Origin of the sequence: Neobacillus rhizosphaerae (assembly GCF_050477885.1) — a bacterium.
GTDB lineage: Bacteria > Bacillota > Bacilli > Bacillales > Cytobacillaceae > Neobacillus > Neobacillus rhizosphaerae_A.
Genome location: NZ_JBCNAC010000019.1, coordinates 1 through 57,671, shown reverse-complemented (window position 1 = coordinate 57,671; position 57,671 = coordinate 1). Strand labels below are relative to the sequence as shown.

General features: G+C 39.1%; 55 protein-coding genes, 1 tRNA gene and 1 other annotated feature (1 of these 57 running past the window's edge). Of the genes, 6 read left to right on the top strand and 50 right to left on the bottom strand.

The window, feature by feature from the left end; genetic code table 11:
• The 20 genes from ABES03_RS02380 to ABES03_RS02285 form a co-directional block, all read right to left on the bottom strand.
• Positions 1-206, bottom strand: partial view of a M50 family metallopeptidase gene (locus ABES03_RS02380; protein WP_430114826.1) — the 5' end (the start) only. It extends 661 nt beyond the left edge of the window; 206 of the gene's 867 nt are visible here — the first part of the coding sequence; the start codon lies at positions 204-206; its stop codon lies beyond the left edge, outside the window.
• Positions 199-1,011 carry a peptidoglycan DD-metalloendopeptidase family protein gene (locus ABES03_RS02375; protein WP_430114845.1) on the bottom strand — a complete coding sequence of 271 codons (813 nt, stop codon included), beginning with the start codon at positions 1,009-1,011 and terminating at the stop codon, positions 199-201. Before ABES03_RS02375 ends, ABES03_RS02380 begins: the two co-directional genes overlap by 8 nt.
• 113 nt (positions 1,012-1,124) lie before the next feature.
• Complete coding sequence (gene minD / locus ABES03_RS02370; protein ID WP_430114824.1) at positions 1,125-1,928, bottom strand: septum site-determining protein MinD; 804 nt, start codon at positions 1,926-1,928, stop codon at positions 1,125-1,127.
• A 1-nt stretch (position 1,929) separates the two neighbouring features.
• Complete coding sequence (gene minC / locus ABES03_RS02365; RefSeq protein WP_430114822.1) at positions 1,930-2,610, bottom strand: septum site-determining protein MinC; 681 nt, start codon at positions 2,608-2,610, stop codon at positions 1,930-1,932.
• Between the two features lie 205 nt (positions 2,611-2,815).
• On the bottom strand, positions 2,816-3,334 hold the full coding sequence (mreD, locus tag ABES03_RS02360) for a rod shape-determining protein MreD (protein ID WP_430114820.1): 519 nt from the start codon (positions 3,332-3,334) through the stop codon (positions 2,816-2,818).
• Entirely contained in the window at positions 3,331-4,212 is an 882-nt protein-coding gene (gene mreC / locus ABES03_RS02355) for a rod shape-determining protein MreC (protein ID WP_430114818.1), read from the bottom strand. Before mreC ends, mreD begins: the two co-directional genes overlap by 4 nt.
• 58 nt (positions 4,213-4,270) lie before the next feature.
• A complete protein-coding gene (locus ABES03_RS02350) occupies positions 4,271-5,293 on the bottom strand; it encodes a rod shape-determining protein (protein WP_335545296.1) in 1,023 nt (340 codons plus the stop codon).
• A 164-nt stretch (positions 5,294-5,457) separates the two neighbouring features.
• Positions 5,458-6,147, bottom strand: a complete 690-nt coding sequence (gene radC, locus ABES03_RS02345; protein ID WP_430114815.1) for a RadC family protein — start codon at positions 6,145-6,147, stop codon at positions 5,458-5,460.
• A 40-nt stretch (positions 6,148-6,187) separates the two neighbouring features.
• Entirely contained in the window at positions 6,188-6,760 is a 573-nt protein-coding gene (locus ABES03_RS02340; RefSeq protein ID WP_430114812.1) for a Maf family protein, read from the bottom strand.
• A gap of 220 nt (positions 6,761-6,980) precedes the next feature.
• Positions 6,981-8,051, bottom strand: coding sequence for a hypothetical protein (locus ABES03_RS02335; RefSeq protein ID WP_430114811.1), 1,071 nt, complete (start codon positions 8,049-8,051; stop codon positions 6,981-6,983).
• A 132-nt stretch (positions 8,052-8,183) separates the two neighbouring features.
• On the bottom strand, positions 8,184-8,963 hold the full coding sequence (locus ABES03_RS02330) for a pilus assembly protein PilO (protein ID WP_430114809.1): 780 nt from the start codon (positions 8,961-8,963) through the stop codon (positions 8,184-8,186).
• Positions 8,960-9,778: a PilN domain-containing protein gene (locus ABES03_RS02325; protein WP_430114808.1), complete on the bottom strand. Its 819-nt coding sequence runs from the start codon at positions 9,776-9,778 to the stop codon at positions 8,960-8,962. The genes ABES03_RS02330 and ABES03_RS02325 overlap by 4 nt, the downstream gene beginning before the upstream one ends.
• Positions 9,779-9,782: 4 nt before the next feature.
• Complete coding sequence (gene pilM, locus ABES03_RS02320) at positions 9,783-10,778, bottom strand: type IV pilus biogenesis protein PilM (RefSeq protein ID WP_430114807.1); 996 nt, start codon at positions 10,776-10,778, stop codon at positions 9,783-9,785.
• Positions 10,779-10,794: 16 nt separating this feature from the next.
• Positions 10,795-11,550, bottom strand: coding sequence for a prepilin peptidase (locus tag ABES03_RS02315; RefSeq protein ID WP_430114805.1), 756 nt, complete (start codon positions 11,548-11,550; stop codon positions 10,795-10,797).
• Positions 11,550-11,981 carry a prepilin-type N-terminal cleavage/methylation domain-containing protein gene (locus ABES03_RS02310; protein WP_430114804.1) on the bottom strand — a complete coding sequence of 144 codons (432 nt, stop codon included), beginning with the start codon at positions 11,979-11,981 and terminating at the stop codon, positions 11,550-11,552. The genes ABES03_RS02315 and ABES03_RS02310 overlap by 1 nt, the downstream gene beginning before the upstream one ends.
• Before the next feature lie 139 nt (positions 11,982-12,120).
• Complete coding sequence (locus ABES03_RS02305; protein ID WP_430114803.1) at positions 12,121-13,326, bottom strand: type II secretion system F family protein; 1,206 nt, start codon at positions 13,324-13,326, stop codon at positions 12,121-12,123.
• Complete coding sequence (locus ABES03_RS02300; protein WP_430114802.1) at positions 13,319-14,368, bottom strand: type IV pilus twitching motility protein PilT; 1,050 nt, start codon at positions 14,366-14,368, stop codon at positions 13,319-13,321. Before ABES03_RS02300 ends, ABES03_RS02305 begins: the two co-directional genes overlap by 8 nt.
• 12 nt (positions 14,369-14,380) lie before the next feature.
• Positions 14,381-16,042, bottom strand: a complete 1,662-nt coding sequence (locus ABES03_RS02295) for a GspE/PulE family protein (protein ID WP_430114801.1) — start codon at positions 16,040-16,042, stop codon at positions 14,381-14,383.
• A gap of 14 nt (positions 16,043-16,056) precedes the next feature.
• The gene (locus ABES03_RS02290; protein ID WP_430114799.1) at positions 16,057-17,379 is read right to left on the bottom strand and encodes a VanW family protein; all 1,323 of its coding nucleotides are present in this window, start codon (positions 17,377-17,379) and stop codon (positions 16,057-16,059) included.
• A 16-nt stretch (positions 17,380-17,395) separates the two neighbouring features.
• On the bottom strand, positions 17,396-18,175 hold the full coding sequence (locus ABES03_RS02285) for a hypothetical protein (RefSeq protein WP_430114797.1): 780 nt from the start codon (positions 18,173-18,175) through the stop codon (positions 17,396-17,398).
• A gap of 162 nt (positions 18,176-18,337) precedes the next feature.
• On the opposite strand from ABES03_RS02285, the gene ABES03_RS02280 reads away from it, so the two are divergent.
• The 3 genes from ABES03_RS02280 to ABES03_RS02270 are packed head-to-tail and all read left to right on the top strand — an operon-like array spanning position 18,338 to position 20,139.
• The gene (locus ABES03_RS02280; RefSeq protein ID WP_430114796.1) at positions 18,338-18,769 is read left to right on the top strand and encodes a PulJ/GspJ family protein; all 432 of its coding nucleotides are present in this window, start codon (positions 18,338-18,340) and stop codon (positions 18,767-18,769) included.
• Positions 18,770-18,772: 3 nt separating this feature from the next.
• A complete protein-coding gene (locus tag ABES03_RS02275) occupies positions 18,773-19,225 on the top strand; it encodes a PilW family protein (protein ID WP_430114795.1) in 453 nt (150 codons plus the stop codon).
• 2 nt (positions 19,226-19,227) lie between these two features.
• Positions 19,228-20,139: a type II secretion system protein gene (locus tag ABES03_RS02270; protein ID WP_430114792.1), complete on the top strand. Its 912-nt coding sequence runs from the start codon at positions 19,228-19,230 to the stop codon at positions 20,137-20,139.
• A gap of 50 nt (positions 20,140-20,189) precedes the next feature.
• On the opposite strand, the gene ABES03_RS02265 is transcribed toward ABES03_RS02270, so the two are convergent.
• The 3 genes from ABES03_RS02265 to ABES03_RS02255 form a co-directional block, all read right to left on the bottom strand.
• Positions 20,190-21,905, bottom strand: coding sequence for a sensor domain-containing diguanylate cyclase (locus tag ABES03_RS02265; protein ID WP_430114791.1), 1,716 nt, complete (start codon positions 21,903-21,905; stop codon positions 20,190-20,192).
• Positions 21,906-21,973: 68 nt separating this feature from the next.
• A complete protein-coding gene (locus tag ABES03_RS02260) occupies positions 21,974-23,296 on the bottom strand; it encodes a bifunctional folylpolyglutamate synthase/dihydrofolate synthase (RefSeq protein ID WP_430114790.1) in 1,323 nt (440 codons plus the stop codon).
• Positions 23,297-23,363: 67 nt separating this feature from the next.
• Positions 23,364-26,006 carry a valine--tRNA ligase gene (locus ABES03_RS02255; protein WP_430114788.1) on the bottom strand — a complete coding sequence of 881 codons (2,643 nt, stop codon included), beginning with the start codon at positions 26,004-26,006 and terminating at the stop codon, positions 23,364-23,366.
• 53 nt (positions 26,007-26,059) lie between these two features.
• Positions 26,060-26,296, bottom strand: a binding site (T-box leader).
• A gap of 160 nt (positions 26,297-26,456) precedes the next feature.
• On the opposite strand from ABES03_RS02255, the gene ABES03_RS02250 reads away from it, so the two are divergent.
• Entirely contained in the window at positions 26,457-26,648 is a 192-nt protein-coding gene (locus ABES03_RS02250) for a hypothetical protein (protein ID WP_309860309.1), read from the top strand.
• A gap of 18 nt (positions 26,649-26,666) precedes the next feature.
• On the opposite strand, the gene ysxE is transcribed toward ABES03_RS02250, so the two are convergent.
• The 8 genes from ysxE to hemA all read right to left on the bottom strand — a co-directional run bounded on the left by ysxE (position 26,667) and on the right by hemA (position 35,557).
• Entirely contained in the window at positions 26,667-27,704 is a 1,038-nt protein-coding gene (ysxE, locus tag ABES03_RS02245; RefSeq protein ID WP_430114785.1) for a spore coat protein YsxE, read from the bottom strand.
• 92 nt (positions 27,705-27,796) lie between these two features.
• Positions 27,797-28,888 carry a stage VI sporulation protein D gene (spoVID, locus tag ABES03_RS02240; protein ID WP_430114783.1) on the bottom strand — a complete coding sequence of 364 codons (1,092 nt, stop codon included), beginning with the start codon at positions 28,886-28,888 and terminating at the stop codon, positions 27,797-27,799.
• Positions 28,889-29,342: 454 nt separating this feature from the next.
• A complete protein-coding gene (gene hemL, locus ABES03_RS02235; RefSeq protein WP_430114781.1) occupies positions 29,343-30,629 on the bottom strand; it encodes a glutamate-1-semialdehyde 2,1-aminomutase in 1,287 nt (428 codons plus the stop codon).
• Positions 30,630-30,653: 24 nt separating this feature from the next.
• The gene (hemB, locus tag ABES03_RS02230) at positions 30,654-31,634 is read right to left on the bottom strand and encodes a porphobilinogen synthase (protein WP_430114778.1); all 981 of its coding nucleotides are present in this window, start codon (positions 31,632-31,634) and stop codon (positions 30,654-30,656) included.
• Positions 31,635-32,420, bottom strand: coding sequence for a uroporphyrinogen-III synthase (locus tag ABES03_RS02225; RefSeq protein WP_430114776.1), 786 nt, complete (start codon positions 32,418-32,420; stop codon positions 31,635-31,637).
• A complete protein-coding gene (gene hemC / locus ABES03_RS02220; RefSeq protein WP_430114774.1) occupies positions 32,417-33,352 on the bottom strand; it encodes a hydroxymethylbilane synthase in 936 nt (311 codons plus the stop codon). Before hemC ends, ABES03_RS02225 begins: the two co-directional genes overlap by 4 nt.
• A gap of 15 nt (positions 33,353-33,367) precedes the next feature.
• Positions 33,368-34,201 (bottom strand): cytochrome c biogenesis protein CcsA, encoded by an 834-nt coding sequence (gene ccsA / locus ABES03_RS02215; RefSeq protein WP_430114772.1) that lies wholly within the window; start codon positions 34,199-34,201, stop codon positions 33,368-33,370.
• A gap of 12 nt (positions 34,202-34,213) precedes the next feature.
• Positions 34,214-35,557 (bottom strand): glutamyl-tRNA reductase, encoded by a 1,344-nt coding sequence (gene hemA / locus ABES03_RS02210; RefSeq protein ID WP_430114770.1) that lies wholly within the window; start codon positions 35,555-35,557, stop codon positions 34,214-34,216.
• A 220-nt stretch (positions 35,558-35,777) separates the two neighbouring features.
• Here hemA and ABES03_RS02205 point away from each other — a divergent pair, with 220 nt between their 5' ends.
• Positions 35,778-36,266 carry a LiaF transmembrane domain-containing protein gene (locus tag ABES03_RS02205; protein ID WP_309860291.1) on the top strand — a complete coding sequence of 163 codons (489 nt, stop codon included), beginning with the start codon at positions 35,778-35,780 and terminating at the stop codon, positions 36,264-36,266.
• A 73-nt stretch (positions 36,267-36,339) separates the two neighbouring features.
• On the opposite strand, the gene yihA is transcribed toward ABES03_RS02205, so the two are convergent.
• From yihA to ABES03_RS02110, 19 genes are all read right to left on the bottom strand, one after another.
• Positions 36,340-36,921: a ribosome biogenesis GTP-binding protein YihA/YsxC gene (gene yihA / locus ABES03_RS02200; RefSeq protein WP_430114767.1), complete on the bottom strand. Its 582-nt coding sequence runs from the start codon at positions 36,919-36,921 to the stop codon at positions 36,340-36,342.
• A complete protein-coding gene (gene lon, locus ABES03_RS02195; RefSeq protein ID WP_430114764.1) occupies positions 36,918-39,263 on the bottom strand; it encodes an endopeptidase La in 2,346 nt (781 codons plus the stop codon). The genes yihA and lon overlap by 4 nt, the downstream gene beginning before the upstream one ends.
• Positions 39,264-39,498: 235 nt before the next feature.
• Positions 39,499-41,166 (bottom strand): ATP-dependent protease LonB, encoded by a 1,668-nt coding sequence (gene lonB, locus ABES03_RS02190; RefSeq protein ID WP_430114762.1) that lies wholly within the window; start codon positions 41,164-41,166, stop codon positions 39,499-39,501.
• Positions 41,167-41,278: 112 nt separating this feature from the next.
• Positions 41,279-42,538, bottom strand: coding sequence for an ATP-dependent protease ATP-binding subunit ClpX (gene clpX / locus ABES03_RS02185; RefSeq protein WP_430114760.1), 1,260 nt, complete (start codon positions 42,536-42,538; stop codon positions 41,279-41,281).
• Positions 42,539-42,974: 436 nt separating this feature from the next.
• Positions 42,975-44,252, bottom strand: a complete 1,278-nt coding sequence (gene tig, locus ABES03_RS02180) for a trigger factor (RefSeq protein ID WP_430114757.1) — start codon at positions 44,250-44,252, stop codon at positions 42,975-42,977.
• A 167-nt stretch (positions 44,253-44,419) separates the two neighbouring features.
• Positions 44,420-45,448 carry a tetratricopeptide repeat protein gene (locus ABES03_RS02175; protein WP_430114755.1) on the bottom strand — a complete coding sequence of 343 codons (1,029 nt, stop codon included), beginning with the start codon at positions 45,446-45,448 and terminating at the stop codon, positions 44,420-44,422.
• 298 nt (positions 45,449-45,746) lie between these two features.
• Positions 45,747-45,823 (bottom strand) — tRNA-Arg (locus ABES03_RS02170).
• A gap of 107 nt (positions 45,824-45,930) precedes the next feature.
• Positions 45,931-46,449: a metallophosphoesterase gene (locus ABES03_RS02165; protein ID WP_430114753.1), complete on the bottom strand. Its 519-nt coding sequence runs from the start codon at positions 46,447-46,449 to the stop codon at positions 45,931-45,933.
• Complete coding sequence (locus ABES03_RS02160) at positions 46,446-47,057, bottom strand: XTP/dITP diphosphatase (protein WP_430114844.1); 612 nt, start codon at positions 47,055-47,057, stop codon at positions 46,446-46,448. The genes ABES03_RS02165 and ABES03_RS02160 overlap by 4 nt, the downstream gene beginning before the upstream one ends.
• A gap of 13 nt (positions 47,058-47,070) precedes the next feature.
• Entirely contained in the window at positions 47,071-47,826 is a 756-nt protein-coding gene (gene rph, locus ABES03_RS02155) for a ribonuclease PH (RefSeq protein WP_430114751.1), read from the bottom strand.
• Positions 47,827-47,946: 120 nt separating this feature from the next.
• Positions 47,947-48,993 (bottom strand): GerMN domain-containing protein, encoded by a 1,047-nt coding sequence (locus ABES03_RS02150; RefSeq protein ID WP_430114842.1) that lies wholly within the window; start codon positions 48,991-48,993, stop codon positions 47,947-47,949.
• Between the two features lie 150 nt (positions 48,994-49,143).
• On the bottom strand, positions 49,144-49,938 hold the full coding sequence (gene racE / locus ABES03_RS02145; RefSeq protein ID WP_430114749.1) for a glutamate racemase: 795 nt from the start codon (positions 49,936-49,938) through the stop codon (positions 49,144-49,146).
• A 16-nt stretch (positions 49,939-49,954) separates the two neighbouring features.
• Entirely contained in the window at positions 49,955-50,404 is a 450-nt protein-coding gene (locus ABES03_RS02140) for a MarR family winged helix-turn-helix transcriptional regulator (RefSeq protein ID WP_430114746.1), read from the bottom strand.
• A 152-nt stretch (positions 50,405-50,556) separates the two neighbouring features.
• Positions 50,557-52,026 (bottom strand): PAS domain-containing sensor histidine kinase, encoded by a 1,470-nt coding sequence (locus ABES03_RS02135; protein WP_430114743.1) that lies wholly within the window; start codon positions 52,024-52,026, stop codon positions 50,557-50,559.
• A 385-nt stretch (positions 52,027-52,411) separates the two neighbouring features.
• On the bottom strand, positions 52,412-52,636 hold the full coding sequence (gene gerE, locus ABES03_RS02130; RefSeq protein WP_007087335.1) for a spore germination transcription factor GerE: 225 nt from the start codon (positions 52,634-52,636) through the stop codon (positions 52,412-52,414).
• 133 nt (positions 52,637-52,769) lie between these two features.
• A complete protein-coding gene (locus tag ABES03_RS02125) occupies positions 52,770-53,354 on the bottom strand; it encodes a class D sortase (RefSeq protein ID WP_430114741.1) in 585 nt (194 codons plus the stop codon).
• A gap of 163 nt (positions 53,355-53,517) precedes the next feature.
• Positions 53,518-54,279, bottom strand: coding sequence for a succinate dehydrogenase iron-sulfur subunit (gene sdhB, locus ABES03_RS02120; RefSeq protein ID WP_309860261.1), 762 nt, complete (start codon positions 54,277-54,279; stop codon positions 53,518-53,520).
• Positions 54,280-54,300: 21 nt separating this feature from the next.
• Entirely contained in the window at positions 54,301-56,052 is a 1,752-nt protein-coding gene (gene sdhA, locus ABES03_RS02115) for a succinate dehydrogenase flavoprotein subunit (RefSeq protein ID WP_430114738.1), read from the bottom strand.
• 55 nt (positions 56,053-56,107) lie between these two features.
• Complete coding sequence (locus ABES03_RS02110; RefSeq protein WP_430114737.1) at positions 56,108-56,719, bottom strand: succinate dehydrogenase cytochrome b558 subunit; 612 nt, start codon at positions 56,717-56,719, stop codon at positions 56,108-56,110.
• Positions 56,720-57,165: 446 nt separating this feature from the next.
• On the opposite strand from ABES03_RS02110, the gene ABES03_RS02105 reads away from it, so the two are divergent.
• Positions 57,166-57,624: a YslB family protein gene (locus ABES03_RS02105; protein WP_430114735.1), complete on the top strand. Its 459-nt coding sequence runs from the start codon at positions 57,166-57,168 to the stop codon at positions 57,622-57,624.
• Positions 57,625-57,671 lie beyond the last annotated feature (47 nt).

Below are 57,671 nucleotides of genomic sequence, written 5' to 3'. Positions count from 1 at the left end.
ACCCCGCCAAAGGGAAGGAGGGAAATTTTTTTGATTCTCCATGAAAAAAAAGAAGCTGCCGCTGCATGCCCCATTTCATGTATAAAAATGATCCCTAGCAGCAAGCACACTTCCAAGAAATGTGCGGTCGCAATAGATATAGCAATGATAATCCACAGTAAGGGGTGGATATGAACATGTCTGAGTAATGAAATGGCTCTATTCAAAACGGATCACCTGGATCGGGTCGATAAAATCATCGCCTTTTTTAATGGCAAAGTAATATTTCCCTTTGGTTTTATCTTCACCCGTTGAAGTAGAAACTGTTCCAACAACTGTTCTCTTTTCGATATATTCGTAAAGGTTTACTTTAATTTCGTCTAAGTTTCCATACCATGTTTCCGTTTCGTCAGAATGCTGGATGATGACGGTTTTTCCAATTCCCTCTTTTACTCCTGCAAAGGTGACTACACCACCGTTAATGGATTGGACTGGGGCTCCTTTACCAGTTTCAATCATGATGCCTTGGCCATTTTTTTCAAAGTTTTCGAGGATTTTCCCCATGGCCGGGACAGAAAATTCTGTTTGGACCACTTCTTCTTTTTTGTCTGTTTTATCTCCCTCTGAGAATGGCAGAAGCGCCAAGGGTCTGCCGAACTTATCTTCGTACCAATTTGAAACAGTGGCAAATTTAAAGTCCTTGTCCATTGCACTGGTCACATAATCTCTTACTGGATCAAAGGTCGTTGTCTGGTTGCGAAACAGAATGGCAACCACTAGAAAAAGGAGGATGGAAGCCAATATTTTGAAGAAGAACACTTCTTTTTTAAATAACGGATGTCCGTCGTCCCCTCCACCATTATTGGAGCTGCTCATATTATTAAAGCCGTATTTGTCATCATCGTCACCAGGCCAAGCGATTTGACGTTCTGGACGTTCTGGACCTTTTGTTGCTGTTGTTGTGCCCATTTCTTTCTTTCTTTTAGCGATTCGTCGCCGTATTTCCTCCGGAGTAGACCGCGCCATTCCCATCAACCCTTTTCCCACTTTTTTGTACAAGTCTATGAGAGAATTTATGAGAGTATGACTGATTTAAATTTTCATAAAAAAAGCCTGTCCACGGTGGATTGTGAACAGGCTACTATTTATCTTACTCCGAAGAACTTCTTAAGTTTGGTGAAGACGCCTTTGTTTACATCTTCTAGTGGCTGCAATGGAATCGATTCACCTAAAATTCTTCTAGCAATATTTCGATAGGCAATCGATGCTTTGCTGTTTGGATTCAGGGCAATCGGTTCACCGTGGTTTGATGCTTTAATTACCTCTTCATCATCCGCAACAATCCCAATCAACTCAATAGATAAATGCTGGGTGATTTCATCAATCTCCAGCATGTCCCCGCTCTTCATCATATGATTACGGATTCGGTTGACCACTAATTTTGGAGGCTCCATATTTCTTTGCTTTTCAAGCAAACCAATAATACGGTCCGCGTCACGTACCGCAGATACCTCTGGTGTGGTAACAACAATTGCCTTATCTGCACCTGCCACTGCATTTTGGAATCCTTGTTCGATACCAGCAGGGCAATCAATAATGATATAATCATAGTCCTGCTTTAATTCGGTAATAAGCTCTTTCATTTGTTCTGGTGTAACCGCCGATTTATCAACGGTTTGCGCAGCTGGAAGCAGATATAATAATCCATCAAATCGCTTGTCTTTCACTAATGCCTGATGAATTTTACATCTTTTTTCAACTACATCGACTAGATCATAAATGATTCTGTTTTCAAGCCCCATTACGACATCTAAGTTTCGAAGACCGATGTCTGTATCTACTAAGCATACTTTTTTTCCTTGAAGGGCCAAAGACGTCCCAATATTTGCGGATGTCGTTGTTTTACCAACGCCGCCCTTGCCAGAAGTAATTACTATTGCTTCTCCCACTTTAATGTCCCCCTTCTAATCTAGTTAAATTTGGCCTTAAATGAATTAAAGCTTGTAATCTATCAACGATAATTTGTCGATCATCATCTATGTAAGCACATTCCATTTCGCGATTTTCGCTAGTTTTGGCGGAATCAGGCGAACGATTGATGCAATCGCTAATTCTAAGCTGTGAGGGTTTCATGCTAGATGCCGCAATCACGGCTTGTTCATTACCGAAACAGCCGGCGTGAGCAACCCCTTTTAAGGTGCCCATAATGAAGATGTTTCCGCCCGCAATCACGGTCCCACCAGGATTCACATCACCAATCAACAGCAAATCACCTGAGGTTTCTAGAACTTGGCCCGAACGGATGATTCTAGATACGGTCATAATTCCCGATTCTGCCTTTAATCGTTCTGCTTCCACTTTCGTGATGACATTTGAGACAATATCATCCACTACCAGATTCTTTTTCTGGCGAATTAAGTACTTTAGCTCTTCTCGTTGTTCTTCGGTTATATACCGATTACCAATTTCAACTTTTACAGAAATTAAGTGTCGGTCATCCTGTGTTCTTAAATTTGCCGAAAGCTTCTGATCCAGTTCTTTTTTTAAATCGTCGTAAGAACACTTATCATCAAGATGAAGGACAAGACCTTCCTTCGTTCCTTTTATTGTAACATTTTGCCGTTTTTTCATGGAGAATTTTCACCTCATAATTAAGAAAGCCGTCTAGAAACGTGCAATTTCCGTAAATACCAAGGAATTTTGCACGTCCTTACGCTAGTTCTGAATCGAAAGTACAGACTATCTGATAATAATTCGACATGATGCGTCCATTCTCCTCTTTTTTTAAATGAAAACTTACGTAGCAAGGAACCTAAAAGTGGAAAGCAAAAACTCATTATTCATCTCGTAATGAATCCAAATGCTTTTCAAACAATCTCTTTAAAGGATAGCCCGCTAAAATAATAAAAGCCGCATTTAATATAAGTGTCGGATAAAAACGCAAATTAAGAAAACTCATAAAATCAAGGTTTGTGACATGGATTAAATAATCCATTTCATAGACACCCACCTCTAATAATGCAACAGCGAAAAGGGAAACGAGGAAGGCAATGATAAAATTCGCCTGCATGATGTTCATGATTTTAGAAACAAGATACGAAATGAATGGATACAGAAATAAATAAATTCCAATGATTTCTACGTAAACAACATCAAACAACAGCCCAAAAATAGCTGCATAAATAACACCTTTCTTTTTCCCTACAAAAATCGTTAAAAACAACAGTGCTACAAAAAGAAAGTGCGGTACAAGGATTCGATCCTTACCCAAGATGCCATCAGGTAAATACTGAACAAAGATACTTTCAAAGATCAACAAAAATAGAAACAAAAGAGGAAGAAGGAATTTTTTCACGATCCTTCCTCCTTCCCACCGGTTAAATCATTTTGCTCTGGCTCAGCCATGAGCCTTTTCGTAACCATCACTGACTTAATGTCATAGAAATCGGCACCTGGTTTAACAAGTGCGGTTTGGTTTAGTCCATACTGATCCGGTTTTACTTCTACTACTTTCCCTATCATTAATCCTTTAGGGAAAATCCCACCTAAACCAGAAGTAATAACAATCTGGCCTTTTTCAATTTTCTCGCCAGAAGGTATTGCCTTCACCTTGAGTAGTTTTTTCTCTTTGTCATAGCCTTCAACAAGTCCATACACATCGGTAGTTCCTTGAACAATTGCGGAAATCCGATTCTTAGGGTCCATTGCACTTAACAGCTGTACGGTTGAACTGAATTGGGTTACACTCTTAACCTTTCCGATCAACCCGCTTGCCGTAACAACAGCCATATTTTTCTTAACTCCTTGTAGATTACCTTTGTCGATAATAATCATTTCATGCCAACGATCAGGATTTCTACCAATAACTGTAGCTGGAAGTGGTTTCAAATCTCTCAGGGTCTCTTTTTCACCGAGAACGTCACGCAATTCTTTGTTGTCTTTTTTCAGTTCTTGAACTTCTGCTTCAAGGCTGACAAGATTTTCAATCCGTGATTTTAATTCTTTATTCTCTTCATATGTATTGGTTAAGTCCTGGAGATTTTCAAAAAAGCCGGCAACATAGTTGGTAGGCTTTGAAACCAGGGATTGAACCCAGCCGGCTGTATCTTTAATAAATTGTTCCGGCCAGGTAAGCTTCTCTCTCTCCCTTAAAGAAAACCCAATCAATGCCACGAGAACAATAATGCTGACAAGCAAAATAATCAGTCGTTTATTCAAGAAGAACTGTGGCATGATTATACACCTCTATTTTTTCTAGATAAAATTACGTCGCCTATAAAAGCTTCCTCTTTTATCTTGAGTCTTTCGCTCTGTTTTTAAATAAATGAATATGATCTAACGCTTTCCCAGTCCCAATCGCAACGCAATCGAGTGGATTTTCAGCAATTAGGACCGGCATTTTTGTCTCTTCACTAATAACCCTGTCCAAATTACGCAGAAGCGCACCTCCACCCGTTAATACAATACCGCGGTCCATAATATCCGCTGCAAGCTCAGGTGGTGTTTTTTCTAATGTATTCTTTACAGCCTCAACAATCGCGTAGACCGTATCATTTAATGCGGTGGCAATTTCTTTTGCCGTGATTTCAATGGTTTTCGGCAGACCTGTTAATAAATCACGTCCGCGAATTTCCATGTTGTCGATTCCTTCCGGTATACCCGCAGAACCAATTTCCATTTTGATGGATTCCGCTGTACGCTCCCCAATCATTAAATTATAATTCTTGCGGATATACGAAATAACGCTATCATCCATTTCGTCTCCAGCCACGCGAATCGATTGGCTTGTCACAATTCCTCCTAAAGAAATAATCGCCACTTCAGTGGTACCTCCACCAATATCAACGACCATACTACCAGTTGGCTCCCAAACAGGTAGGTTCGCACCAATCGCAGCTGCAAATGGTTCTTCAATGGTGTAAGCATCCTTCGCACCAGCTTGTCTTGTCGCGTCAATCACTGCCCGCTCCTCAACCGCAGTTATACCTGAAGGCACACAAACCATAACATATGGCTTTCCTGAAAAAGGATTATTACTTTTTTGGGCCTGACGAATATGGTGCTTCATCATTGATGCCGTTGTTTCAAAATCGGCAATTACCCCATCCTTCATCGGTCTTAGAGCAACCACATTCCCCGGTGTCCGTCCGATCATATTTTTCGCATCATTACCAACGGCGACGATATTTTTCGTATCTGTCTGCATGGCAACTACTGATGGCTCACGCAAAACAATGCCTTTTCCTTTTACATATACGAGGGTGTTGGCTGTACCCAAGTCAATTCCAAGGTCTCTAGATCTAATTCCAAACATAGTGTTGTATCTCCCTTTCTACACATACAAAATGCAAAATAGCAATAGGCAGGTAATCGCCTTACTTATCATGTCTATTTCCTAATTAATTATTGGGCCTTTTACAGGCAGTCCTAAAAAATCATAACTAATATTATATCGTATCGTCAAATAAAACAATAGTGTTATAAATACCCTTTTTCCTTTAAACTCACAAACTTATTTTCACCGATGATTAAATGGTCAAGAAGGTCAATCCCAATAATTTTTCCACACTCGACCAATCTCTTTGTTACTTCAATATCCTCGCGGCTTGGTGTGGGATCTCCCGATGGATGATTATGAAGGGCTATGATGCTCGCAGCGGAGCGTTTTAATGCCTCCCGAAACACCTCGCGTGGATGAACAATCGAGGCATTTAAGCTACCGATAAAAATTGTTTGTTTATGAATGACCTGATTTTTTGTATTTAAATATAAACAAACAAAATGTTCCTGCGAAAGAAAGCGCATATCATTCATGACATACTTTGCTCCATCCTCTGGGGAGCGGATCACATAGCGGTCATTGAAGGATAGGTTGGAAATCCGTCTGCCAATTTCTACCGCTGCTAAAATTTGAATGGCCTTTGCTGAGCCTATTCCTTTAATTTCTGTTATTTCTTCTAACGTAGCCCCTTTTAATAGCCGTAAGCCTTCAAAATGGTTCAGCAGGCGATTCGATAATTGCAGAACGGATTCATCCTTTGTTCCTGTCCGCAGTAAAATCGCAATTAGTTCATGATTGGATAAACTTTGTGGTCCATGTTGAATAAACCGTTCCCTTGGCCTTTCGTCTTGTGGAAAATCACGAATCATCAATGTTTCGGTCGACATCTTTTTCCTCCCTGTATTCGGGAGTTAAGGCACAAAAAGGTTAATACGGTAACTGGTAGCCTGCCTTTCGTAGTTCTCTGATCGTCCTTGCTACTGGCAGACCGACAACCGCAAAATAATCTCCATTTATTTTTTTGACAAGCATACTTCCGAGCTGTTGAATTCCATAGGCACCTGCTTTATCAAGCGGTTCACCACTTTTCACATATGAACGGATTTCGTCCTCCGTTAACTCCCAAAACCATACTTCTGTTTTTTCGTAGAAACGGGTCTTGCTCGTTGGAGACACGATTGAAACACCAGTAAATACTTCATGCTGACTACCTGAAAGAGTCTTCAGCATACGAACGGCTTCTGCTTCATCAGCTGGCTTTCCTAAAATTTGATTATTCGCAACCACAATCGTGTCCGAACCGAGGACAAAGGCTTCTTGATTGTCCTTAAAAACAGCCTGTGCCTTTCGCTCGGCTAACTCCATTACTACCTCCTCTGGGGAGAGAGTGGGGTCAAAGCTTTCGTCTACTTCACTGCTTGAGACTGCGAATGTTAAGCGGAGATTTTCTAGAAGTTCTTTTCGCCGTGGAGAAGAAGAGGCTAAAATGAGGTTCTGCATTCAATCACCTTACCTTTTTTGCTTCATTAGGGAGATACAATTCAATCCTATCAGAAATTGTAGAAGCAAACAATTTTTATATAATTAAATTTTGAAGAAATCTGTCAAATTATGCATTTGAATTTGAATTCTATCACTGTTTATGACGACGAAAAGCCTGCCCTATTTGGACAGGCTTTATGTTATTATTCATTTCCCGGAAAATATGTTTTTTTGTCGATTACATGGAATAGTAGACTGATAAAAAGTTTAATAAGTGCTGTTGGGCTGCACTTAAGCTTTTCTCGTCTTTTGATTTTTGAAATTCCTTAATTTTAGCGTCTGCATCAGTTAATTCCGCATGTAGCTTTTTTACATTCTCATTTTTCAATCCACTTACATTTAACTGCTCGCCTAAAGCTGTTAATGTCTTGGTGGATTCCTCAGGAATTGACTTCGTAACCATGGCGTTCGAAGTTACAATAGACAACGCCTGATAGATGGTAGGTGCCCCTTCTAAAAAGGCCTTTTCCTTCTCAGATACGTCAGCCACCTTCTTTTCATCTACTAATAATGGCTTCGCAAAAACCTCTTTGACCCCATTTTCTTTATACTGGTTACCTAGTGTTTTTGCCGTAGTAATGCTATCTGCTACACCCAAAAATAAAAATTGCTTACCGTCCATTTCCACTAATTGAGAGGGAATTCCCTTGGTTGTGATTTGTTCAGCTGTCGACTTGGCTCCATCCTTCGAAGAAAAAACACCTCCTTGAATAACATTGGTTGTTAATTGCTCGAGAACAGCTGTAGTTGTTTTCCCAGTAGTTGTTGTCGTTTCCGTTCCACCTGTTTCTTCGACCACAGTGGGTACAGTTGCCACCTTCTTACTTGGTTCTGTAACCATCTTCAGCATGAAAATGCCAATCGTTAGACCAATGAGGATGGCAAAGGTCGCTGAAACAAAGATAGAGCCCAGCGGCCTATCATTCTTCTTAATGTTGTTCGAAGAAAAGGATGTGTTCTTTTTAGGACCCTTTTTCTTCGTATTAATAGTAGTGGCAATTTTATATTCCACAAGATCAGTGTCAGAAGATTCAGGAATGATCCAGTCAAAGCTCTCATCGACAGACTCCTGTGCAGCAGCAGTCTCTAAATGACCATCCGATTCTGTTGGGGCTGGGTTTATTTTGATTATTCTTGTCGTTGAGTTCGTGCTGACTTCTGGCTCCTTTTTTGGAGCTTCTTCTTCAAACTTTGTATGTTCTCCATTTAATTTAATCTTAATTGTATTGCCTTTGTTAGGCTTGTCCACTATTCGTACTCCTCTCTTCCGCTAGCTCATTGGTTTCATCCTAACATACAGGCAAAAAAAAATAACAAGACTTTTGTCGTCTTGTTATCGTAGACTTTCGTCAAATTATTTGTAAGTTCGCAGTGTTGTTAATTACGGCTGAGAATTTGCTGTCGATGGAAACTGAGTTAATGGGTTATCCTTGCCTGCAGGTGCAGGTGCATCAATGGTTGGTTGTTCTGCAGCTAAATCAGCTAGAGTTGGCAAATAAAAAGCTGAAACTGTTAGACTATAGCTAATCGGTGCGTCTTCTTGGTTCAGACTGGTAATTTCTTGTCCACCTGAATAGGTAATAGCCTCAACTACCACTAATCGTTGTAAGGATTCCAACGTTTCGATAAATTTTTCTAAATCCTCATATTTCGGTGATTCCACGCTCAACTGGACAGTCATTTTTTTTAATCCTGCAGGTACAGGAGTAGCTGGCTGTTGAGATTGCGCTGCATTTGGATCTGCAGCAGTTGTTTGCGCAGTATTTGTCGTTGTAGCTTGGGCAGCATTTGGATCGGCAGCTGCTTGGTCACTAGTAACCGCAACATCTGCATCCTTACTAAATCCCATAGAAGTAATCTGACTGTTCGATACATTCTCTGCTTTTTCAAGGTCTAAAATAAACTGTTCCTGAAGTGGACCAACAGGAAGTTTTTTCTGGAGCTCCTTTGTGTCAACCGTTGTTGTTTTGGAGGAAGCCGCCTTTTTTTGACTGACAATATCCAACAGCTTTTGCTCTGACTTTAATTCCTGCTGTTTAATACCTAAATCAGACTTTAATGGTGTTAACGAAAAGAATTGTGCAATGACGATGAGTAACACTAGCAAAAGAACTCCGACTGCTACAATCAATTTGTGTGTTTTAGAGAGATAAAGCTTCATGAGCCCTTCACTCCTTCCCCATCCTTGTTGCTATTCTTCGTACTTTTCATGATTTCTTCCTTGTTGAACTTGATTTCAAACTGTCCTGTATAACGTGGAAGGTAGTTGGTAGACTTCTTTATTGTTGAACTAGTTGTTGCAGTAGTAACATTTGTCTGATTGGTTGTAGCTGCTGTGTTGCTTTGTGTAGTTTGGTCAGTTGCCCCAACTGTCGTGTTCTGCCCATCAGCGGTTGTTGTAGTTGTGGTTGTCTGATAAGCACTTGTTGTCGCATTCGTTGATGTTGTTGTGCTATTTGAAGCTGCATTAGCACTAGAAGCAGTAGTTTCTGATTCAGATTGTGTCGTTGATAGTGAGCTAAGACTAGCATCATCAATCCATTTAGACTCGTGTAAACTATCTAAAAAGTAAGCTGCCTCCCTGGCACTATCAAATTGAACAGTAAGTGTAACTGTTCCCGCTTCTGTGTAGGCAAAGGATTGGATAAATCCCCGTTCTGGCAATAACGATGTTAAGTGCTGCATGACTGGTACGGTTTGAAGAGGATAGTCACTTGCCCATTCAATGGCACTTTTCAATTGACTTACAGAACTAGTAGATGCCACTGTATCACTGTTTTGCTGTTCTTTATCAGCTATCTTTTTGGTCATCGTTATTTGTTTGTCTAAGGATGCGATCTCGTCGCTTATGGATTGGGTTTGCCAAAAATAATATCCACCAATGAGAATGAATAACACAAGTAGTCCTGCAATCATTATGATAAAGCTAAATTTTTTCGGTTCCTTCTGTGGAAGCAGGTTAATTTCGACTAGCATTGCATTAATTCACCTCTTTTAAAGCGAGACCTAGTGATAGTAATAGATTTGCCGGCACGTTTCCTTTTTTTCCTTTATTAGTAGAATCAACAAGTAGCCTCTCAACTGGAACTTCAAATCTTTCTTTCATTTCATCCGTTACTGCTTGAAGCATAGGATGATCTCCTGCTATCAGAAACTTAGAAATTTCATTTTTCTCATTGTTAAGAGCATACCGATAAAAATCTATTAATTTACTGATCTCTTTAAAAATATCTTCAAACTCAATGACTAGTTCATCTGCTTCACCTGTGTATTTCAAGTTTAATAATCCCATATCGTCTCTTTTAATTTCCCATTGTTCTAAGTTGAAAGGTAAGGCGAAAGGACGCATAACAACAGGAACTGTCCGCTCAAAAATACAAAAATTCACACTTGTTAAATCAAGTTGAATAGTAAAAAGGTTTTCATTTTCACGTTGGTGACCAATCTGATGGTATAAGCGATATAAGGCTAGTGGAGAAATATCCGCAGCAACTGGTGTTAGTTTTAAACTTGAAAATAAATCAGCATATTCCATAACATGTTGTTCTGGAGCTGCAAATAAAAGAAGGTCTTTTGTTTTGTCATTGCTTGTAAGCGGATAAAAATCGAATACAGGCTCTTCAAAAGGTAAATGAATACTTGAGCCAAGTTCCAGATACAAATAACCCTTCATTTCATCATCTTGAATTTCTACAGGAACAGATACTTTACGAATGATGACTAGTTGGTCAGGTACGATAAATCGAATAGAACGACGCTGAATTTTCCATTCATCAATACACTCTTCTAAAATGTTCGCTAAAGAATCAATATCGACAATTTTTCCATCCGAAATGATGCCAGGAGGTAAGAAGCGCTCTCCCCATTTTTGGGGTGCAGGAGGATTGGCTTGCTTCAATTCCACATAGCGAATGGAGTGGTCATTTAGTACTAGATTAATTATTCGGTTTTTAGATGAGAAGAGGGAAAAAGCCATGTAAAAAACCCCTTAGTTAAAATCCTTGATTAAGAAAACGTAAATAAAAGTCGATCATTTCCGATCCCCAATAATATGCGGACAAGGTTCCCGCAGCGATAAACGGGCCAAAAGGTATAGGTTGTCGCCTTTTGACGATTCTAAATAACATTGCTAATCCTCCGAGAACAGCACCGTACAAGGTCGAAAGAAAAAACGATAAAAGAACCAATTTAAATCCAAGGATAAATCCTAATAATGCATACAGTTTTACATCTCCAAAACCCATGCCGCCTTTGCTGACAAGTGCGATAACTAAAAGAAGAGTAAAACCTACAATAGCTCCAAACAGGCTGTCCCACCATGGTGTTAATGGCCAGATTATTCGTTCCAATAAAAAAATCCCTGCAAACCAGATGAGAATTTTATCAGGGATGATCATATAGTGAATATCCGAAACGATGATAATAATAAACATTGAAATTAATGATAAGGCAACAACTAATTCACTAGACCATCCAACTACAAATGGAGCAGTTACGAACAAAATTCCTGTTAATAGTTCCATAGTAGGATATATAGGAGAAATCCGCGACTGACAGCCGCGGCATTTCCCTTTTTGAAGCATATAAGATATTACAGGTATTAATTCATAGGCTCTTAACTGATGGCCGCATGTTGGACAGGCAGAACGTGGAGCGACAATTGATTTTTTCAATGGAACCCGGAGACCAACAACGTTGAAGAAAGAGCCTAAAACTAAACCATATAGTACCAAAAATAGATAAAACATTATCTTGCTGCTGTTGCTAATTCATCTTCTGTTACTACACTGGAATCATTATAAGTAGATTTCACAACACTTGCAGATTCGTGACCTGTAATAGTGAAAGTGTTAGTAGTTGCATTATAGTTTACAGTAAAATCTTTGTCTTTTACTTTTGAGATATATTTTGATAAAGGTTCTTTATCAACTCCGGCACCCGCACTTGAATTATATACCCATGATGTTTTTGTACTATCATCTGTATGTGCTAATCGTGCTGCATCAAGGATTTGCAAAGCTTCAGCAACCTTTGCATCGTCCTTACTTCTATCAATCACACCACTAATTGTTGGAATTGCAATAGCCGCAATGATACCTAGGATTACTATTACCGCAAGTAGTTCTATTAATGTTAGTCCACGTTGATCTTTTAACTTATTTTTTAATTTTTGAAACATAATTTCATCTCCTTTATGGTTCTATGAACCTAGTAATATTGTCTCTTGTAGTATACATTATTTTACAAAGATATGAAAAGAGAATTATTTGGTATTATGTCACTTCTTATCAAATTTATTAATAAATTATCAATATATGTTAATGAATTTGATTAAACATGTCAAACATTGGAACCATAATTGATGTAACGATTGTCCCAACTAAGGCCGCTAGTATAACAATCATTAAAGGCTCAATTAGTGATTTTAGCTGATCTGTACCAGTTTCAACCTCTTTCTCGTAGAACTCAGCAATTTTAGATAGCATCGCATCTAATGCTCCAGTTTCCTCCCCTATTGCAATCATTTGTGTGACAAGTGGTGGAAAAGCCCAGTGCTTATACATCGGCTCTGTCATTGATCGCCCTTTCTCGAGAGATTCTCTTGAATCACGAATAACCATAGCAAGGACTTCATTTTCTACAACCTTTTCAACGATTGACATTGCTTGAAGAATTGGCACAGAACTTGAAAACAATGAACTAAGTGTCCGCATCATCCTTGCCAAAGCAGCTTTTTGCATTAAGTTCCCAAAAATCGGCATCCTTAATTTCATATAATCTAAGTAATATTTGGTATTACTATTACTATTTAAATAGGTAAATAGAAAAATAATAGCAAAAATCAATATAGCTAATATCCACCAAAATGATTGCATAAATTCACTTGCAGAAAGAACAAATCTAGTAATTGCTGGCAACTGACCACCCAAATCTGCAAACATTGTTACAAAGGTTGGGACAACAGCTACGAGCAAAAAAATAACAACTGCAATGGCAATAATTCCGACAACGACTGGATATGCAAGCGCAGATTTTATCTTTTGCCTGGTATAATGTTGCTTCTCAAAATGCTCAGCCAAGCGGTCTAGCGTCTCATCTAAGTTCCCGCTCACTTCCCCTGCTTTGACCATATTAATAAACATTGGGGTATATATTTTTTTGTGCTTAGACACCGCTTCCGAAAGTGGATTCCCTTCTCGTAAGTCTTCTTCTACGCTAAGTAGTGCCTTTTTAAGCGCTTTACTCTCTGTTTGAGCAGAGAGTATAACTGTTGCTTCAACAACGGTTACTCCCGCCTTAATTAATGTAGAGAATTGCCTAAGATAGATCACAAAATGTTGAAGTTTCACAGGATCTCCAAAAGAAATATCCTTTGTCAGCAAGGTCTCTGGAACCTCCGTCATTTCAATAACTCGGATTCCCTCATCCTTTAATTTCATCATCGCTTCGCGCTTAGAACTCGCAGTAACGGTGCCCTGTCGCTTACCTCTTCGATCACGCCCTTCATATTTAAACCTAGCCATTTAACAACATCTTTTCTTGTAGGTATTGTGACGCTGCATCCTTTTGGATCACACTCCGGTCAATTAAATCTCTAATACTCATTTCAAGAGTATGCATTCCCTGGGCTCGGGACGTTTGCATCGTACTTTGTATTTGGTGTATTTTCTCATTTCGAATTAAGTTAGCGATTGCCGCATTATTCACTAGTATTTCTGTTGCAGCTTTTCTGCCTTGTTTATCCACAGTGGGAAATAAACGTTGAGAGATAACACCAACTAGCACTGAAGCAAGCTGTATACGTATTTGTGGCTGTTGTGCGGATGGAAAAACGTCAATAATCCTATTAATCGTTGTTGGTGCACTTGATGTATGGAGTGTTCCAAGTACAAGATGTCCGGTTTCTGCTGCTGTAATGGCAATGGACATCGTCTCTAGATCCCTCATCTCTCCCACAAGAATAACATCAGGGTCCTGGCGAAGCGCAGCCTTTAAACCACTTGCATAATTGTTTGTGTCAAATCCTACTTCTCGTTGATCAATGATAGAATTTCCATGTCGATGTAAATACTCAATTGGATCTTCTAAGGTGATAATATGTTTTCTCATCGTGCGATTCATATAATCAATCATAGAAGCTAAAGTTGTTGATTTTCCACTTCCGGTTGGACCCGTTACAAGAATAAGTCCTTGTGGCTTCTCTACTAACTTATGGACAATCTCTGGAAGGTCTAAGTCTTCAATGGCTGGAACCTTAGATGCAACAACCCTTAAGGCTAGAGAGACACTTTTTCGTTGATGATAGGCATTTACACGGAACCGCGAACTGCCTGGAACACCATATGAGAAATCCAACTCCCCTTTTTCCTTAAAAATGTCCCACATATTATCAGGAATAATAGCTTTTGCCATAGCTTCCGTATCTGCTGGCAGCAAATTATCAGCACCATATCTTCTTAAATCACCATTAATCCGCATGACTGGAGGGACTCCGACAGTTAAATGAACATCGGATGCCTTATATTCAATCGCAGCCCTAAGTATGGAATCGATTTTTTCTCTCATGTTCATTTACTCCTACTCCAAAATTGCTACGCGCAGTACTTCTTCTGTCGTTGTTAACCCTTGTTTAATTTTTAACAAGCCATCATCTATCAAGAAGATGGTTCTATTTTTATTAGCCAGTTCCTTAAGCCTTTGGAATGACTCGCCATTCATCATTGCCCGACTCATTTCATCATTGATCACCAGTACTTCATGAAGGGCAATCCTACCCTTATAACCGGTCATATTACAGGAGGAACACCCTTTCCCACGTGTAATCTTTTCAATTTTCATCCCGCGTCTTGCAAAAATTTCATGCTCGCGTTTAGTTGGTTCCTGTATTTCTTGACAATCACGGCACACTTTTCGTACAAGTCGCTGAGATACAATTCCACTTAAAGAAGATGCAAGTAAAAAGGGTTCTACTCCCATATCCATCAATCTGGTTACGGTACCGATTGAATCATTTGTATGAAGGGTGCTCAACACTAAGTGACCAGTAAGAGAGGCACGGATAGCTACCTCCGCAGTTTCTTTATCACGGATCTCGCCGACCATGATAATATTCGGATCCTGACGAAGAATCGACCTTAATCCAGCCGCAAAGGTCATCCCTACATTGGTGTTCACCTGTATCTGATTAATTCCTTCTAGTTGATACTCAACAGGATCTTCGATAGTAATTATGTTGACCTCTTCACTGTTTAATTTATTTAATGCTGCATAAAGCGTGGAAGATTTCCCCGACCCGGTTGGACCTGTAATCAGCACAATTCCAGTTGGTTTTTCAATCATTTCATTAAATCGTTTCATATTCAGTGCGTTAAATCCAAGCTTATTTAGGTCATTTAATGTTGAACCCATATCAAGAAGGCGCATAACGATTTTTTCACCATATACCGTGGGCAATGTTGAAACACGTAGGTCCACGGGATGAAAATCGAGATTCATTTTAATCCGGCCATCCTGAGGTGTCCTGTGTTCAGTTATATCCAGATTAGACATAATTTTTATTCTAGCTGTCAGTACCCCTTGCATGTGGCGAGGTAAAACTCGTTCCACCCGTAAAACACCGTCAACACGATAGCGAACAACGACCTTCGTCTCCTGGGGATCAATATGAATATCACTCGCCTTTTGAACAGCGGCATTCGCTAGAATCTGGTTCACAAGACGGACAATTGGCGAATCAAGGTCTGTAACATCTTCTGACCGGCCCTTTTCCGTTTGCCTTAATTCACCTAGGAGTTCGTCTAATCCTTCATCGACATTATAATATTTATTAATTGAGCGAAGAATATCGTCCTTTGTGGCTATTGCGGGCTGGATTTGAAACCCTGTAGATAAGCGTAAATCATCAATGACAATAAAATCCATTGGATTTGCCATAGCGACAAAGAGCTTATTCCCTTCTCGCTTTAGTGGAATAATCAAATTTCTTCTGGCCGATTCTTTAGAGATAAGGGAAAAAAGATTTGTATCAAAAGGATAGTTAAATAAACTAATGTGTGGGATACCAAGCTGGAATTCGAGCACTTCAATTAATTGTTGTTCAGTAATAAATCCTCTTTGGAGGAGCGCCTCCCCAATTTTTTGATTCTTCGACTTTTCCTCCAGTGTTAGTTGGAGCTGCTCTAGGGTAATTAGTCCCACTTCAATTAATAAATCACCAAGTCTTTTTCTAACTTGCTTCATAGTTTATCCCTGCTTTATTTTGGTTGTTCATTCGGATTTCCCCAAATGTCACTATCAGATGATTGTTGTGGTGTTATGTCCCCATTTGTTGTTGATGTATTTCCAGTTAAGTCTGATGGAGTCGTAGTCTGACTACTATTCTCAGTAGTTGTCTGGCTTGTAGTTACAGCAGGTTGACTTTGAACATTATCTCCTAGTCCATGAATCTCAACCTGATAGGTGGCAGGATAGTAATCTTCAGAAATTAATTCACTTTTTATAAATGCTTCTCCCTGATAAACATCTCTATAAACCCTGATAATAAGACCCTCTGTCCCAATTGTCTGAACCTTGGTTTTTCCTGGTAAAAGTAATGGGCTGTATTGAACAATCACTTTAGGCTTGAGCTTTTGTTCTTCTTTTGTACTAATTTTATAGTTGTAAGCAAACTTCTCACCCATTAGGGTAACCTTTAATTGACTATTGGTTAATTGCAGCTCCAGATTATACTTTGCCTTATTAGGGTTAGCTATAACTAAATCTGTGTCCTTACTTTGATTTACTTTCGCTTCAAAGCCTAATAATGCGTATTCTGGTAATGAACTGCTGATGTTTCTTTCGATAATGTTAAGGTTCGATGGTAGCACTGCTTGATAAATACCTGTAGCTAATACATCTAATGCATAACTATCTTTTATATTATCTTTTTTCGCTAAGTCTAGCAGTGAGAAAGTGGTTTCCTTTTGAAGTTCGATTGTGGGATTTTTCTCTACTAAGGACTGGAGATCAAACGGAACATTGTCTAAATCAATTACAACGGAATTTAAAATAGTCTCTTTTTTGCTCGCAGCTAGTAGAAAGTCATTATAGATATTAAAACTATGAGACCCTGCTTCAAATAGTGAAGCCATTTCATTTAAACTAAGGGTGAGTTTGTCTACGTCAAGATCACTGCTTTTTAATTGTGGAAATAGAATTTCTACTTGTTCTACTATCTGAGCTTTGTCAATTGTCATTACAGCTTTATTTTTTTGACCATCTTTAACCGAATTGATGGTCTTATTCGCATCTAAATGAAATTGACTTAAATCAATATCAGCAGTTGTTTCTCCATATTGCAGTTGAATAGTCGTTTCCTTTGGCCAGTTTGTATATTTATGTTCTATAAGACTAATAGCTTCTTCCTTCGTTTTGCCTGACAGGTCAAGGGTTCCAATAGTCGTTCCATCCGAAAACCTTCCGTCAGCATTTGTTAATTTATCGAAAGCTTTCGCACCATAATGGGAGAAGCTAAAAATAAATGCTGTACCAAATAGTAAAACAATAAACAGCTTAATAATTTGATGACTCTTATTCAAATTTCTCCCCCTCAGATTACTTTTGTAAGATTAAATTTTTCTTAACTTCCTTTTCATCTTGAGCTGCTGCCACCTCTTTATTTGAATAATGCATTGCTGATGCATTATCTATTAAACTTTCTAACTCGTCCAATATTGGCAATCCTTCTGAATCATCTTCTTGGAACGGCAGTAAATCGTCCACTTTCTCCAAGAAATCGTTATTCACATAGTTTTTCCCTACTGATAAATCTCCATCTAGCAAACTCTCTATCTCAGATAAATAATCGATTTCTGGTGTGACCTCAACTATTTTTTGTTCGTCGTTAACAGTAATTCTATTCCGCTCTAATAAAAATGAAATATCTTCTTCTAAAATATTACTTTCTTCATTGAATGTTTTTTCCATTACTTGTAGGACTGCACTCTGACCTTGCAGGTTACTGTCAGAAACAAAAGGTAATTTTATGTTTAACTCAGTAAGCTCTATATTAGTGGTTTCTTTTTCTATTTTTGTATTTCGGACAGGAGTGATATATTCTGCACTTGGAACTTCTTCTTCAACAGTGTTTCCCTTAAAAATCATAGCCCCACTACGGTTTCCCATAAAGTATGCTAGTAAAATAATAACTAACATTAGCATTAATGCAGTTTCCCAAAGCGGAAACACTGGAACGGCTGCTAGTCCTCCTATCGCTAACAAAAAACTAGTTATTACAACATATATCTTACCTTTACTAGTAAATCCTAATGGTAAGATCGCTATAATTAACATAAGTCCAAACATAGAACTTATGGCCCACGCTATTGATACCATCTATTCACACCCTCACATATTAATTCATATATCCTAAAAAACAACATTTTTTTATCAAAATCTATTACTTTTTGTTCTTTTCTTCAAATATTAGACAAAAATCGCCTACTAAATATTGTATAATACTATTAAGTATTTTTAAAGCAGAAGGCGGGAATTTTTATGGAGGGAAGATTGCGTAGTCAAAAAGGACTAACATTAGTAGAAATCCTGGTTTCAATTGTATTGCTGGCAATTATTCTAACATCTTTTATAAGCTTTTTTACCCAGTCAGCATTATTTACCAAGAATAACGATCAAAAATTAGATACTATGCAAACTGCACAAAAAATTGTTAACTTAGTTGAAATAGAAATTACAAAACAAGATTTAATTGACAATTTTATTATCAATACTTCGGAGCAGGTAATAAAAACACCATTAACAAAAACTGAAATAGAAGGATTAATAGATGATACTATTGATCCTAGGTATGATGTAACAGTGGAAATATCAAAAAATAGCTCCCAGAATCTAATTATGTTTAAAATCATTGTCCAAGATCCTACAAGTGCTGGTAATAAATCTGAAACATACACTTATATTCGAAGGTGAGACATGAAAAATCAAAAAGGAATCACGCTAGTGGAAGTTTTAGCAGCCCTTTCAATTCTGTTAATTATTTCTTCAGTCATATATGGAGTACTAATTAGTTCAAAAAAAAACTACAATAATATTTCAGAAAAGGTAAATTTAAACCAAGAAGCTAATCTAATATTAGCTACTATAAAAAATTACCATCAAAAAGAATCGTTGCATTCCCTTGATGTTAATTCAAAAGAATATTATTTAATTAAATATGATGATAGTGAACACGTCTATATCGGTAAATCATCCACAGACCTCGTTCCAATGAAAAAAGAAGGATTGAGTATAAACATTAAAATTGATGAGGTTGAACTTACTGGTGAAAAAGTTATTTATCCAGCAGAAGCACTTACTATATATATAAAGGTGTTTAATCAAAAAGGACAATCATATGAGGTAAACACAGTTATAAAACAGTATTAGGGGTGATTATTATAAAGAGCGAAAAAGGTTACACGCTGATTCTTGTTATGATTGTTATGACTGTAGTAATGATTTTAGGTTTAGCCTTAAGTGGGGCAGCATTAAACGCTAGAACTCAAGTAAAAAAAACTGATTTCCATAACAAAGCCACTGACTTAGCAGAAATGGGGATAACCTATTATCAGCCCATAGTTACTAATTTAGTTACCACAGCTAAGGCAACTGCTACAGCAAAAAAAGCTATTGCAACTAATACTAAGTCCTATGACTATTATTTCCATGAAGCATTATTAACATCTTTAAGGAATAGTATAGCCCCAGTAGAGGTTGACACTACTAACAATAAATTTGAAATCACTTTTAAAACCATAGATCCCCCTAATTCTGATGCTGTTTCAAATAAGATCATTATTAACTTTGAGAGTAAAGGAACTGCGTCAGGTGAACCCGCAACAGTTAATGGTTTTTTCACAATCGATAAAATTTCACAATCGAATAAAGTAGGGCAGCCAAAACCAGCACCATCCTCTTATACAACGAATGAAACACAACAAGTTTTATTGCTGAATAGCTCCAAAGATAAAAATAAAGATAAACCTTATGAGTATTCAACTTATTTTAGTAATGATATCGTTATAGAAGGTAAACGCTCTGTAACTGTAAAAGGGGATGCATACATTACTAAGTTAACCTTGCAAGGCTCAGCTAGAATAAATATATATGGGGATGCTATTTTCGCAAACACCATTGTAAATATTGGGGAAGCATATGGGGTTTGTATTACAGGTAAAACATACAAGCTAGATTCCAATTTTAAACTAGTTGACTACCCAATTGCAAAAAATACTTGTTATACTCCTGCAGTTAGTGAATGGCTTTTTAATGCGGACAAAGGAACAAAAGTTAAATACTAAAAAAACCGCAGGTCCCAAAGTGGAACCTGCGGTTTTTTGTATTATTATATTTAACATGAAGAATACTCCGCTACCCGGTTCCTACCTGCCCGCTTCGCCCCCACATAAAGTGCCCGGTCTGCATGGCGGATTAATGCTAATGCATCTTCGGCATCTTCTGGTGCGGTTGCCACACCGATGGAAGCAGTGATTCTGACCTGCTGCTGTTTTTGGTCTAACGACTGGCTTATGCTGAATGGCCAGTTGGCGATGGATTGACGGATGAGTTCAGCCATTTGATAGGCATCTTCTTTTGATACATCCGGTAATAGGACCACAAATTCCTCACCACCATAACGTGCAACAGTCCCTCGTCCTCCTACCAGCTTACTTAGACGATTAGAAAGTTCACAAAGAATCTCGTTACCACTTTGATGGCCATACGTGTCATTCACGTTTTTAAAATGGTCAATGTCGAGAATAATTAGTGAAAGCATTTTGAGTTCGAAACGGGTGAGTTTTTCAAATTCTTCTGTTAGCATATTCTCAAAGTAACGATAATTATATAGATTCGTTAAGGCACAACGCTCGCTTTGTCTCTTAGTTTGCTCATAATGGCGTGCATTTTCAATAGCGACAGCAAAATGAGAACAAAGAATATCGATAATCATTAGCTGCGATTTTTCATAAGCTCGTTTTCTTCTTGATGCTAATAGTAAGACACCAATTAACTTTTTACTTCGAATAATGGGTACACCTAGAATACTCTCGGCATCCTCCGGAATGTAACCATTCGAATACTCAATCCAATCTTTCTTTGTTTTGAATAAAAAGGCCTTTCGGTTTGCCCAAACCATTCCACTGATTCCTTCATGGATACTCATAGACTGCTGATCATTTGGTAATACTTTTCCTGATTCAATCCGTCGAATCAATTTCAGTTCATCGCCACTGGCCTCAAGGATATAAGTATAATCCACCGGCAGCATTTCACTTAATTTTTTAATGAATAGGTCAACAACATCTTCAATAAACAGGCGTTCAGCCATTTGATGACCAATCTCCGCTGCCTTTTGCAAGTACTCATTTATTTTTTCACTAGAATAGTAGAGATTAAATACCATAGATAAGCTGACAAACGGAATTCCTACAAACAGAAGGGCTAATAAGCCCACTTGATTATAGAGAATGTACAAGATGAATCCAATTGGGAAAGTAATTAACGTTGTGATTGTTTCGACAAATAATTCTTTCCCAAAAAAGGGATCCTTACTTTTATAAATCACATACAAATTAAATGCGAGAATTACTTGATTTAAAGTATAGCTTAGTACAGCATACAAGACCGCCAGAAACAAGAAGTCTGCATTAATTTTTAGTTTTTCTCCTGTATCTCCACCAAGTAAATAATATAAACCGCCACTTAAAAAAGAAACGAAAAAGAACATAATCAAATTAAGCGGTAAGCGGAACAATTCACCCTTACGGAGAATCCTCAGCTTTAGAACTAAAACTACGACTGCAATTTGTGCAAAGATGATTTCTACAAATAAACCAAACCGCAAAAAGGTAGCGAGCGCCACCCATTGAATTAAAAAGATAAACATTTCGTTAATGACAATAGGCATGGAGGCAACCACTGAGGTTAATAGCAAAAAGGCTAATAGATCTATCCAATGCCCGTTAATCTCAGGCGGGTACGTATGATAGGTAAACCACAGCCCTGAAGGAACTAATAAAAACCATACAAGAAAAATGGCTTGTTTTGTTTGTGGTTTCACATTCATCTTGCCCCACCTCCCCCAATTATCACAAATTCAAGATAAAATCATTTTACCACTTTTACTATAGCTTGTCACAAAGAAATCGTCATATTTTTCAAATATTTACAAATTTGTGGCTTTGCTTCAGAAATGAAATATAGTGAACCGGTTATGACCAAGATACTCTTAGAATCGAGGTCCTGAATTTCTTCTAATAGATAGGATTCCCAGTTGTCGATAGCCAGTTTATTAGCCGATTGGCTGATTTGTAGTAATTCTTCTGCTGAAGCTGCTCGAGGAAAGTCAAAGCTGACAAATGAGAGTTGATTCGCTACCTGGTCCAGCTTTGCAATCATTTCATCCAGCTTTTTATCCTTTAATGCGGCAAATACAATATGGATATGTTGCTGTTTATATCTCGTTGATAATTCTTGGACCAGAGCTGTAATCCCTTCCTCATTGTGAGCCCCATCAATGATGACTAACGGTTTTTCAGATAGGATTTCAAATCTGCCTGGCCAGTAAGCCTTTTTCAAGCCTTTTCTAATAGCTTGATCACTGATAGGAAACGAACCCTCTTGATTTAAGTATTTTGCTGCACAGACTGCAAGGGCCGCATTTTCCGTTTGATGCTGACCGATCATACTGATTTCGAGCCCATTTATCATTTGTTCTTGTGTGGTCAAATTGAATACTTCTCCCTTAGCTAATGATTCGTGTCCACTTAAAGAGAATTCCTGATTCAATCGATAAATCGGTGCCTTCATTTTTTCTGCCTGATTCTCTATTACGTTAAGAGCTCCTGGATGTTTGACTGCCGTAAAAATCGGAGTGTGCTCCTTGATGATTCCTGCTTTTTCAAAAGCGATTTCCTCATATGAGTTTCCCAGAATATTTGTGTGATCCAATCCAATATTCGTAATAATAGAAGCTAATGGTTGCAGTATGTTAGTGGAATCGAATCGTCCCCCTAGACCTACTTCATAAACCACAATATCTACCTTTCCCATCTCTGCAAAATAATAAAACGACATAGCGGTGATCACTTCAAACTCAGTCGGCCCGCCAAGCTCTGTTTCTTCTAATTCATCCGCCAATGGTCGAATGACGTTGGCCAGGTGTAAAAGCTCTTCATCGGTAATCGGTTTTCCATTCACACTAATGCGCTCATTAAATTGCTCAATATATGGTGAGGTAAAAGTACCCACTACATATCCTGCTGCTTCTAGAATATTTCGAAGATAGGTGACCGTTGAACCTTTTCCGTTTGTGCCACCTACGTGAATCGTTTTAATCTTCTTTTCAGGGGACCCAAGCTTGTCCATCATCCATTCCATCCGCTTCAAACCAGGCTTAATCCCAAGCCGTAATCTTGCGTGGATCCAGTCTAGGGCTTCTTTATATGTAGTAAACATTTCGTGACACCCCTTTTTTATAAAGTGAAGACGAATTCCAAAGTGGAATTCGCCTCACCAACATTCATTATCCTCTTAATTCTTTAATACGTGCGTCAACAATGTTTCTCTTTTCTAGATAGTCTTGTTCCTTTGCACGCTCTTCAGCAACGACACTTTCTGGTGCTTTCTTCATAAATCCTTCATTGTTTAATTTCTTTTGAACCCGCTCTACTTCTTTATTTAATTTTTCATATTCTTTTTCAAGGCGGGCAATTTCTTCGTCAATGTTAATTAAGCCTTCAAGCGGAAGTATGATTTCTAAGCCTGTAATGACAGCCGTCATAGCCTTCTCAGGTGACTCAACAGTGATCCCCATTTGTAATTCCTCTGGATTACAGAAGCGCTCAATATAGCTGCGGTTTGTTTCGACAGCTTTTAGAATTGATACGTCCTTCGCTTTAACCAACATTTTAATTTTTTTACTCATTGGTGTATTCACTTCCGCACGAATGTTACGTACCGCGCGAATCATTTCCATAAGAAGCTTCATATCCTGTGCTGCCTGTTCATCGGAAAGCTCTGATTTCACCTCTGGCCATGCAGCCGTTGTAATGGACTCACCAGCATGTGGGAGGTTCTGCCAAATTTCCTCGGTAATGAACGGCATAAACGGATGTAACAGACGCATCGTTTGATCTAATACATAAGCTAAGATAGAACGAGTTGTTTTCTTAGCCGCTTCATCTTCACCATATAATGGAAGCTTCGCCATTTCGATGTACCAATCACAGAAGTCATCCCAAATGAAATTGTAGAGCGCACGACCCACTTCACCGAATTCATAGCGATCAGAAAGCTTGGTTACGTGATCAATCGTTTCATTTAACCTCGTTAAGATCCACTTATCCGCAACGGATTTTTCACCACTGAAATCAATTTCTTCATAGGTCATGCCGTCCATGTTCATTAAGGCAAAACGAGAAGCATTCCAAATCTTATTAGCGAAGTTCCAGGTAGCTTCAACTTTTTCAGTGCTGTAGCGTAAATCCTGACCTGGAGACGATCCTGTCGATAAGAAGTATCGTAAGGAGTCTGCCCCATATTGATCGATGACATCCATTGGGTCCACACCATTACCAAGTGATTTACTCATTTTACGTCCCTGTTCATCACGAACAAGACCATGGATCAGAACATCTTTAAACGGACGCTCACCTGTAAATTCGATGCTTTGGAAAATCATTCTGGATACCCAGAAGAAAATGATATCATAACCTGTTACCAGAACGTCTGTTGGGAAGTAACGTTTAAAATCTGCTGCTTCTTTGTTCGGCCAGCCCATGGTTGAGAACGGCCATAATGCTGAGCTGAACCAAGTATCTAATACGTCTTTGTCCTGCTCCCAGTTTTCAGCGTCTGCTGGTGCCTCTTGACCAACATATACTTCACCTGTTTCTTTGTGGTACCATGCCGGAATCCGGTGTCCCCACCAAAGCTGACGTGAAATACACCAATCACGGATATTTTCCATCCAACGCAAGTAGGTTTTCTCAAAACGGTCAGGAACAAAGTTTACTTTGTTTTCTTTATTTTGAAGAGCAATTGCTTCATCTGCCAATGGCTGCATCTTAACGAACCATTGCGTGGATAGGTAAGGTTCAACAACTGCACCACTACGTTCGGAATGACCTACGGAATGAAGATGCTCTTCAATTTTGAAAAGAACGCCTTGTTCTTGAAGGTCCTTTACAATTTGCTTACGGCATTCAAAGCGATCCATGCCTTTATATTTTCCTGCTTTATCGTTCATAGAGCCGTCTTCATTCATCACAAGGATACGCTCTAGATTATGACGGTTACCAAGCTCGAAATCGTTCGGGTCATGTGCAGGGGTAATTTTAACCGCTCCTGAACCGAATTCCATATCTACATAATCATCAGCTACGATTGGAATTTCACGGCCAACGATTGGCAGAATGACGGTTTTGCCAATTAAATGCTTATAGCGCTCATCTTCAGGATGAACCGCAACAGCTGTATCACCCAGCATCGTTTCTGGACGTGTTGTCGCAACCTCGATGGATCCAGTGCCATCTGCTAAAGGATATCTCAGATGGTAAAAAGCACCCTGAACATCTTTATAGATTACCTCAATGTCAGATAGGGCTGTTTTCGTAGAAGGATCCCAGTTAATAATATATTCACCGCGGTAAATTAATCCTTTATTGTATAGAGTAACAAATACTTCACGAACGGCATCTGATAACCCTTCATCCAAAGTGAAGCGCTCACGGCTGTAATCTAAGCCTAAACCAAGCTTTGACCATTGTTGACGGATGTGGGACGCATATTCTTCTTTCCACTTCCATGTTTCTTCAACGAATTTTTCACGTCCTAAATCGTAACGGCTTTTGCCTTCACTGCGAAGCTTCTCTTCTACCTTCGCCTGTGTGGCAATTCCCGCATGGTCCATACCAGGAAGCCAAAGAACATCATAGCCTTGCATCCGTTTCATACGTGTAACGATATCTTGAAGGGTTGTATCCCATGCATGACCTAGATGAAGCTTACCTGTTACGTTAGGCGGTGGAATAACAACGGTATATGGCTGTTTCCCCTCGTCATCCTTTGCTTCAAAATACTTTCCTTGTAGCCACCAGTCATAACGACCTTTTTCAATTGATTGCGGGTCGTATTTCGTTGGCATTGTTAGTTCTTTTGTTTCCATCTAAAATTCCTCCTTCTTAACTTCCGTGAAAAAACAAAAAACCCCATTCGTCATAAAAGGACGAATGGAGTTTGCTTCGCGGTACCACCTTTTTTCCAATCATAAAAATATGATTGGCACTTAACGGGATAACGGATTTCATCCGTCTTCAACTAATCAGATCATTGGACCTTTTCGCAGAAGAAGCTCCTGGGCGACCTTCTGATGTTCCTCTTAGGAAATCTTTCAGCTAATGATTTCCCTCTCTAAAAGTAGGCTGGCATCGTACTCTTCCCTGTCGTTGCTTGTTTTTTAAATTATATAGTTATACTACCGAAAAAAAGGGTTTGACGTCAATCATGATAACCAATTTTTTTATTTTTTATACTGTATGTATTTTAATGGAGAACTTCTATAGGCAATTGGAATATATATAAAAGAAAGGTCAAATCCCAAAGGGGAGGTTCTGGGATGAAGAGGAATTTTCATAAATACAAATACAAGCCTTGGTTCATCACGTGCCGAAGGATTGCTGCCCAGTTGATTATTCCGTTTAGTATTTTTCAATTTATCCGGACGTTACTTTTACCAACCGTCTTTGATGTACTACTATTAACCTGTTTTCTTGTTCTTGCTGTATCCATTTATTTTGACATTATTTAAGGAGCCCATCTTGCAGAGTTATGACTGCTGCTGGGCTCCTTCTTTTGCTTTTTGTGCGTTTTCTACTTCCGTCATTTTCATTACAATATACTCAGAATTCTTTAAATGCCAGTATCGGTGCTGCAGCTGGCTTACATACCTCAGCTCATTCTTTGGCCGCTGCTTTCGATAATAGCTCTCCGCTACCTGTATGATAGGAATGGGAAGAGCTAAATAGCTGAAAAATAATAACTTCTCATCCGGTTTAAACGGGAAGTATTTAAAATAATGATACACCCAGTCAATCGCCGTATCACTCCGCTTTGGTCTGGTATTGATTGCACGAGAAATATAAGGGAGCAAATCATGTATCGGTGAACCATAACGGGCATTTTCAAAATTAATAAAATAGCCGTATCCTCGATCATCATACAAAAAATGCTCAGAAGCTAATTTCCCATGGGTTATTACCATGCGGGCCTTTTCGTTTTCCTTCGTGCTCTCGTACCATTCTTCAAATTTTGTTTTTGAAAATCTTAGCGCTTGGCTAATTTCGTTATAATACATGCAATACAATAATTCGAACGGAGACATATAGGTCTTTTTTTCGCATTGATCGATAAATCCATCCAGGAATTCCTGCTGTTTTTCCATCTCTTGAATGGTTTTTTCATAATGCTCTGTTCGTTCTTCTTTGTTGACAGTGATTTCTTTTGCCGATAGGGTATGAAGTCTCGCTAATTCGCGAAATAACTGAAGATTAGTTTGCTCGCGGTTATCTTTTAGATCATTTGGCATCCAGGGCATGAGATAGTACAGATCATTTTCGTGCAACACGGCATACCTGCCGTCCATTGTTGGATAAATTGGGACGATGCGATTAAACCCTTTTTGGTATAAAAGATGAACATGGCGAATGAAATCAGTCCCGATAGAGGGATTGATTTTCTTTAAGGCAAATGTCCCTTTATTGGAATAAATTTTTTGTACGGTGCCATACTCCTCTACAAAATGAGGCTCAATATAATAATTTTGTAAAATCGGTGCCAGCTGTTGTACTCGGTTGGTCTCATTCATTTGAATTCGCCCTTCTTTCAATGAAAAAGCCGAAATAGCTTTTAAAAGAAGCTGAGCAGGTTAAATAAAACCCGCTCAACACTCGTGAATGGTTATTTTTTTGCAAAAGCACTAGGGATGTATAATACCTGACCCTCATACACATCTTGATTGAGTTCCAGATTATTTTCACGCAACAGATTTTGAACCGTGACATCATAACGGTCTGCGAGGGTATTTACTGTATCCCCCTTCTGTACTATGCACACTCTTAAACTGGTTTGGGCTGAGTTTTCGTCTTTCCTTGCAAAAAATTCGGTAAGTGTCATACTCTTCTTCTTTGCTGCCTTTTTCTTCTTGACCTTCGGTGCTTCCTCAGGGGATGATGAGCTTTCTTCTACATGCACTACTTCCTCTTCAAAAATAACCTCTGGTTGTGGTGCCGGTTGTTCTTGAACAACGATTTCCTCTTCTTCGATTTCAACCGGCTGGCCGCCTTCATTTCTGGCCCATGCAGGCTCAAATTCTTCTTGTTCTTCTGCTGAAGGCTGATAGTTAAAGGTTGGGAACTTCGGCAATACTTCTACTTCTTCCTCTTCCTGTTGTTTTCTTGCCTCCGCTTCAAATAAGAAGTTGTTTTCATATGTGCTCTGAACTGCCGCTTGTTCAATGGCTGCTTCTTCCTCAGCCTCTTCTGTTTCGTAACGGTTAAGTACCTCATATTCAGGTTCTTCTTGTTCCTGTTGCTCTGCACCATATAAACCACTAATGGTCAATTCTGCAGATAGCTTGAGACAGCTGCGCTCTGGTGTAGCATAATCGAAAGATTCAACGAGAACATCAATGTCATAGATGCTTTGAATCCGATTGTTTGGGATGGTGATATCGACTGGGAAGCGATGTGAAAATTCACAGGTGCCCTCCTCGCGTTCTGCCACCCTCTCTACAAACTTTTGTGACGCTACTTCCTGTTCGCCACCCTCATTGCTAGGTTCGTAACTTTTATATTCGCCGGTGAGCTCCAACGAACCACGTATGGTTACGTACTGATCATTTTCCTGGATGGTAATATCCGGGTCTAGAGAAATCGATAGAAGTTCCTCGACTTCCTGTCCTTTTCTAAACCACAAAGATTCCTCCAAAGAAAATCGTAGGCACGATTGATTCTCTTGGGACAAAGCGACTCCTCCTTTCGTATCCTTCACGCAAAATCACTATGTCACTTACACTCTATGAACCAATGGGTTTTTTTATGATAAAAAACATTATTGTGGAGGGAAAGAATTAGGAGAATCGTGATTCGCTGATAAAAAAGTTCGATCCGCTGAAAAAATCATAAATTCGCCGATACATTAGGGAAATTCGCTGATAGAAGCTCAAAATTCGCTGATAAATCATTTCAAATGCATGATCGAGTGTAATTTCGCACCACAAACCAAGCTATTTTGGCGTTTACAAACTTAAATTCAGGTAATTTTATTATTGAATTTTAATGATTGGCTCAAAATTAAACATTATTGGCTCATTTTAGCCAGTGATTGGCTCATTTTTGTGATGGATTGGCTCATTTTTCAGGGTTATTGGATAATTTACCACATTTAACCAAATTATCCCCGCAAAAAAACACCCACCATAATGGGTGGGTGCCTACAACTAGATTTATTTAAGCTTCGAAAAAGCAACTTCCGCTGCCTGAATCGTTTTTTCAATGTCTTCATCCGTATGGGCAGTCGATAGGAATAATCCTTCGAATTGAGAAGGTGGTAAAAAGATACCCTGCTCCGCCATTTCACGGTAGTACTCTGCAAAGAACTCTAAATTAGATGTCTTTGCTTTTTCAAAGTTAATAACCTCTTCATTCGTAAAGAAGAAACCAATCATAGATCCAGCACGGTTAAACGTAATAGGAATATCGTACTTTTCAGCAGCAGCCTTAAAGCCTTTTTCAAGAAGATCGCCCTTACGGATAAACTCCTCGTAATGTGCCGGCGTTAACTGGCTCAATGTTTCATAACCTGCTGTCATAGCAAGCGGGTTACCTGAAAGTGTTCCTGCTTGATAAATCGGTCCGCTTGGAGCGATTTGGCGCATGATTTCAGCCTTACCACCGTATGCCCCAACAGGAAGTCCTCCGCCGATTACTTTTCCAAGGCAAGTGATATCAGGCGTTATATTGAAATAACCTTGTGCACAGTTGTAACCCACACGGAAACCAGTCATTACTTCATCAAAAATAAGCAAAGCGCCATTAGAGGAAGTAATCTCACGCAGCCCTTCCAAGAATCCTGGAAGCGGCGGAACAAGACCCATATTCCCAGCAACTGGCTCAACAATGATACAGGCGATATCTTCACCGAATTGCTCAAACGCATATTTTACGCCTTCAAGATCGTTGTATGCTACCGTAATCGTATTAGATGCTACCCCTTCAGGAACGCCAGGGCTGTCAGGAAGACCGAGTGTAGCCACACCTGAACCAGCTTTAATTAATAGGGAATCCCCATGGCCATGATAGCAGCCTTCGAATTTCAAAATCTTATTACGACCTGTATATCCTCTTGCTAAACGAAGGGCACTCATCGTTGCTTCCGTACCTGATGATACCATCCGAACCACTTCGATTGATGGAACACGTTCAATCACAAGCTTTGCCAACTCATTTTCCATCAAAGTAGGAGCACCATAGCTAGTACCAAGCTCCGCTACTTTTTTCATTGATTCCACGACACGATCATTTGTATGTCCAAGGATCAGAGGACCCCATGAAAGTACATAGTCAATGTATTCATTGCTATCGATATCATAAATTTTAGACCCTTTTCCTCTTTCCATAAAAATCGGGTCCATATTCACTGATTTAAAGGCACGAACTGGACTGTTTACGCCGCCAGGCATAAGGGTTTGGGCTTCTTTAAATGCTTCAATTGATTTAGTATATGAGCGCATCCTTTTCCCTCTTTTCAAAAATGTTTATTGGTCTTCTTTTAACCAGCGAATCGCATCTTTTGCTGCATAAGTGATAATCAAGTCAGCACCGGCACGCTTCATGCCCATCAACATTTCAAGAACGGTGTTTTTCTCGTCAATCCAGCCGTTTGCAGAAGCTGCCTTAATCATGGAATACTCACCGCTCACGTTATAAATAACAATAGGCAGGTTAAAGGTATTTTTCATATCACGAACGATGTCAAGGTATGGCATACCTGGTTTAACAATTAAGAAATCAGCACCCTCAGCCACATCTGATTCTGCTTCTCTGAATGCTTCCATGCGGTTAGCCGGGTCCATTTGATAGGTTTTACGGTCACCGAATTGTGGTGCGCCCTCTGCTGCCTCACGGAACGGTCCGTAGAACGCAGAAGCATATTTCACCGCATAGGACATGATCGGAATCTCTGTAAATCCAGCTTCATCAAGACCGGCACGAATAGCAGCAACAAAGCCGTCCATCATGTTAGATGGAGCAATAATGTCTGCACCAGCTTGAGCTTGTGCCACGGCTGTTTTTACAAGAAGTTCTAATGACTCGTCATTAAGGATTTTCTCACCTTCTACGACGCCACAGTGTCCATGGCTTGTATATTCACACAAGCAAGTATCTGCTACAACGATAATTTCTGGGAAGTGTTCTTTAATAAACCGAGTGGCTACCTGAACAATACCGTGGTCATGATAAGCTTGTTCACCACACGCATCCTTCGTCGCAGGAATACCGAATAAAAGGACAGACTTAATGCCGTGAGCAACGATATCTTCCATTTCAGCTTGAAGATGGTCCATGGATACTTGGAACACACCTGGCATGGATGAAACTTCATTGCGGATGTTTTCCCCTTCATAAATAAACAGCGGATAAATAAAGTCCTCCGCTTTCAAGTGATTTTCTCTAACAAGTGCGCGCATGCTGGCACTAGAACGTAGGCGGCGATGACGTTTAAATTCAAGTTCCATTTATAATTCCTCCACATCTAAATAAGCAATTGTGCTTTTAATCATTTCTTTTACGGTATATTCCTCTGGTGAAGCATGAACGACGAGCCCGTGTTCCACTAGCTTTTTCTCTGTTACCGGACCGATACAGCCGATGACACACTTGTTTAGCTGTTCTTCAAGGCCGAAATCTTTGACAACCTCCATCAAATGATCCACCGTGGAAGGACTTGTAAAAAGCAGAATATCTAGCTGCTGGTCAGCCAGCATTCTTGCCAGCTTTTCCCGGCTTTCATCAGGCAGATAGGTTTCGTAAATGACGATTTCATCCACCATAGCTCCGGCTTCTGATAAGGCTCGTGAGATGTATTCCCGCGCAAGGTTTCCTTTTGGAAGCAAAACCCTCATTCCACTTTGTATATAAGGTAAAAACTCCTCAACAAATACTTCAGCCACATAGGCAGATGGAACAAATGTAGCAGTTAGCCCTTTTTCCTTCAAGCACTCTGCCGTCTTTTTCCCAATCACTGCAATCTTAGGAAATCTTTCATCCAACTCTTCCTTTTGGTAAAAAGAAAAAAAGGTCTCAACCGTTACATTGCTTGTAAAAATAATCCAATCATATGTATCAAGGGCCTTCAAAGAATCTTGAAGGCGATCGACTTTTTCAATAGGTCGAAAGGCAATAAGAGGGATTTCGATTGGAATCCCTCCCTCTCTTTCTACTAGCTGTGAAAAGGATTTTGCTTGATTTTCGCCTCTAGGAACAAGGACTTTTTTATCAAGCAAGGGCAATGATTGGATCATTGACCTTCCAGCTCCCGTTTCACCTTATCAATCAGGTCCTTGGCTCCTTTTTTAATTAATAAATCAGCAGCCTGAACACCAAGCTCTTCCGGATTTTGTCCTCTTAGTTCCTCTTTAAAGATCTCCTGACCTTCTGGAGAAGCAACAAGAACATTTAATACGACTTCATCATTTTCTTCTACTCGGGCAAAGCCAGCAATTGGCACCTGACAGCCACCCTCCATTTTTTGCAGGAAAGCACGCTCGGCACGAACCGCTGTTTCTGTTTTCTTGCAGGTGAATTTCTCAAACAGCTCTAGTAATTCTTTATCGTCTTCACGGCATTCAATGGATAGTGCTCCTTGCCCAACAGCAGGAATACAAATATCGGCATCAATAAATTCTGTTACAACGTCAGAAGCCCAGCCAAGGCGGGAAAGTCCTGCTGCTGCTAAAATGATGGCATCATATTCTTCTTCCTGTAATTTTGCTAGTCTTGTATCCACATTTCCACGGATCCATTTAATCTCTAAGTCTGGACGTTGAACTAATAGCTGAGCACTGCGGCGAAGGCTGCTCGTCCCTACAATTGCGCCTGGCTTTAAATCTTTCAACTTAACATGATCTCTTGAAATAAGAGCATCACGGTGGTCTTCACGGAAAGGAATACAGCCGATTGTAAGACCCTCAGGTAAAACAGCTGGCATGTCTTTCATACTGTGAACGGCCATATCAATCTCTTTATCAAGCATAGCTTGCTCTATTTCCTTAACGAATAACCCTTTTCCGCCCACTTTTGAAAGAGTGACATCGAGGATTTTATCCCCTTTTGTTACGATTTCTTTTACTTCAAACTCAAACCGAGGGTCCAGCTTCTTTAGCTGTTCAATTACCCAATTGGTTTGTGTTAATGCCAATTTGCTTCGTCTAGAACCAACAATAATTTTTCTCATGACTGCCTCCTAAGGTTATGCATACCATAAATGGAACGATGATAATCGACCAAATAAGAAAAAATTAATTAATACTATTAAAAATGACGCCGTATTCCAAATTGCTAACCTTCTGCCAGATAGGTTTTTCCCGATCCGGAGATATAAATAGATGCTGTAGGCCGTTAGCAACAAAAACGACCCAATAATTTTCATATCGTACCACGGCATTCCAGGAACTTTTAGAAATGCCCACTGTAAGCCTAAAATAAGGCTGAGTAGTAGCATCGGAACACCAATGACAGCCAATATGTAGGATGATCTTTCAAGTTTATCTAAATCTGCCAGTCGAACAAGCCGTGCTCCCCATTTCTTCCGTTTCAATAAATCATATTGAAGCAGGTAAAGGGCTGAAAATACGAACGAAAGGGAAAATGCCCCGTATGAAAGAATCGCCATTGTTATATGGATTAACAGTAGTTCAGATACTAGCTGTTTGGCCATGATATGAGAATGGTATTGCATTGGAGCAAAGGTATGAATCGCCATAACGGTAAAACCAAGGATATTTGTAAAAAAGACGATAAAATCGACTCGCAGTAAATGATTTATCCCAATTGACAATGTTACTAATACCCAAGCATAAAAATAGAGTCCCTCAAATATCGTTAGTACAGGGAACCTTCCTGTTTTTGTCATATAGAAAAATAGGAAAACCGTTTGTAAAACCCATACAAATGCAAGTAACCAGAAGGCAATTCGGTTTGCCTTCCGGTTATGGTGAATGAAATCAAAGAAATATAACAACACACTGAAGGCATATAGAACAACCGTTAATTCATGAAGCCTTGTCATAAAGACGTCGAACATAGACAGTACCCCTTATGACTGAAAGGAAGCCTGTGGTTTAAGAACCGGTGATGAATTAACTTCGGCTGCTCTCGAATGTTGTTCTTCAACAAGCTCTTCAATATTGAATATTTTAATAAACAAATCCATCGCCTGTTCGGCATCTGGTCTAGCAGCCAGTTCCTTCGCTTGTAAAATCGGATCCTTTAAAAGCTGGTTGATAATGCTCTTTGTATGTTTGTTTAATACTTTCAGGTCACGATCTGATAGGTTTGGCAATTTTCTTTCTAAGCTTACCATTGTCTCAGCTTGAATGGCTAAAGCCTTTTCGCGAAGAGCGGAAATGACTGGCACTACGCCAAGCATCCCAAGCCATTGGTTGAACTCAACGATTTCTTTTTCGATCATCAATCTAATTTTGGCTGCTGCTTTTTGGCGTTCTTGCAAGTTTGCTTCAACAATGCCTTCTAAATCGTCAATATCGTATAAAAAGACATTCTCAAGCTCTGAAATTCTTGGGTCCAGATCACGCGGTACAGCAATATCTACCATAAATAATGGTTTACCCTTACGCTTTTTCTCAACTTTAGCCATCATTTCTTTTGTAATGACAAAGTCTTTTGCACCCGTTGAGCTAATTAAAATATCTGCTTCAATAAGTGACTGCTGTAAGTCAGCTAACGTTTTCGCTTCGCCATTAAAACGGCTGGCAAGGGTTTTTGCTTTATCGTACGTACGATTGATGACTGTTACCTTTTTCACACCGTTACCATGCAGGTTTTGGGCTGCTAATTCACCCATTTTTCCCGCCCCGAAAATCAATACATGTTTATTCGCAAGAGAACCGAAGATTTTCTTAGCCAGTTCAACCGCAGCATAACTGACAGAAACGGCATTAGCACCGATATCTGTTTCTGAATGCCCACGTTTGGCTACCGTAATTGCTTGTTTAAACAAGTGATTAAATACCGACCCAGTCGTTTCCTCCTGTTGTGCCAGCATAAAGCTAGTACGAACCTGCCCAAGTATTTGTGTTTCCCCTAAAACCATGGAATTGAGTCCGCACGTAACATTAAACAAATGCTCTACGGCTCCATCGTCTTCATAAACAAATAAGAATGGAGAGAATTCCGTTTGTTCCATGCCGAACCATTCGGACAGAAATTCTTTTATATAATAGCGACCAGTATGGAGTTGATCGACAACCGCATAAATTTCCGTACGATTACATGTAGACAAGATGATGTTTTCTAGGATGCTTTTTTTAGTGTTTAACTTTTTTATGGCATCCACAAGTTCGGTTTCATTAAATGTCAACCGCTCACGGATTTCTACAGGGGCAGTTTTATAGTTAAGACCGATTACTAAAGTATGCATTTGTTTCGTACACCCCCACTTAATAGTACATTAGCAGTATTAACTAGTATGATTATATCATGAGCAATTTCGACTTTTGCTCGGAAAATGTGAACAGAAAACGAAAGATATGTTATGATAAAAAAATAGTAGGACTTATTTTTATCTATTACTTCCTTAAGTACAGTATCAAAAAAATAGAATAGATTCAAGTGAACCTTATTGGAAGTGGTGTTTTTTAATGAAAAATCAGCGAATTTTCCCCGGAATTATTCTAATTGGTTTTGGAGCTTACTTTTTACTGCAGCAAACAGGAATTACTATTTTTCAACAATTTTATACATGGCCTACCTTGCTGATGATCGTTGGGATTGCTTTTTTAGGTCAGGGCTATTCAGCTAAGGAACATGAAGCCATTCTTCCTGGAGTCATCATGAGTGGTTTCGGTCTTCACTTTCATCTTGTTGGTCATGTGTCCTTTTGGCCAAGCCATACCATTGGCATGTTAATTCTCATTATATCAATTGGTTTTTTCCTTCGTTTTCAAAAAACAAATACTGGCTTGTTTCAAGCATTCCTCTTTCTCATTTTAGCGGTATTGCTGCTATTTTATGATAAAATTGCCGGCTATCTTGGCTTACTACAAAATGGCATGAGCTTTATTTGGAAATTCTGGCCCGCTCTGTTAATTGTTGTTGGTATTTATTTTCTACTAAAAAAGAAAAAATAACAGGGAAATTTTCCAGTTCTACATAGAAAAAACGCCTGACACTTAACTGCTAGGCGTTTTTCTATGTCCTTACTTACATATAACTCTGTAGCAAGGACCATGCTTTATCTTTTCCCTCTCCTGTTTCAGAAGAGAAGACAATCATATGGTCATTTTTATCAAGGTCTAATGTTTCGCGTGTGACCTTAAGATGCTTTTGCCATTTTCCCTTTGGGATTTTATCTGCCTTCGTTGCGATAACAATGCATGGGATTTCATAGTGTTTTAAGAAATCATACATCATCACATCATCCGCTGTCGGTGGATGGCGTAAATCAACGATTAAAACGACTGCCCGTAATTGCTCACGAGTCGTAAAATACGTTTCAATCATCTTTCCCCATGCGGCCCTTTCTGTCTTCGAAACCTTGGCATATCCATACCCAGGGACATCGACAAAGTGCAGGATCTCATTGATCAGGAAAAAATTTAACGTTTGCGTTTTACCTGGCTTAGATGAAATTCTCGCTAATCCTTTACGATTTAGCATCTTATTAATAAAAGACGACTTTCCTACGTTTGAACGCCCTGCAAGGGCAAATTCAGGCAATTCTGTTTCTGGATACTGCTCTGGCTTAACCGCACTGATGACAATGTCTGAACTTACTACCTTCATTTAGTATCACCTTCTAAAAGGGCATGTCTTAGAACTTCATCTACATGTGAGACTGGTACAAATTCTAGTTCATTCCTTACACTTTCTGGAATATCATCAATATCCTTTACATTGTCCTTTGGTAGAATGACTTTCGTCAGACCTGCGCGATGGGCACTTAAAGTTTTTTCCTTTAAACCACCAATTGGTAGAACTCTTCCTCTAAGTGTAATCTCACCAGTCATTCCAACCTCTCTACGAATCGGTTTACCAGTTAAAGCCGATACGAGTGCCGTTGCCATTGTAATTCCCGCAGAAGGTCCATCCTTTGGAACAGCTCCTTCTGGTACGTGGATATGAATATCATATTTTTCATGAAAATCTGCTTCGATACCCAATTCAGTCGCCTTTGAGCGAATATAACTAAATGCGGCTTGTGCAGATTCCTTCATCACATCGCCAAGTTTACCTGTTAGAACAAGTTTTCCTTTACCTGGTGATAGTGAAACCTCTATTTGCAGGGTGTCCCCACCAACTGTCGTATAAGCCAAACCAGTTGCAACCCCTACTTGATCTTCAGTTTCAGCCATTCCATAGTGGAATCGTGGCTTTCCTAAAAATTCTTCTACATTCTTTTCAGTAACAATTACCCGCTTCTTTTCACCGGAAACGATGATTTTCGCTGTCTTCCTACAGATGGTCGCCATTTGACGCTCTAAGCTTCGTACTCCGGCTTCGCGAGTATAATAACGAACCACTTTCAGTATCGCATCATCACGAACCTGAAGAATCCCCTTCGTTAAACCATTTTCTTTAATTTGCTTCGGTAACAAATGGTCTCTACAGATGTGTACTTTTTCAAGTTCCGTGTAGCCTGCAATCGTAATGATTTCCATTCTGTCTAACAATGGACCAGGAATGGTAGACAAATTATTAGCTGTCGCAATAAACATGACCTTTGATAAATCGTAGGTTTCTTCAATATAATGGTCACTAAAATTATGGTTTTGTTCTGGGTCCAATACTTCCAGCATAGCTGAAGATGGATCTCCACGGAAATCGCTAGACATTTTATCAATTTCATCTAGTAAAAAGACAGGGTTAATCGTTCCTGCTTTTTTCATTCCTTGAATAATGCGTCCAGGCATGGCACCCACATAAGTTCTTCTATGTCCGCGTATTTCAGATTCATCGCGTACTCCACCTAGGGACACTCGAACAAAGTTGCGATTCAGTGATGTGGCAATAGAGCGGGCAAGGCTTGTTTTTCCCACACCAGGAGGTCCTGCTAAACAAAGAATAGGGCCTTTTAAGGAATTAGTCAGCTTCTGTACCGCCAAATATTCAAGTACACGTTCCTTAACCTTTTCCAATCCGTAATGATCTTGATTTAATACCTTTTCGGCTCGAAGAATATCAATATCATCCTCTGTCTTTTTGGACCAAGGTATTGTGATCAACCATTCGATATAATTACGGATGACTGCACTTTCTGCCGAACTAGATGGCACTTTCTCATATCGATCTAATTCCTTAAGGGCGGCCTTTTTCGCATGCTCAGGCATTTCAGCCTGTTCAATTTTTTTTGTCAGCTCAGCAATCTCACCTGTTTTGCCTTCTTTATCGCCTAATTCTTTTTGAATGGCCTTCATTTGCTCACGAAGATAATACTCTTTTTGCGTCCGTTCCATCGACCGTTTGACTCGTTGGCCAATTTTCTTTTCCAAATTAAGTACTTCTTTTTCATTATGAATGGTATCAATTACGCGATTTACACGGCTCTTTACATCAATTGTCTCAAGGATTTCTTGCTTTTCCTTTAGCTTGAGTGGTAAATGAGAAGCGATAATATCAGCCATTCTACCAGGTTCTTCAATATCAGCGACAGAGGCATACGTTTCTGCCGAGATTTTTTTAGAGAGTTTTATGTATTGCTCAAAATAGTCAAGCATTGTTCTCATCAGGGCTTGGTCTTCAACATCCTTAGTGTCAGGATCATCATACGTAACCACGCTTACCGAATAGTACTCATCTTCCTCATAGAATGAAACAATTTCCGCTCGGTTTAAGCCTTCTACCAATACTCTAATGGTACCGTTAGGCAGTTTTAGCATTTGTTTCACTTTAGTTAAAGTACCAATTTTGTATATATCCTCTTCGGATGGATCATCGATTGATACATCTTTTTGAGTTGTTAAAAAAATTAAGTGGTCATCTACCATTGCTTTTTCGAGTGCTTGTACAGATCTTTCACGGCCTACATCTAAATGTAGGACCATTGTCGGATAAACAAGCAATCCTCGAAGCGGCAGGAGGGGGACGATCCATTCGTTCTTTTCCGTCAATATACTGCACCTCCACATGCAATCCTAGTTTTCCTACTACTAATAGCAGATTAGTCTTTGTACAATTCTAACGTATTTATAATATGGTGTCTATTTTTAGAGATTCGTGATCTCTTTTTCAATATAATTTATATTTTCCCCAAACGTAAGGAAATCTTCCTATATTCATTTTGGATTTGGTTTGAGAGATAAGCAATAAAAAACTCCGGTTTGTTCTATGAAAAACAGACCGAAGTTTTATATGCTATTTATATTAAATCGATTCTTTCTTTGTTAGTTCAATCGAGGCTGGAATGGCTTCGTGCTTTCCAAAGGATTGGACTAGGGCAATCTCGAATACTTCATGTAGATGGGTAACAGGAACGATGTTGATTCCGTCAATCTCATTCAAGATCGTTTGCATATTTTCCTCTGGAATGATGACGGTTTTGGCTCCTGCCTTTCTCGCTGCCTTTACCTTAGGATAAACACCGCCAATAGGCTTCACATTACCATGAATACTAATCTCACCAGTCATAGCTACCGTGTTATCAATTGGAATTTTATAAATGGCGGAATAAATCCCTGTCGCCATGGCAATCCCTGCAGAAGGTCCATCGATTGGAACACCGCCAGGAAAATTAACATGGATATCGTAGTCATTTGCAGGCACTCCCATCGAACGGAGAACCGTAATCACATTTTCGATCGAACCGCGTGCCATACTCTTCCGGCGAATGGATTTCCCTTGACCGCCAATACTTTCTTCTTCAACAATACCAGTTATGTTGATGGTTCCCTTGTCTTTTGCCGGGATGACTGTAACTTCAATCTCAAGCAAGGCACCAGAATTTGGCCCATACACAGCTAGTCCATTCACCAGACCCACATGGGAAATATCATTAATCTTTCTTTCCATCCTTGGAGTCATTTGACTAGAATGGATAACCCACTCAATGTCTTCATCCTTGATATAATTACGGTCTTCTGTAATGGCAAGTCCAGCTGCAATTTGGATCATATTGACCGTTTCACGGCCATTTCTCGCATATGTAGATAAGGTATTAACACCTGTTTCATTAATTTCTAGATTTACTTTTTCAGCCGCCTTCTTCGCCACTTCCACAATTTCCTCCTGATTTAAATCGCGGAAGAACACCTCCATACATCGTGAACGAATCGCCGGAGGAATTTCACTCGGAGTCCTAGTAGTGGCACCAATTAAACGGAAATCGGCAGGAAGTCCATTTTTAAAAATATCATGAATATGCGTTGGTATTTGCGTATTTTCCTCATTATAATAGGCACTTTCCAAAAAGACCTTTCGATCCTCTAATACTTTTAGAAGTTTATTCATTTGGATTGGGTGTAATTCACCAATCTCATCAATAAAGAGCACTCCACCATGGGCATTTGTCACTGCACCTTGTTTGGGCTGTGGTATTCCCGCCTGTCCCATTGCGCCTGCACCTTGATAAATAGGGTCATGGACAGAACCAATTAAAGGGTCTGCAATTCCTCTTTCATCAAACCGTGCTGTTGTGGCGTCTAATTCAATAAACACAGAGGATGCTTTAAATGGTGACTTTTGATTCTTTTTGGCTTCTTCTAGAACAAGACGTGCAGCAGCCGTTTTTCCAACTCCCGGTGGTCCATAAATAATTACATGCTGTGGATTCGGTCCACAAAGGGCCGCCTTTAATGATTTAATCCCATCCTCTTGGCCTACAATATCCTTAAAGCTTGTAGGGCGCACTTTTTCAGCTAATGGCTCAGTCAATGAAATGGACCTCATTTTGCGAAGCTGCTCCATTTCTTTACGGGATTCCCGGTCAATGGACACTTTTTGCGTACGCTGATTCCTCAACAAATTCCAAAAATACAGCCCAATGATAATTCCGAAAAACAGCTGTATAAATAAGGCAATCCCCGTCCAACTCATACATTTCCCTCCTACTACATACTCACTATATATTAATAAGTATTTCCTGCAGGAAGGAGGAATAAACCACAAAAAGTAAAAAGACCTGGCAGAGAGCCAGGTCTTTAAAAGATTATGCAGATTTTTCTTCTGCAACAACCGTTCCATCTTCTAACACTAATTTTGGAATACTGTTTTCTAAGACAGTTTCCTTCGTAATGATACATTTAGTGATATCTTCGCGTGAAGGAAGATCAAACATAACATCAAGCATGATTCCTTCAATAATTGAACGAAGACCACGGGCACCCGTTTTTCGTTCAATTGCTTTCTTCGCGATTTCCTCTAATGCGCCCTCTTCAAATTGCAGCTCTACATCATCGATTTCAAGCATTTTTTGATATTGTTTAACAAGCGCATTTTTCGGTTTTGTTAAAATTTCAATCAATGCTGCCTCATCTAATTGTTCAAGGCTCGCAATCACCGGAAGACGACCAATGAATTCTGGAATTAATCCAAAACGAAGTAAGTCTTCAGGCAATACTTTTGAAAGAAGCTCTTTTTGAGAAACATCCACCTGTTTCACATCTGATCCAAATCCAATTACCTTTTGGCCTAAACGGCGTTTAATAATTGGTTCGATTCCGTCAAATGCTCCACCGCAGATAAATAAAATATTTGTAGTATCAATTTGGATAAACTCCTGATGTGGATGCTTTCTTCCACCTTGAGGCGGAACACTTGCAACTGTCCCTTCAAGAATTTTTAATAATGCCTGCTGCACACCCTCACCAGAAACATCACGTGTAATGGATGGGTTTTCTGACTTACGGGCGATTTTATCAATTTCATCAATATAGATGATTCCTTTTTCTGCTTTTTCCACATCATAATCAGCAGCTTGAATCAATTTTAATAAAATATTTTCTACGTCTTCTCCAACATACCCTGCCTCTGTTAAAGAAGTGGCATCGGCAATTGCAAATGGAACATTCAAAATCCGCGCTAATGTTTGTGCTAATAATGTTTTACCGCTACCAGTTGGTCCAATCATACAAATATTACTCTTTGAAAGCTCAACGTCATCAATTTTACTGTTAGAATTGATCCGCTTATAGTGATTGTATACCGCTACTGATAAAGATTTTTTCGCCTGGTCCTGGCCAATGACGTATTCATTAAGAATTTCACAGATTTCCTTTGGCTTTGGAACGTCTTTAAATTCAACTTCTTCTTCCGTTCCAAGTTCTTCTTCCACGATCTCTGTGCAAAGCTCGATACATTCATCGCATATATAAACTCCCGGCCCGGCAACTAATTTACGAACTTGATCCTGTGTTTTGCCACAGAAGGAACACTTTAACTGCCCTTTTTCATCATTAAATTTAAACAATCCTTTCACCCCTTAAAACGTTGTAAGTACCCTATTTGAAGCAGTGATTTACACAAACAAAAGTCTATATTTTTCTAACTATTCAGTGGTATGTATTTTGCATTGTAACACATGAAGCCAATGGACTGGAAATAAAACGCATTATGCAATTATGTTTTTTCTTCTCTACTTTTTGTTTGTGTAAGTCGATGGAAAACTTATGTACTCATTAATCTTAACCATATTTTTTGAAATTAAGTCTTAAAACTGTTTGGAAATTAATTATTCGCTTTTATTTGCTCCATTTCCTGCCCATTGAAAATAAAAATAAACTCCTGCGAAATACCTCAGCCGGATAATAAACAGGTTTCCCTGTCCTTATTATAATATGTAATGAGAAAAATGTATAAAACAAGGCACGATAAAAATCGCACCTTGTTTTTTAAATGGTTAAAATTTACTTCTTGTTTTCAACAAGAAAGTCAACTGCTTTTTTAAGTTTAAGGTCTGATTTAATACCTTCAGAACCGCCAAGAGCTTGTTTAATCATATCAACTGTCATGTTGTACATACCAGCCATTTTTTCTAGCTCAGCTTCTACATCTTCGTCAGTTACTTCAAGGTTTTCAGCTTTAGCAATCGCTTCTAAAGTTAAGTTCACTTTTACGCGGTTTTGTGCTTCTTCCTTCATTTGCTCGCGTAATGCATTTTCGTCTTGACCTGAGAATTGGAAGTAAAGCTCAAGGTTCATACCTTGCATTTGTAAACGTTGCTCAAACTCTTGAAGCATACGGTTTACTTCATTTGTAACCATTACTTCTGGAACTTCAACTTCAGCATTTTCAGCAGCTTTTTCAACTACAGTATCACGTAGGTGGTGCTCTGCTTCATGCTTTTTGCTATCTACTAAACGAGTTTGGATTTTTTCTTTAAGAGCATCTAATGTTTCAACTTCTTCATCTACATCTTTAGCAAACTCGTCATCTAATGCAGGAAGTTCTTTCCCTTTAATTTCATGAACAGTCACTTTGAATACAGCAGGCTTACCAGCAAGCTCAGCAGCGTGGTATTCTTCAGGGAATGTAACTTCTACGTCTTTAGATTCGCCAGCTTTTACTCCAACTAATTGCTCTTCAAAGCCAGGGATGAAAGAGCCAGAACCTAATTCTAACGAGTGGTTTTCAGCTTTTCCACCTTCGAAAGCTTCGCCATCAACGAATCCTTCGAAATCGAGAACAACTGTATCACCGTTTTCTGCAGTTCCTTCTTCTTTCACTACTAACTCAGCTTGACGCTCTTGAAGAGTTTTTAATTCGTTTGCAACGTCTTCGTCCGTTACGTTAGTATCTAATTCTTCAACTTCAAGGCCTTTGTATTCGCCTAATTTTACTTCTGGCTTTACTGTAACAGTTGCCTTGAAGATAAGCTCTTTACCTTTTTCCATTTGCTCGATATCGATTTCAGGACGATCAATTGGCTCGATTCCAGTTTCATCGATTGCTTTTCCATATGCTTCTGGAAGAATGAAATCTAATGCATCTTGGTAAAGTGATTCTACGCCAAAGCGCTTTTCAAACATGCCACGTGGCATTTTACCTTTACGGAAGCCTGGAACGCTAACTTGTTTTACAACTTTTTGGAACGCTGCGTCTAGACCTTTTGTTACCTCTTCAGCACTTACTTCAACTGTAAGGACGCCTTGGTTTCCTTCTAATTTTTCCCATTTTACTGTCATACCTTTTTCCCTCCAACAAATCTATTCTCATATCATTCGTAACGAATTGAGTCGGAAAATGTCTTGTCCATCAAGCCATTCTTCCATTTTTAAATGTAAAATATAGTTTTTTACACAATGCAACCCCTACATTATAACACAGGATTGTTTTCTTTCAACAGCGAAGCCTATATATTAGGATAAGAAATTTTCTCAATTTCCTCTATTTGAGCCCTCGCCTGCTCAATTTCTTCCATTGGAATTTGATATTCACTTGAAAGCCTCTCGACTTTCCCATCCATCCCCAAATAATCTTCAGCTAATAAATGAAAGGCTGCCGCCCACGCTGCTGGTTTCTCCGGTTGGAAATCAAATGGATAACTGATAAAAAAAGTTCGTTCTACCATTCCGATGGTCTGTTCAAATAGAACAGGATTATTGCTCTCTAACTGGGCTTCTAGTAGTTCCTTTACCCTGTTCATTTTAGGGTGAACCCTTACTTCAGGCAGGTTGAATGGGTGGAAACTTTCTTCACTCGTAAATTTCTTTATCACAAAATCTCTATCTATTTCTTGCTCTTTTAAAAGAGTTAACAGCACTGTTTTAAGAAACGGATGCCCTGTTTCTGATTTTAAATAATCAGCTATTTCATTTACATATGGGCGAATGTTTTTTTCCGCTAAGCTTGAAATAAGCAGTAGCTGCTCGTTTAGATTTTTGGTTGTTAATAGATTTAGCTCTTTTGCATTGGTTTCCTCGAAAACGTTTTCTTCTTCTGTTGGTGTCTGACGATTTTCGGCCATCCTTCGGCTGAATTGAAGGATGGTTAGAAAGTGATCTTGTTTTTCTGTCGGGATTTCCTTTTCGTCAAAGAGAGCCTCAATAGTAGAGACAATCTCATGGTATTCATGCATCTGAATCAACACGGTCAAATACAAATCCACCAACTGAATATAGTCACCGATTCCCTTAAGCAGCATCTCCTTCGCCAGTACCTTGGCGTTCTTGAAAGAGCCTGCTTCAAAGTAGGCGAGTACAAGGCCAATTAATATATTATCGTTATCCGGGTCTAGTTCTCTAGCTTCTTCTAAAAGGGGAATCGCTTCTTTAAATTTTTTCTTCTCAAGGCTTTCCAACCCTTTATCTGTTAACCTTTTTTCTAGTCCGGGAAAGTAAATGACATTATCTTTTCTTTTCGGCTGTTCCCGTTTTTTCATAATATACCGTCCTTCAGATTATTGTTGGACATTAGTGTAGCATAATTTGTAGACAAGAACAAAAGGCGGAAGCGCCTCGTTCAGCCCCGACAGGCAAATGTTCTTCGGCGAGAAAAGTCCGCCTTTTGACTTTTCTTGCCGAAGGTTATTTGACCCGAGGGGCTAGGCGCTGGAGCTAGATTCGGACAACTAGTTCAGTTATCCACGCTCAGACCTTTTTATAATTTTCTAAACAAAAAAAACTCACCAACACGGGTGAGTGATATGATTGGTATGTAGTTTACATCTTACAAGAAAATGGCGTCCCAGGAGAGATTCGAACTCCCGACCGTACGCTTAGAAGGCGTATGCTCTATCCGGCTGAGCTACTGGGACATATTAATTGTTCCTTAAGACAAGATTTATTATATTATCCTACTATCAAAAAGTCAACACTCTTCTTTTTATTTATCCAATAAAATAATGGGGGGAAAAGTTCCCCCTTATCTACTTAGATTAAATTCACAAGCTAAATCCGTCAATTCCTGACCATTAACCTCATATACGGACATTTTCACTTTCTCATCATTCAAATCCAGGATCATATAAGTCTTCTCCAACCGCTCACGAGGCAGGCGTATGCTTCCTGGATTTAAAAACACTGTTCCATCGATTTCTTCTGCACCTAATACATGCGAATGACCAAAACAGACGATATCCGCATCAAGTTCTTGTGCCTTGTATTTTAAACTCATTAAAGAAGTTTTAACAGAGTATCGGTGACCATGTGTAACAAAAAATTTATGTCCAGAAATCTCTAAGACCGTCTCTAACGGAAATCCTCCACCAAAATCACAATTCCCCATCACGGTTACATACCCAGTAATCGCCCCGTCATCAGGCATTAACTGTGAATCTCCGCAGTGAATCATAACATCTACGTCCTTTAAATGCCTTTCTCTAATGACTTCGAGCTCCTTGGTTAACCCGTGACTGTCACTCACAATTAAAACCTTGCTCATGACTGTTCAGGGCTTTCTAAAATAGAATCTAGCAATACATCGAGCTTTTTCAACGCATTTGCACGGTGGCTGATTTTATTTTTCAGATCAGCAGTTAACTCCGCCATAGCTAGACCTTTCTCCGGCACATAAAACACCGGATCATACCCAAACCCATTTACCCCTCTAGGTTCATTAAGTATACGACCCTCACAGGTGCCTGACACCGTCATTGTTGTTTGACCAGGTACGGCAACAGCCAATGCACAGTAGAATCTGGCTGTCCTGTTTTCCTCTGGGACATTTTTCAATTCCGCTAACACTTTTTCGGTATTGTTCTGATCATTTTTCGGTTCCCCTGCATAGCGGGCAGAAAAGATTCCCGGCCTTCCTTCAAGAGCGTCCACAATCAAACCAGAATCATCACCAATGACCATTTTATTTAAGGCTTGAGAGATCGCTTCTGCTTTTAGAATAGCATTTTCTTCAAATGTAGTTCCGGTTTCTTCCACCTCTGGAATCTCTGGAAAATCTAGCAATGTTTTGACTTCAATACCTCTCGATGCAAAGATATGTTCAAATTCTCTGGCTTTCCCAGGGTTTTTAGTAGCAATAATAACTTCTTTCATCATGGTTCCCCTCTTATTTTTTTCTACGTGCTTCAATTTTCTTTGTAATGTTCTCACCCAAGGCAGCTTTTTGCTGTTCAAATAGCTCCATTAGTCCTTCCTGAGCAGTGGAAAGCAGTCCTTGAAGTTGTTCATAGGAGAACGTCGATTCCTCTCCCGTTCCCTGTAATTCTACAAATTCACCGGCTCCTGTCATGACTACATTCATATCGACTTCAGCTTTAGAATCTTCCGCGTAGTTTAAGTCCAGTACAATTTGTTTGTTATGCAAAATTCCTACACTAGTTGCAGCTAAATAATCAGTTATAGGAAACTTTGTAAGTGACTTTTTCTCTGCCAGTTTATTAAGAGCAATCGTCATCGCGACAAATGCACCAGTAATAGAGGCTGTACGCGTGCCTCCATCTGCTTGAATCACGTCACAATCTATCCAAACAGTTCTTTCTCCTAGTGCTGAAAGATCTACAATCGCTCTCAGTGCACGGCCTATTAAGCGCTGAATCTCCATTGTACGGCCAGACACTTTTCCTTTTGATGATTCTCGAATGTTTCTAGTCTCTGTCGCTCTAGGAAGCATTGAGTACTCTGCGGTAATCCAGCCCTTTCCTTCCCCTCTCATAAAATGAGGAACTCTCTCTTCAATACTGGCTGTACAAATCACCTTTGTATTCCCAACAGAAATAAGGACAGAACCTTCAGGATGCATTAAATAATTGGTTTCAATATGTATTGGTCTTAGCTGTAATGGTTCTCTTCCATCCACACGCACTTGTACTTCCTCCTTCATTTCGTAAAGCTTTGCCTCTTGTCTATTATTCCAAATAAAGAAGAGGCGGCCTTCTAGCCAACCTCTTTCATTGTCACTATATAGTATAACAAAAAACTTTTTTTAAAAACTACCTGTGTTGACTTTTTCTGGTCGAGTTACCGGCTCAGTCAATTTTTTCCCTTTATCATTTTTTAACTCGGCTTTTCCTTTTACTTGGACAGCAACCTTCTCAATACCTGTTTGTTCCGTTAAGGAAAGAACCAGTGCATCTAATAAACTTTGAGAGATGACCTTCTTACCAAAGCTTCCATATACATTTTCATTGAAGTTTAAGGTAACCTTACCGTCCTCATATTTAGGAGCCTCAAGTAGTTTTACATCAGACATAAATTCTGATACAAGGTTTGATTTTTCACTAGGACCTTTTATTAACTCGTTTACCACTGCAACGATATTATTTGTCTCGCTCGCACTCACCCTGCGAGTAACTGGAACATAGTAGTAAGAACCCTCTTCTCCACCAATATAATAGACGGTTACAGGCTTCGTATTCGTGATATCTACTACATCTGTTGTATCGTAGTTAATACCCGTTGCTCTTGAAAGATTTTCACTGATTGGTGTTCCATTAACGGGCATTTCCGTTAAGTCATGACCATTCATCTTAAGTTTGACTGATTTCACATTATCAAATTGAGTCAGTGTCCATGTTACGGACTGAAGGATTTTCATCTCATCCTCTGGCTGATAATTTTTAAATTCCTTCGAGAAGTTGACTGTTGCGACACCTTCTTTATTAATATCAACAGAAAGCTCGGTATCCTCCGGCAGGACAGCTCTAAAATCATTAGGCAGCAGTTCGGAGACAGGTCCATTGGCCACTAGGTATTCTAATGCCTGTTTTGCTACGGAAGATGTTTTTGGCAATGCTAAGGTCTGTGGTACCACATAGCCGTTTTTATCAATTAAGTATAATTCTGTCTTTACGACATTTTCTGCATTTTCTTTTTTAACTGCAGTTGTTTCCTTACTTGTCTTATTTTCCACGACAGTTTTTGGCGGGTCGATTTTCTTTTGTGTTTCGGTCCCAAACAAGCCACAGCCAGAAAGTAGAACGGTTGAAGTAAGAACAGTTAAACCAATAATTTTTGCTTTATTATTAGACATCATAATTCCCCCCTAAGACAGTTTGTACTAACATGTATACGAGCCATGTAAGAATTTAGACCGCCTTATGAAAGAAAAATAGAACTTTTCTATTAAAAAATTTTTTACATATTAAAAGAAGAGGCTGCCTTTTGAGACAACCTCTTCCAATTAAAGTTTAATTTTATTAACAGGACTAATAGGAAATCCCAGCCACTGTGAAGCAATTTTCGAAAAAATCCTTCTGGAACCAGTCGTGTAAAACTCATGTTCAGGCTCTTCCTCACATGTCTCTAGCAAACCATTATATTCGAGGATGGCACTGATTTCCCGGGCCGTTTCATCACCAGAACTAATCACATTCACTTCAGTACCCATCGTCTTTTTAATGAGTGGTTCAAGTAATGGATAGTGCGTACAGCCTAAAATAAGCGTATCTAAGTTTTGCTGCAGCATGGGTTTTAACGCTTCGTTCACAATTTTTTCAGCAATTGGTCCATCATATTCCCCACTCTCAACAAGCGGGACAAATTTCGGACACGCATGTCCCTTTACAAAAATCCGGCTATTCAGCGATTTCAACGCCTTTTCATATGCACCGCTCTTAACCGTTACCTCTGTACCGATCATGCCCACCCGATAGTTCTTTGTTCGTTTAATTGCAGCACGTGCTCCTGGATTAATAACTCCGATTACAGGAATAGAAAGTTCCTTACGAATGTCATCAAGAGCTGCAGCGGTTGCGGTATTACAAGCAATAACAAGCATTTTGATGTTTTTTTCTAATAAGAAACGGGTCATCTCCCATGTAAATCTCTTTACTTCTTTTGTCGTCCTTGGACCATAGGGGCAGCGTGCGGTATCACCTAAATAGATGATTTTTTCATTTGGAAGCTGCCTCATTACCTCTTTGGCAACGGTTAATCCTCCGACACCTGAATCAATGACACCTATTGGTTGCTTCAAACTTCTCGCCTCATTCTTAACGCATTTCTTGATGTAATTTTTTTAAGCTGTCTTGAAGAAGAAGGATTTCTTCTGAAGTGAAATCAATTAAAATATCCTCTAGATATACCTGACGTTTTTTAATCACCTCATCGATAATCCGCTTTCCTTCTTCTAATAAATGAATTCTAACCACACGGCGGTCACTTGGGTCCTTTACTCGTTCCACAAGCAAATTCTTCTCCATTCGATCGACCAGATCCGTTGTTGTACTGCACGCCAAATACATTTTATTAGAAAGCTCGCCGATGGTCATGTCACCGTCTTCAAAGAGCCATTGTAATGCAACAAATTGGGGCGGAGTAATCTTATAATTACCCAGCATTTCTCTTCCTTTTTGTTTGATAATACCGGAAATATACCTTAAATCCTTTTCAATGTTCGCTACTACGTCCCCATCCACTTTTTGTGAATTTTCGAGTTTCATCTATTCATACACTCCTATTAATAGGCTTCTCCTCAAGACTTTTCATTAAAGCCCTTATGCCAAGCTGAACGTCTCAAGCTTGTACTTATTTTCTACTTTTTTCGCAAAAAATTCAAGACTTAAGTAAGAAAAGCGGATGCCGAGTTAGCATCCTAGCTTTCCACAGGTAGAATGAGTTCAACCATTGTTCCTTTTTTATCACTCCAAAAATGAACACTGCCACGATGATTCTCAACAATTTGCTTTGAAATCATAATCCCTAAACCTGTACCGCTCTCTTTAGTTGTAAAGAAAGGTTCACCAATTCTCTTTAAAATATGGTGTGGCATGCCACACCCAGTATCCTTAAAAATAATCTTGACCTTACCTTCACCGTGCTGTTTCATTCCAACGGTAATCACCCCACCTTTTGGCATCGCATCGATAGAGTTCTTCAATATATTAATGAACACTTGTTTTAACTGGTTTCTATCACAGCGAATGGTAAACCTATCACTATCATAAATGGTTTTTATTTGAACTCCATTCATAATGGCTTGTGTATTTATCAGGGTCTTTACGTTTTCCATTAGTGTTATGATATTCTCTACTTCAAATTTCAAATCCTGAGGCTTAGCTAGGACCAATAATTCGCTTAAAATGAGCTCAATCCGATCGATTTCAGATTGGATAATAGTAAAGTATGTCTTATTATCTAATTGATTTTCCATTAGCTGTAGAAATCCTTTAATTGCGGTAAGTGGATTCCGAACCTCGTGTGCAATCCCCGCAGCCAACTGTCCTGCGACACTTAGTTTTTCTGAGTTTAATAAGAGCTCCTTTGTATTGATCTGCTCTGTTATATCTCTTATGACACTTACTATTTCTAAAACAAGATGGGTATCAGGGTCAATAACTGGTTTGCAAAGCATTTCAACCCAAATATACTCTCCATTCTTTTTGGCAACACGATAGGAGCCCCTTCCATTTACATGTTCATTCAAAACACTTTTTCGATCCTCAAAAGCTCGAACAGTGTCATCTCTATGTATGAATGAAAAAATATTTTTTCTGTATAATTCTTCAGATGTATATCCAAGAATATGCTCACTGGAGGGGGAAACATAAAGAATTTCGCCCGATAAATTGGTACTAATAATAATATCGAGTACATTATCAGTCAATATATGATGCATGACTTCTACTTTTCTAGCTTCTTCTTTTTTTCTTTTTAAATGGGTTATATCTTTTGCAATCGCGCAGACACCTACTATTTGGTTCTCAACACTAATAGGGATTTGTGTGATATTCAAATCAATGAGCTTTCCTGCTTTGTTTTGCATCCTACAATCAAAATTTTGAAATTCGCCGAAAGAAGCTTTATGAAAATGGTGAAATACTTTATTCATATCTTCAATTGGAAAAAGAAATTGGAGTTTCAATTGCAAAGACTCTTCCACTGAGAATTCTGTTAAGCTTTCAAATGCAGGATTCACTTGAACAAGATACCCTTCTAAGTCCATGGTAAAAATACTATCTGGATTACAAGCAAACAAGGTTTCAAATCTGCTTAGATTGTCATCTAAAAAATGTCTTAATAACAGTTTCTTTTCACTCTTAATTGCTGCTACAGAACCATTCATCTCTCTTTATCAGTTCCTTTCCCGTATTCACCTGTCATTATATAAAAAGCCAAGATGGATTTATTCCCATCTTGGCTTGCGTTTAGAACAATAGTTTTGGTCTAATTCAAGTCCACCCTTTTGCTTTTGAAGCTGAAAAGAACGATCAATCTTTATCTAGTTAACATTGCAATTTGCCCCTAATTAAGATAAAAGCATTAAATCTTTTATCCTAATTTCATTGTAAAATTAACTAATTATTTTTTCAATATATTTTGAACATTTTTCCATTTACTTATTCTAAATATTACATTACCAACCATTACTCAAACGATTGGTAATAACTACAGCTCTTTTTATGGTATGAGACTTATGAACCGGCCTCCTAAACGGATGCCGGTCATATTTAAAGTTCTAGCTCTCCCATTCGAAGGAGCTCTACAACTGCTTGTGAACGCCCCTTAACACCAAGCTTTTGCATGGCATTTGATATGTGATTTCGAACCGTTTTTTCGCTTATAAATAATTCACCAGCGATTTCTTTCGTTGTTTTGTCTTGTACTAGTAATTCGAATACTTCTCTTTCACGTTTGGTGAGTAACGGCTTGTGATTATAATCATTCTCCTTCAAGTAATGTAACCCTCCTTGCCTTCGCCAGTTATGAACACGGGGTGGGTATATATTTAGTCACCATATCTTATGTGAACGATTCAAATGTAGTGACTTTTTTTCTAATAAGAAAATAAAAAAAAGGCCCTAACAATTAGGAACCTGTAAGCTTTGCATAAATGATATATCGTTTTGGCGCATTCCCTATATAACGAAATGGATAGCAGGTAGTTACAATTAGTTCTTCATTCTGCTTTTGTAGGGTGATAATACTTGTATCATTTGACTTAACAATTTTAGTGTGGGTAATTTCATAGGTGAAATTTCCATAGGGCATTTGCATCTGTAGTGAATCACCAATTTTCAGCTCACCTAATCGCCGAAATACCGTATCCCTATGTCCTGACAAAACAATCTGCCCTACATCACCAGGATAAAAAGAGCCTTTGTAATGTCCGACACCCTTCTCAAGATCGTCCGGATCTGTTCCTTCGATAATAGCTAGCTCAGCTTTAATTTTGGGAATCGCTAATAGTCCGACTGTATCACCCGTTTGAGGAGGAGGGCTATCGTTTTTCCTCTTATTATAGGAAGGATCAGCTGGCTGCTTTGAAACTAATTCCTTTGCCTTCTCTAATGAATGATTCGTTTGCAGCTTTACATCAACTAGTTGCCAAATGCCTACTCCTATAACGATAACACCTATAAAAATGATGAAAAGTGGAAGTTTTGATTTCAATGGATTCCCTTCCTTTGTAAAAGGTACTGATAAATGTAGTATAACAAAGGAAGTAAAACACCGCTATTCTAACTGTGCACCTTAAAAACTAAAAAACCTCCTTTTCTTATTAGAAAAGAAGGTTTTAAGATTCAAATCATAGGAACTAAAGACCCTTAACTTATTAACTATGGTCACTTCCGAAGAAGTTTCTAAATGATTGGAAAGTGGTATCACGGTTCAATGCAGCAATGGAGGTAGTCAATGGAATACCTTTTGGACAAGATTGAACACAGTTTTGTGAGTTACCACAGTTTGCAAGACCGCCCTCACCCATGATCGCTTCTAAACGCTCCGCCTTATTCATTTCCCCTGTTGGATGTGCGTTAAATAGGCGAACCTGAGAAAGTGGCTGCGGCCCGATAAAGTCAGATTTACTGTTCACATTTGGACATGCCTCTAGGCAGACACCACATGTCATACACTTTGAAAGCTCATAAGCCCACTGACGCTTTTTCTCTGGCATACGAGGTCCTGGTCCTAAGTCGTATGTTCCATCAATAGGAATCCATGCCTTCACTTTCTTTAAAGCATCAAACATTCTGCTTCGGTCTACCGCAAGGTCCCTCACAACTGGGAATGTTCTCATTGGCTCTAAACGGATAGGTTGCTCTAATTGATCAATCAGTGCCGAACAGGATTGACGAGGCTTACCGTTAATAACCATTGAACAAGCACCACAGACTTCTTCGAGACAGTTCATTTCCCAAGTGATTGGGGTAGAGGCTTGTCCCTTTGCGTTCACAGGATTCTTACGAATTTCCATCAAAGCGGAAATGACGTTCATATTCGGACGATATGGAACCTCAAATTCCTCTTCGTAAGGAGTAGAATCCGGTGTATCCTGACGCATAACTAGAAACTTAACTGTTTTATTTTCAGACATTATTACCCACTCCCCTTTCTATTAATGCTTTGTAGTATAATCTCGTTTCCGTGGCTTAATTAAAGATACATCAATCTCTTCATAATGGAAGGCTGGAGCTGATTTTGAATCAACAAATTTCGCCATTGTTGTTTTCATAAACTCTTCATCATTACGTTCAGGGAATTCAGGCTTATAGTGAGCACCGCGGCTCTCATTACGGTTTAACGCTCCGATTGTAATAACACGTGCTAATTGAAGCATATTTTGTAATTGTCTAGTAAATGCTGCCCCTTGGTTGCTCCACTTAGATGTATCGTTGATATTGATGTTCTGGTAGCGTTCTAATAGTTCCTGAATCTTTTCATCAGTTTGCTGCAACTTATCATTGTAACGAACAACTGTAACGTTATCTGTCATCCATTCACCAAGTTCCTTGTGAAGGATGTATGCATTTTCTGTACCGTTTAGTGACATGATTGAATTCCACTTTTCTTCCTGTTCCTTCACATGACGGTCAAAAACAGTAGAAGATACAGCATCAGAACTCTTCTCAAGGCCATTGATATATTTAACCGCATTTGGTCCTGCAACCATTCCGCCGTATACCGCTGAAAGTAAAGAGTTCGCACCTAGTCGATTAGCACCGTGTTGTGAAAAATCACACTCACCAGCAGCAAAAAGACCCGGGATACTTGTCATTTGGTCATAATCAACCCATAGTCCACCCATTGAGTAGTGAACAGCTGGGAAAATTTTCATTGGGACTTTACGTGGGTTATCTCCCATGAACTTTTCATAAATTTCAATGATTCCGCCCAGTTTAACGTCCAACTCATGTGGATCCTTATGAGATAAGTCAAGGAAAACCATGTTTTCGCCGTTAATTCCAAGTTTCTGACTAACGCATACATCAAAGATTTCACGTGTCGCAATATCACGTGGAACTAGGTTTCCGTAAGCCGGATATTTTTCCTCTAGGAAGTACCAAGGTTTTCCGTCTTTGTACGTCCAGATACGACCACCTTCACCACGAGCGGACTCACTCATTAAGCGAAGCTTATCATCACCAGGAATAGCAGTTGGATGAATTTGAATCATTTCTCCGTTTGCATAATATGCACCCTGCTGATAAACAATAGAAGCAGCGGAGCCTGTATTAATTACAGAGTTTGTTGACTTACCAAAAATAATTCCAGGTCCACCGGTTGCCATAATGACTGCATCCGCGGCAAACGATTTAATTTCCATTGTTTTTAAGTCCTGAGCAACAATCCCACGGCAGACGCCTTCATCGTCAACGACCGCACCAAGGAATTCCCAGCCTTCATATTTTGTAACTAATCCGTCCACTTCATGGCGACGAACTTGCTCATCTAATGCATATAACAATTGCTGACCAGTTGTCGCACCAGCAAATGCTGTACGGTGATGTTGGGTTCCTCCAAAACGGCGGAAGTCTAAAAGACCCTCTGGTGTACGGTTAAACATAACACCCATCCGGTCAAATAAATTGATAATACCAGGTGCTGCATCACACATAGCTTTAACTGGCGGTTGATTCGCTAAAAAGTCTCCGCCATAAATCGTATCGTCAAAGTGAATCCACGGAGAATCCCCTTCACCTTTTGTATTTACTGCTCCATTAATACCGCCTTGGGCACAAACAGAGTGAGAACGTTTAACCGGAACAAGAGAAAAAAGCTCTACCGGAGTTCCTGATTCTGCAGCCTTGATGGTAGCCATTAAGCCAGCTAAGCCGCCGCCGACTACGATCACTTTACCTTTACTCATTCGTGACTCACTCCCTTAATCCAAAAAATACTATATTTTTCCGACCGTTAAATGGTTATTGAACAAATGCGATAAGTGTTTGAATTCCAATGAAAGAAAGAACAATAAAAACACCAACGGTCACATATGTAGAAATAACTTGTGAGCGAGGTGATACTGTAATCCCCCAGCTAACTAAGAAGGACCAAAGTCCGTTTGCAAAGTGGAAAATAGCCGAAAGGATCCCCACTAAATAGAAAACAAACATAAATGGTGATGTCAAAATATTATGCATCATATCATAGGATACTTCCGTACCAAACGCCGCTGCTACACGTGTTTGCCAAACGTGCCACGTAATAAAGATGAGCGTAATTACACCTGATACTCGTTGAAGCATGAACATCCAGTTCCTAAAGAAACCAAATCTTTTTACATTACTTTTAGCGGTAAAAGCAATATAAAGTCCATAGATTGCATGAAATAGCAATGGTAAATAAATAATTACAGTTTCTAAGACAATGCGGAATGGTAGACTTCCCATAAAGCCTGCAGCCTTATTGAAAGACTCTGGACCTCCAGTGATAAAATGGTTGACTACAAGATGCTGTGTAAGAAACACTCCAATTGGAATGACCCCTAGCAGCGAATGTAATCTGCGATTAGCAAACTCTCGATTCCCCGCCATACATTTACCCCCCTTAATTTTTAAAAAATGATGTTAAGCTCTTTCTCCTATGTACCCCTTAAAGAAACTTAACCCAATACCACTGTGACAATAATGTGACATGTCCATTTTACTCCCATCGACATAGAGCGTCAAGAAAACGGATACACAATCTTTATCAAAAAATAAAATTTTTAAAATATATTGATATTATAATAGGATAGTACCTATTTAAGTAGAACAGCCGCTTCAGTTTACCTCACAACCCATATTATTACATTTAATTACCAACATCTAACGGGTTGGTATTTCCCATCAAACGGATAAGATAATTATGATGATAAATAAGATATGATATTCCGAAATAATATATCATTCTTAAAAGGATTAATTCACATTTTCAGCAATTCAGTACTGAAAAATAAATCAAATTGTATATAATAGAATGATAGAAAGAGGGGAAGCTTGTGAAAGAAAGTACAGCCGTTAATCAACATTTGAATCATGAAGAACCAGAACCAAGAACCATTTCAATGTTTGGGTATGAAATCATTAGGGAGTACCTTTTGCCAGAGATCCTAGGTAAAGACACTCCTGAAATCTTATACTGGGCAGGAAAACGTCTTGCACGAAAGTTCCCATTACCTGACCACGAAACATTAGTTGAGTTTTTTACTAATGCTTCTTGGGGACAGCTTGAAATAATAAAAGAGACAAAAAATGAAATCGAATTCGAACTAGTAAGCCCACTCATTGTTTCTCGTGTAAAATCAAAAGCAGAACACTTCTACCAACTCGAAGCTGGCTTCCTTGCCCAACAAATTGAACTACAAAAAGAAGTGATTGCAGAAGCGTTTGAACACCCAGTAAAAAAAGCAAATAAAGTCCAATTTACTGTTAAATGGGATCGAAAAGATGTAATTTAGTAAGAAAAGCGCAAGCGCCTTGACCAGCCCCGACAGGCAAATGTTCT

Excerpts from the sequence above, each read along its gene's own strand:
- ABES03_RS02375 (WP_430114845.1), bottom strand. The coding sequence starts at position 1,011 with ATGGGAATGGCGCGGTCTACTCCGGAGGAAATACGGCGACGAATCGCT.
- minC (WP_430114822.1), bottom strand. The coding sequence starts at position 2,610 with ATGAAAAAACGGCAAAATGTTACAATAAAAGGAACGAAGGAAGGTCTT.
- mreC (WP_430114818.1), bottom strand. The coding sequence starts at position 4,212 with ATGCCACAGTTCTTCTTGAATAAACGACTGATTATTTTGCTTGTCAGC.
- ABES03_RS02350 (WP_335545296.1), bottom strand. The coding sequence starts at position 5,293 with ATGTTTGGAATTAGATCTAGAGACCTTGGAATTGACTTGGGTACAGCC.
- radC (WP_430114815.1), bottom strand. The coding sequence starts at position 6,147 with ATGTCGACCGAAACATTGATGATTCGTGATTTTCCACAAGACGAAAGG.
- ABES03_RS02340 (WP_430114812.1), bottom strand. The coding sequence starts at position 6,760 with ATGCAGAACCTCATTTTAGCCTCTTCTTCTCCACGGCGAAAAGAACTT.
- ABES03_RS02330 (WP_430114809.1), bottom strand. The coding sequence starts at position 8,963 with ATGAAGCTTTATCTCTCTAAAACACACAAATTGATTGTAGCAGTCGGA.
- ABES03_RS02325 (WP_430114808.1), bottom strand. The coding sequence starts at position 9,778 with ATGCTAGTCGAAATTAACCTGCTTCCACAGAAGGAACCGAAAAAATTT.
- pilM (WP_430114807.1), bottom strand. The coding sequence starts at position 10,778 with ATGGCTTTTTCCCTCTTCTCATCTAAAAACCGAATAATTAATCTAGTA.
- ABES03_RS02315 (WP_430114805.1), bottom strand. The coding sequence starts at position 11,550 with ATGTTTTATCTATTTTTGGTACTATATGGTTTAGTTTTAGGCTCTTTC.
- ABES03_RS02310 (WP_430114804.1), bottom strand. The coding sequence starts at position 11,981 with ATGTTTCAAAAATTAAAAAATAAGTTAAAAGATCAACGTGGACTAACA.
- ABES03_RS02305 (WP_430114803.1), bottom strand. The coding sequence starts at position 13,326 with ATGGCTAGGTTTAAATATGAAGGGCGTGATCGAAGAGGTAAGCGACAG.
- ABES03_RS02300 (WP_430114802.1), bottom strand. The coding sequence starts at position 14,368 with ATGAGAGAAAAAATCGATTCCATACTTAGGGCTGCGATTGAATATAAG.
- ABES03_RS02295 (WP_430114801.1), bottom strand. The coding sequence starts at position 16,042 with ATGAAGCAAGTTAGAAAAAGACTTGGTGATTTATTAATTGAAGTGGGA.
- ABES03_RS02285 (WP_430114797.1), bottom strand. The coding sequence starts at position 18,175 with ATGGTATCAATAGCGTGGGCCATAAGTTCTATGTTTGGACTTATGTTA.
- ABES03_RS02280 (WP_430114796.1), top strand. The coding sequence starts at position 18,338 with ATGGAGGGAAGATTGCGTAGTCAAAAAGGACTAACATTAGTAGAAATC.
- ABES03_RS02275 (WP_430114795.1), top strand. The coding sequence starts at position 18,773 with ATGAAAAATCAAAAAGGAATCACGCTAGTGGAAGTTTTAGCAGCCCTT.
- ABES03_RS02265 (WP_430114791.1), bottom strand. The coding sequence starts at position 21,905 with ATGAATGTGAAACCACAAACAAAACAAGCCATTTTTCTTGTATGGTTT.
- ABES03_RS02260 (WP_430114790.1), bottom strand. The coding sequence starts at position 23,296 with ATGTTTACTACATATAAAGAAGCCCTAGACTGGATCCACGCAAGATTA.
- ABES03_RS02255 (WP_430114788.1), bottom strand. The coding sequence starts at position 26,006 with ATGGAAACAAAAGAACTAACAATGCCAACGAAATACGACCCGCAATCA.
- ABES03_RS02250 (WP_309860309.1), top strand. The coding sequence starts at position 26,457 with ATGAAGAGGAATTTTCATAAATACAAATACAAGCCTTGGTTCATCACG.
- ysxE (WP_430114785.1), bottom strand. The coding sequence starts at position 27,704 with ATGAATGAGACCAACCGAGTACAACAGCTGGCACCGATTTTACAAAAT.
- hemL (WP_430114781.1), bottom strand. The coding sequence starts at position 30,629 with ATGCGCTCATATACTAAATCAATTGAAGCATTTAAAGAAGCCCAAACC.
- hemB (WP_430114778.1), bottom strand. The coding sequence starts at position 31,634 with ATGGAACTTGAATTTAAACGTCATCGCCGCCTACGTTCTAGTGCCAGC.
- ABES03_RS02225 (WP_430114776.1), bottom strand. The coding sequence starts at position 32,420 with ATGATCCAATCATTGCCCTTGCTTGATAAAAAAGTCCTTGTTCCTAGA.
- hemC (WP_430114774.1), bottom strand. The coding sequence starts at position 33,352 with ATGAGAAAAATTATTGTTGGTTCTAGACGAAGCAAATTGGCATTAACA.
- ccsA (WP_430114772.1), bottom strand. The coding sequence starts at position 34,201 with ATGTTCGACGTCTTTATGACAAGGCTTCATGAATTAACGGTTGTTCTA.
- hemA (WP_430114770.1), bottom strand. The coding sequence starts at position 35,557 with ATGCATACTTTAGTAATCGGTCTTAACTATAAAACTGCCCCTGTAGAA.
- ABES03_RS02205 (WP_309860291.1), top strand. The coding sequence starts at position 35,778 with ATGAAAAATCAGCGAATTTTCCCCGGAATTATTCTAATTGGTTTTGGA.
- yihA (WP_430114767.1), bottom strand. The coding sequence starts at position 36,921 with ATGAAGGTAGTAAGTTCAGACATTGTCATCAGTGCGGTTAAGCCAGAG.
- lon (WP_430114764.1), bottom strand. The coding sequence starts at position 39,263 with ATGTGGAGGTGCAGTATATTGACGGAAAAGAACGAATGGATCGTCCCC.
- lonB (WP_430114762.1), bottom strand. The coding sequence starts at position 41,166 with ATGAGTTGGACGGGGATTGCCTTATTTATACAGCTGTTTTTCGGAATT.
- tig (WP_430114757.1), bottom strand. The coding sequence starts at position 44,252 with ATGACAGTAAAATGGGAAAAATTAGAAGGAAACCAAGGCGTCCTTACA.
- ABES03_RS02175 (WP_430114755.1), bottom strand. The coding sequence starts at position 45,448 with ATGAAAAAACGGGAACAGCCGAAAAGAAAAGATAATGTCATTTACTTT.
- ABES03_RS02165 (WP_430114753.1), bottom strand. The coding sequence starts at position 46,449 with ATGAGCAAGGTTTTAATTGTGAGTGACAGTCACGGGTTAACCAAGGAG.
- ABES03_RS02160 (WP_430114844.1), bottom strand. The coding sequence starts at position 47,057 with ATGAAAGAAGTTATTATTGCTACTAAAAACCCTGGGAAAGCCAGAGAA.
- ABES03_RS02150 (WP_430114842.1), bottom strand. The coding sequence starts at position 48,993 with ATGTCTAATAATAAAGCAAAAATTATTGGTTTAACTGTTCTTACTTCA.
- ABES03_RS02140 (WP_430114746.1), bottom strand. The coding sequence starts at position 50,404 with ATGAAACTCGAAAATTCACAAAAAGTGGATGGGGACGTAGTAGCGAAC.
- ABES03_RS02135 (WP_430114743.1), bottom strand. The coding sequence starts at position 52,026 with ATGAATGGTTCTGTAGCAGCAATTAAGAGTGAAAAGAAACTGTTATTA.
- sdhB (WP_309860261.1), bottom strand. The coding sequence starts at position 54,279 with ATGTCTGAAAATAAAACAGTTAAGTTTCTAGTTATGCGTCAGGATACA.
- sdhA (WP_430114738.1), bottom strand. The coding sequence starts at position 56,052 with ATGAGTAAAGGTAAAGTGATCGTAGTCGGCGGCGGCTTAGCTGGCTTA.
- ABES03_RS02110 (WP_430114737.1), bottom strand. The coding sequence starts at position 56,719 with ATGGCGGGGAATCGAGAGTTTGCTAATCGCAGATTACATTCGCTGCTA.